This window comes from Methanoculleus chikugoensis, assembly GCF_900095385.1.
Classification (GTDB): domain Archaea; phylum Halobacteriota; class Methanomicrobia; order Methanomicrobiales; family Methanoculleaceae; genus Methanoculleus; species Methanoculleus chikugoensis_A.
In genome coordinates, this window is sequence record NZ_FMID01000060.1 from 1 (window position 1) to 53,945 (window position 53,945).

The following is a 53,945-nucleotide window of genomic DNA, read 5'->3' on the forward strand; positions in this document are numbered from 1 at the left end:
CGGCCACGGCCACGATCTCCCCGGAAGCAATCTCAAGATCGAGGCCCCTGATGGCCGCGACCCCGTCGTAGCGGTGGACAAGCCCCCGGACGGATATGACGGGGACTCCCGGGGAGGCTGCCGCCGGTGCGGGAAGCCGGACGTTGCCGGCCGGCGGGTGCTCCCGGACGGGCTCCTGCATCATCTCGGCGGGGGACCCGACCCTTGCGATCGCTCCGTCTTCGACGACGACCATCCTGTCCGCGATGGCGGCGAGGTCGCCGATCTTCTGCTCGACGATGAGCACGGCGGTGCCCTCCCCGGAAAGCCTCCGGAGGAGGGTGGATACGGCGGCGGTCGCCTCAGCGTCCAGTTCGGCGGTGGGTTCGTCGAGGATCAGGATCTTCGTGCCGAGCGCGATGGTCGCGGCGATGGCGACCCGCTGCTTCTGCCCCCCGGAGAGGGTGTGCGGGGCACGGTCCGCGAGATCGGCGATCCCGGTCGCCTCCATCACCGCGCGGAGCCTCTGCTCCATCTCCTCCCGGGGGATTCCGAGGTTCTCGAGCCCGGATGCGACCTCCTCCTCGACGGTCGTGAAGATGAGCTGCGCTTCGGCGTCGTCGAAGACCACGCCGACGCCTCTCCCGATCTCGCCCATGTTCCGGTAGTCCCGGACGTTCTTTCCGAGGATGGTGACCGTACCCTCAAGCACGCCCCCGTACTCGTGGTGGAGGATGCCGGACGCCGCAAGGCAGAGCGTCGTCTTGCCCGCCCCGGTGGGGCCGGTGACGAAGACGATCTCCCCTTTCGCGATAGCGAGGCTGATCCCGTTGAGCGCCGGCGTCTCCGACCCGGGGTAGGTGTAGGAGACCCCCCGGAGGGAGAAGGCGGTCTCCCGGCCGGTCTCAGGACTCATCAACCGGCCTCGCATCCCGTCCCGGGGCCTTCTCTCGGGCTCCCCGCATCAGTGCCCGCGATGCGGGCATCTCGAGCGCCTGAGCGACGACGGCGTTGACCCCCGCCGTGATCAGGACGATCGGCACGGTGACTGCGAGGAACGCCTCGAAGGTCCCGAACTTTCCAAGGACGGTCGGGGCCACGGCAAGGATGGCGATGAGGATGAACGAGAACCCGCTCGCGAAGGTGGCAAGAAGCGTCGTCACCGCCGGGGCGAGGAAGAACCGGTCCCTCAGCACCAGGTAGACCCCGAGGCAGACGACCGCACCGATGGGTTCGCTGACGAGGTTTGCGGGCGGGAAGATCGAGTGGCTGAGAAGCGCACAGACGACGCCCGCTACGACGCCAATCCCGAGCGCTTCGCGGAACGTGGGCGCGATCAGGATGATGGCGAGGCAGTAGAAGGCGATCACGAGGTTCGATACGATGGGGCCGGGGATCAGGAGGGACATGTACCTGATGATGGCCCCTATGGCAAGGAGTATGCCGACGATTGCAATATCTCTCGATTTCATGGTATCAATCTCATACTATTGGGGTTCGACGAGCGATCAGGAGGGGGACGTGCAGCGGGACGGAGGCGGGACGCCCCCGACGCTACAGAACATTATTGTACAAAATAGTGCATTTATGGATATATATTTTTGGGATCGGAGAGCCTCTCCCGGGCGGGTCAGCGCCGCAGGAAGAGGATAGCCGCAGCAACCGCCACACCGGCCGTCATGAGGGCGGCGAAGGGGGGTGCTGCTGTCGTCGGGGCAGGAGAGGGCGTAGTCGCCGGCACCGTAGCCGTCGGCGTCTCCGCGGGCGAGGTGGCGGGCACGGCGGTTCCCATAGCCGGAACTCCCGGTGGGGAGCCGAAGGTGACGGGGATGGTCGTATAACCGTGGCCCGAGAGGTTTCGGCGGTCTACGGGCGCTTCCACGGCGTAAACGGTGTACGTCCCGGGGTCGAGCCCGGCCTCGCCCGTCCTCCAGCGGTAGGTCCAGCGGTCGTCGCTACCGACCGTCACCCTCGTGAAACTCCCCGGATCTCCCGGACGCACGGCCGTATGCGGATCGTCAAGCCGCCCGCCGGCGGGCAGGAGGTTCGGGCCGGTCACGAAGAGATAGACGGTATCGCTCCCCGTGCTCGTTCCGGTGAGCGTCACCTCGCTTCCCGGGTACACCGCGACGGCAAAGACCGCCGGTGCGGCGGCAAGGGCGAGGAGGAGAAGAGCACCCGTAATCATCAGGATCCGATCGAAGATGCGGTTCATGGTCATCCGATCGACCCGGGAGGAGATGAACCTGATCAACGTCAGAGCGGGACGGCATGCCGGCGGCCGACATACGCCTCCACGAGGTGACGGGTGCTTGCCTTCGCCCCGCCGCCGACGGGACTGAAGCGGGCTCCGTCGAGGGCGGCGAGGATCGCCCCGATCGCCTCCGCATGCGACCGGCCGTAACCGCCTTCGAGCACGAGGGCGAGAGATGCAGATGTCGCGTCCACGAGCATCCCGGTCAGCGCGCCGAAGTCTTCGGGCCGGAGTTGCATCGAACCGAGCGGGTCGTCAAAGAGCGCGTCCTGGCCTGCCGAGACCACCACGACCTCCGGGTCGAACCGCCGGAGCATCGGAACAAAGACATCGCGAAAGACCAGTGCGTAGTCGGCGCCGGTTGAACCCCCTTCGAGGGGCGCATTGACGGTATATCCCGCGCCCGGACCGGCACCCCGCTCCTCCGGCCACCCGGTGCCGGGGAAGATCCCCGCCTGGTGAACCGAGCAGAAGAGCACCTGGTCGCTCCCATAAAAGATCGTCTGTGTGCCGTTCCCATGGTGCAGGTCCCAGTCCACGATCGCCACCCGGTCGACCTCACGGAGCGCCCGTGCCGTCGCGACGGCGGCGTTGTTGAAGAGGCAGAACCCCATCGCCCGATCGGGTGCGGCATGGTGCCCCGGCGGGCGGACGAGAGCGAAAGAGTGCTCGCCCAGAAGCGCCCGCTCCACCGCCTGCCATGCGGCTCCGGCAGCATAGAGGGCCGCGTCGAAGGAACAGGAGGTGACGTAGGTGTCCGGGTCGAGGTAACGGGCCCGGCCCGGGGGGCACTCCCGGCAGAACGAGCGGATCCCTTCGATATGCCGCCCGGTGTGCACCCGTGCGAGGTCCTCAGGTGTCGCCCGCTCCGGGGCTATGCGGCGTGCGCCGGCCGGCACCCCGGCGAGAGCCGCATCGAGACGTGCCTGGCACTCGGGATGGCCGGGCGCGTCGTGGCCGGCAAAGAGATCCCCCGTCACGATCGAGCAGGGCATGGCGATCGGAGGCGGATTGTCGGCACGGGATATGAATCTTATCTGCGCGGGCGGAGAGCGGCCCACCGACAGAAAGTATTTGAAGAGCGAGATGGAATCATCGACTGAGAAGAGAGAGCCCGGACCGCTTACAGGGTAAATAGACGCGCCGGGAGGATTGGAGAAGTAAGATGCCGAGAGTATCGAACATTGAACTGTTGCAGAAGAGAGAGCAACCTACCTTGTCGATCCGCACCCGGGCAAAGGTCGAAGATCTGCCGATGCTGATTGGCGGGGGTTACGGCAGAATGGCCGATTACCTGAAGGAACTCGGAGAACATCTCTCAGACGTCCCGTATGTGGCATATCACAACATGGATATGCAGAACCTCGATGTAGAGATGGGATTTCCCGTACCGAAGGTGCTGCCGGAGAAAGGAGACATTCGATCGGGCTCCATCCCGGAAGGCAAATTCGTCTTCTGCATGTACCGCGGCGCATATCGAGATATGGCGCCGACGTACGAGGAGATGGCGGGCTGGATAGAGAAGAACGGGCTCCAGCCCGTCGGCACCGTCTACGAGCACTATTACAACGGGCCGGAGTACCCGGAGAGCGAACTGTTGACGATGATCGTCATGCCGGTGCTGCAAGCCTCAAACATCCCCCATCCAGTTCTCCGAAGGAGGCCGACACCTCATCCGGTCGCCCCGGGCTGCTAGCGGTGCCTCTAGGCCCTGCATCGCCGGCCGGGCCTGCCTGCGCCATCCTCGCGGCCGCCCTCACCGCCCCCGACCTCAACCGGGTGCGCATTTATAGCAGGAAACGGTAATGGGGGTGCATGCCCCCGCTGGGCGTGACCTCCCCCTCATGCATCTACGCCTGCACCCGGTTCCGGGTAAGGAGGACGACGCTCCTTCCCCGTGAAGAGTACCTGCGGATCATGCAGATGAGCTTACCGGAGATCGTCACTCATCTCAGCAAGCAGGAAGAGTACCGGCAGAACATCCTGGATCTCGTGCACGACTTTTCCGGCGCCCAGCTCATCGAGGCGGCGGTAAACCGCAACCTGGCGCAGTCGTTCCGGCACGCCATGGCGATCGCTCCCGGCGACCTGCATACCCTGGCCGGGGAATACCTCAACCGGTGGGACATCGCAAACGTCATGGCGATCCTGCGGGGCACGATTCACGACATACCCCGCCGCCGGATCCGCGACCTCCTCGTCCCGGCGGGGGAACTCGACAGTCCGCTCCTCGACCGCCTCCTCAACTTCACAAACTGCGGCGAGGCCATCGAGGCGCTCCAGGGCTGGCGGCTCTATCCGGTTCTTGCGGATTACTATCGGATCTGCGGTGAGACGGGCGCATTTGCCCGGATCGAGGACGACCTTTACCGGCAATACTATGCCGGCCTGCTCGGTCTTGCCGCAATCGGGTGCAGCGGGTGCCAGGAGTTGAACGCCTACCTCCGGTTCGAGATCGACATCACCAACATGAGAAACCTCCTCCGGCTCCACTGCACGGAAGAGGCATGCGATATCGCGACCATCGACCGGACAATGATCCCCGGCGGCCGTATCCCCATCACCCTCTTCCAAAGGCTCTACGGCATTGAGACGGAAGGGGAGTTCGTCAGTATCTTCCTCGATACCGACATCGTCCCGGTTCTCACCCAGGCGGTGCGCGAACTCCGCCAGGATCCGAACTTCGCGAGTGTTGACGCCGCAGAACTGGTCTGGCAGCGATGGCACCGGCGCAGGAGGCCCGTTCACGAGATCGAGATGGCAGTCACCCGCGTCAGGCTCCACCACCTGGAGGCCCTCTCCCGGCGGCACCCGTTCTCGGTTCTGCCGGTGCTTGCCTACCTTGAGCGGAAGAAGTACGAGGTCGCGAATCTGCGGGCAATCGCACGGGGAAAAGCATTCGATCTCGCGCCCGAGCGGATATGGCAGTACATCGTCCTGTAGGAGAGGCATCATGCCGGTCGACGATATCAAACCCACCCGGTCCGGCCTCCTGATCGTCAGGCGGCGGCTGGCGCTCGCAGAGAGGGTGCACCGGCTTTTGTCGATGAAACTCGACGGCATGATGCTGGAACTGGTCAGGCTCACTGAAGAGGCCGCCCGGGAGCGCCGGGCACTCGAGGAGAAGTACGCCGGGGCACGGGAGATGGCGGCGGTCGCCACCATGATGGAGGGGGCGACGGGAGTGCTCCTTGCAGCGCTCTCGGTGGAGGCCAGTCCATCCTGTACTGCCGGACACAGGAACGTCTTCGGGGTGCGGCTCCCGGATCTCGAACCGGTGATGGTGAAAAAGACGCTCGACCAGCGCGGTTACGGCATCCTCGGGACATCGTCGGTCATCGACGACGCAGCCGACGCCTACGAGGAACTCCTGATGGCGATCATTGCGACCGCCGAACTCGAAGGAGGAGTCAAACGGTTGCTCGACGAGATCGAGAAGACGCGGCGGCGGGTGAACGCGCTGGAGTTCAAGATCATCCCGGAACTCACGGAGCTCCGCCGGTTCATCGATGACCAGCGCGACGAGATGGAGCGGCAGGAGTGGACACGGCTCCGGCGCATCAAAAGGATAAAGGCGAAGAGGGGCACCGGGCTTTGATGGACGATTTCGTCCCACCGTTTGGGCTCAGGGGGAGGTCGCCGCTTTGGGGTGTGATGAGTCAGGAGTCTTTCGCTCTCTCCCTTCATAACCCCCACCCCACCCGCGCTTCGCGCTCCTCCCCCGCCCCTCGGGGCGGGGGCAGTGCGTGGCGATATCCCCTGGAAAGCCGTGTTCTCCAGGCCGAATCGGGGCGCCACCCATCTCCAGCATCTCTTCGTGCAGTGGACCATGGGGGTATCGCCATTGGGGGTGGGGCCGACGGGGAGGGGGGAGCAGCTCCCCTCCCCCGTCTCTGTCGCGTAAGAGGCGGCCTGTTGTCATTCCCGCCCGCCCCCCATCGTGCAGGAATTGACCGGTATGCTTTCACCTAGTTATGCAGCTGGAACCTGTATTCGTCGCGGGAACGAGCGTGAGCGCAGTCGAGGCCCGGGGCACCCACAGCACTACGAGAGGCAACAACCGGATAAAAATAAGATGAAGTGTCTTTCGCTAACGAGCGCCTTCGCGCTGTCTGGCGAGGCACGCGATCACGGTATCCACAATCGCGCCGAGGGCGTCCACGCCGAAGGTCCCTGACGAGAGGACGATGTCGTACGGCGAGAGGTCGTCGATATCGATACCGTAGTAGTTCCGGTAGCGGGTCGATTCCGAACGCTGCCGGTTCTCGGTATAGATCCGGGCTCCCTCCTCATCCATCCCGTCGCGCCCCGCAATGCGTTTTGCCCGGCAGGAGAGCGATGCGGAAAGCCAGATCCGGAGATCGGCGTTCTCGACCATCCTGCCCGAAAGCCTCCCTTCGACGATGATGTTGTCGGAGGCTTCCCCGATCTCCTTCTGCCGGGCGTCGATCATCCGGTCGACCGAAGGATCGCTTTCTGCGAACTGCCCGAACTCGGCGAGTTCCATGCCGTGCTCCTTCGCGAGCTGGCGGAAGACCTCCCCCGCGGAGATGAGGGCGAGCCCGTGCTTCCCGGCAAGGTAGCGGGCGAGCGACGTGGTGCCGCTCCCCGGCGGGCCGCTGATGGTGATCCGCATCAGAGCCCTCCGATGTTGAGGGACTTCCGGATCACCTGGCTGACGGTCAGCGAACAGATCATGTACCACAGGATCCAGGCCGGGACGATCCAGAACGCCATCTCCGAGAGGCTGACCGCTCCTAAGAAGGGCATCACGATGCCGCTTGCGATGGCGACCGGTGTGCCGACTTCGGGGAGCCGCAGGAGAAGCCAGAAGAAGATCGGCACGGAGAGCACCAGGATGATCGCCATCGGCGTGAACTGCTGCCGGGAGAGATCCAGCTGGTCCTGCATCATCCGCTCCTGCTTTCCCTGGAGTTTCTTGACTCTCTTTTCGTCCCCGGAGAGCTGGGCCTCCCGGAACTCCTTCTGGAACACCTTCATCTTCGCCTGCGTCTCCTGCATCTTCTCGTAGTCGATGGTGTACTTCTGGACGAGCGAGGAGTAGAGACCCGTGATACTGGAGAGGATCAGGATCATGACGAAGAACGGCACCCCGAGGGTGTCGATGAAGGGACCCAGCACTGCGTCCATCGCCAGGCCGACCGTCACCCGTATCCACTCGATGCCGTATGAGAGCATCACGAGCATGGTAAAGAGGAGAGCGATCGTTGGTCCGTGCTTCTTCAGGTCCACCATATCAGGTTACCTCAGCACACTCACCAGGTCGTCGATACCCTGTTCGAGCAGGAAGTTTTCGTTCCGGACGATCTTGATGGTGCAGCCGGTGTACATTGCGTATGCCGCGCTGACCGCGCGGTTGAACTCCTGATGTTCGGCGATCGCGCGGTATCCTTCCATGTCGCGGGTTCTCGAAGCGTCGCCGAGCCGGCGCAGCAGGATCTGGTCGGGGTCGGTCTCCACCAGCACGACGATATCGGGCATCAACTCGCGGAGCACCCATTCGGGCAGCCCCGCAAGGAACCCCGTCGGGGTCTTGACGCTGCTGTGCGTGTCGATGATGATGTTCGCATCAGCGCTCACGGCGGCGATTCCCGAAGCAGCCGCCTGCTGAAGGCGTTTCTGGACGTCTTTCTCGAGCTTGCGCATCTCGTCGCGATCCGCGGCCAGATTCTCCTTTTTGGCAACCTCAAACATGAACGTGCCGAAGTTGACGGCCGTATACTCAACGCCTTCGGCCGCCAGCCTCTCCATCGCGCCATTGATGACGGTGGTCTTTCCGACACCCGGAACCCCCGTCACGACAACTTTCTTTCCCAACTTTATCACTCCCGTTAGGGTATCATTCGCTATTCAGATAAATCCGTGCCTGAAAGAGTAATGCCTTTCGGAATTGCTTCGAGCCCGGGTGATCCCGGGTAGAAAATGGGTTCTGTGCGGTTTTTGGGGAAGGATAAAAGGGTTAACCCCGTCAAAAGAGGGATTATCCCAGTCGAAAAAGGTGCTGATGCACCTTTTTCTCCCGGAGCAACTCCTCCAGCGCTGCCATTCGGGCAACGCTTCAGGACTCACCCTTAGTCGAAGCGAACGCTGATGCGTCGCTTCTCCAAGAGTAACTTCTCCGGCCTGACCTCCGGGTCAGGCCTCCGAACTTACTCTTTCCCAAAGAACGACCGCATGAACGGGTACATCTCCATGATCTGCTGGCTTGCGACCTCCTCGTAGAGGCGGTAGGTGATACTCACCGCAAGCAGCAGACCCGTTCCCCCGACCGCGCCCACCACACCGAAGAGGTTCGCGACGACCGAGAGAAGGCCGATGAAGACACCGCCGATGACGGTGATCCGCGGGATGTAGCGGTCGAGATACTTCTCGAGCACCTGGGCGTTCCGCCGGTAGCCGGGGATCTGCATCCCGCTTCTCTGGATCTGCCGGGCCACGTCCTTCGAGTCGAGACCCGCGGTCTTGACCCAGAAGAGCGCGAAGATTGCGCCCCCGACCACCATGACGGTGATGTCGATGCCCATACGCAGCATGATCTCCCACGGTGCGTGCCCGAGCTCGGAGAGCCACCACATCCAGTCCTGCGGGGCGTTGATCGGCGCGATGTACCACATCAGGCCGTTTACCGGCACCTGCCCCTGGAACTCACCGAAGATCGTTATCCCGGCGTTCGAGAGGAACATCCCGATCATCTGGATGTTCGCCTGCAGCACCCGGACGAGGATCATCGGCAGAACGCTCGCATAGATGAGCTTCACCGGGAACCGCGCACGGGCGCCGCGGACGGCGGTATGTGCAAGCGGGATCTCGATACGGGTCGACTCCACGTAGACGATGACCATGAAGATGGCTATCGTCGTGATCAGGGCCAGGAGATCCGTGCCGAAGTACTCGAGGAAGTTCGCTCCCGAGGTACCTATGGCGAAGAGCCGCGGGAAGAACCCGATCGGGAAGGGATCGGTGCCCGTCTGCCAGTTCAGGAACCCGTTCACGAGACCCTGCGAGACCCCCGCAACGATGAAGAGCCCCACGCCCGAACCGACACCCCACTTGGTGACGACCTCGTCCATCAGCACCACCAGAAGCCCGCCGAGGCAGACCTGGAGGAAGATCAGGAGCGAGACCGTGAACATATTGCCGCCGAAGAACTGCGCGGCCACCGTCGCGTCGGGCATCATCATCCCGCTCGCGACCATGGGGAACGCTTCGACGATGATCATCACGAAGATGAGCAGTTTCTGCAGGCCCATATACATGACCTGCCCGCGTGCTTCACTGGTATCGATCTGCAGGAGTCCGGCACCCTTGAGTAGCTGCAGCACGATCGACGCGGTGACGATCGGCCCGATACCGAGATGCAGAAGCGAACCGCTCGCACCGGCAAGCAGGGCACGATACAATCCGAAAATATCCTGCGACTCAGGAGAGAGCCCGAAGATATTGATGTTGGTCAATGCAAAGTAGAGGAGCAGAATCGCAAGCGTCCACATGAGTTTATTCTTGAAGTGGACGTGCCCATCCGGCCCTCTGACTGCAGGCATCGCTGCAAGGATGGGTTCAAATCTATCCAGCAGATCTCCCATAGTTTCACCTGAAAAAGAAGATCAAGCGGTCGTTGTCTGACCGCCCATCTCCTCGATTTTAGCCCGGGCGCGTTCGGAGAACTCCCGGGCGGAGATACTCATTTTGTGGGTGACTCTTCCACCGCCGAGCACCTTATCGATGCCGAGTTCGCCGGCGTCGAGGGCGATGAGATCGCCCTCCTGGGTGGCAAGTCCTTCACGAAGCAGTGCTTCGGCCATCTGGTCGATCTCACCGATATCGAGGGCGGATACCGGCACGGAAGTCTTGCTGATAAAGCCGTGCTTACCGTTGGATATCTCGCCCTTCAGGTAGAAGTGAGAGAAGCGGTGATCGCGCTGCCCGGCTCTACCCCGTCCACCCCTGTTGCCGGCGCCACGCCGGTTCTTGTGCGTACCGCCGCCGCAGGTCCGTGAACCCCTGTATTTGGATCTCTTGTTTACGGGCATCAGTCTCACCTCATCTTGTAGAGGAGATCGTTGATCTGGGGGCCATAGTAGCCGAGAGCTCCACCCTGCTGAAAGGTTCGCTTGATGGTTTTATAGCCCTTTCGCGGAGGATGTAGTCTCAGCACCGGTTTGATCTCCACCAGATCACGGAAGCTCGTCTCGCCGTTGCAGAGTGCTGCCGCGAACTCACCGATATCGGCATACGGGGTATGCGCGCGGACGTATTCGTCGGTCAGCTTCTCGTCCCCGGTCAGTCTGCCCCGGGTACGCAGGAGGGTGGCCAGAGTATCTTTGTCCACCTCACCGTACGCCACGAAGTCCTTCACCTTGCGGATCATGCCGAGATACGCAGGCGTATCGGGCACGAGGACGCAGTGGTTCACGTGGTGCAGGCGGAGCATCTTCAGGGTGTCCTTGATCTCGCGGTTGGTGTTGACGACGCCGCGCACCTGTACTACCGCGTACATCACTCCGTCCCTCCAATCCGAACCATGTTCGTCTGCTTGAGCGCCTCAAACGTCGCCTTGGCATAGTTGATGGTCGTCCGGGTCTGCCCCCGGTTGAACGCCCAGACATCCTTGATGCCTGCAAGCGTCAGGACTTTCTTCGGGATATCCCCGGTCACGAGACCGATACCCTGCGGGGCGGGTTTCAGCGTCACCTTGACGCTGCCCGACTTCCCGGTCACCTCGATCGGGATCGAATGAGCGGCATCGCAGCCGCACTCCCAGCTCCCGCAGCCGCGGGAGACCTTGATCAGGTTCTGTTTTGCGTTTGCGATTGCCTTCTGGATCGCGTTGCCGACCTGGACGTCCTTCCCCTGGCCGAACCCGACGTAACCGTTCCTGTTGCCGACCACCACGACGGTGCGGAACTTCACACGGCGGCCCGAGTCCGTCATCCGCTGGACCATGTTGATGTCCAGCACCTCGTCCTCCAGATCGGGCAGGAGGAGATCGACGATCTGCGGCTCCTTGATCGGCCTGCCGCTCGCGAGCACCTCATCGATGCTGGTGATCTCGCCTGCGGCGACCATGCGCCCGAGACCGGTGAGCGGAATCCATTCTTCCTGTACGTATGCCATGTCACACCAGCTCCTTCTTGATGGCCAGAGCCGTAGCCTCTACATTCGCTACCAGGTCGCCCGCCTGCTCGGGAGCAAACTCCACGATGTGGGCACCTTTGAGCCGTTCTTCATCGGGGAGGATCGATTCGCCGTAGGGGACGTCGAGACCCGCATCCACCGCTCCCTTGAGAGCGGCAAAGACCCGCGCTCCGGGTTTTGCCCGGGCAAGCCCGATGTCGAGGATTGCCTCGTCATACCCCTCGTTCAGCGCCTTGACCGCGAAGAGCATACCGGTCAGGTAGGCCGCCGGGGTGCTCGCATTCGATCCCTCGTAGCCGTAGCCGGCGAGTTCGGTCGAGTATGCGGCCACCAGGGTGCGATCCCCTTCGGTCTCGGGAACGACCAGCTGTACGATGATCTGCCGGTTCGTCTTCCGGACGACCATCCTCGGCGTCCCCGACGACAGGAGCGACATCCGCTTGTAGTAGTCGGTCTTGCCCTCGTGCCTTCTCCGGAAGGGCACGAAGTATCTTGGGCCGGTTGCCATTATTTCATCCTCCCTGCCGTAATCTCAATCTGAGCCGCAAGATGCGACACACTCCGGAACTGGCCTCCGGAAGCCCGCCGGTACATCAGGCGGTAGAGACCGCGGTCGATTGTACCTTCCTCACGCATCTCGCGCAGAGTGCGGCGCTGTGCCCGGATCTTGCGGATCCACACCCGCTTGCCGGCATTCCGTGCGCCGGCGGCACCCTTCCTGCGGCCCGGGCCTTTCCGGTGGCTGTAGGAACGCTTTGCCATCCGGACACGGGCTCTGCCGCGGCTGTTCCCTTTCGCGGGGTGCGCTCTGATCGCGCCTTCCCCGATAAGCTCGCGCAGGTCGTTTCTGGAGATCGCTCCCTCGATATCGGCCTGCCGCTCGGGATCGAACCAGACACGGTTGATCCCGCACTTGAGAATGGCAGCCGCCATTCGCTTCTGGTTGGCGAGATCACTCATCCTCGTTCACCTCTTCTTCTTCGGCTGCGGCAGGTACCTCAGCCGCGGGAGTGAGGTCTTTTGCGTTCAGGACTTTGAGCCCGAGTTCCAGCGCCCGCTCCTGAATTGCTCCGCGCTTCCTGTTGCCCACGGATCCGGCGATCCGGACGGCCTGGGTCTCGGGATTCAGATCGACAAGATCCGCCGGTGTAAAGACCCGCACCTCCGCATAACCGCTCGGGTGCATGCCGCGAACTGCGACGGGGGCCCCGTATCCCGGCCGGGGGAGGGCACCCTTCGCCTTGAACTGCCGCCTCTGCTTGCTCTGCAGACCGCGCGGACGCCGCCAGACATCTGCAAGTTTCACTTTGCGGTGAAGGCCCCGCCGCTTAAAGGCGGGCTTGTTGTGCCGGGTGCGGACGCGGATCAATTTTCTTGTTTCGTCCATTGTTTTCACGCCCTCTCAGTGATGTAGATGCCGTCCTGGAACACCCGCGGATCGCGCTTCGTGATCCTGGTCGCGTGCTCGATGTTTGCGGCCGTGTTGCCCACTTTCTCCTTGTCGATACCGGTGAGCGTTACCTCGTCGTTTCCAAGCTTGACGGTGACACCCTCGATGATCTTTGCGATCCGGGGCTGTTTCTCGCCGAGGAAGTTATTGATCTCGAGGCGGTTGCCCTGCTGCTTGAGCTGGATCGGGAAGTGGCTGTAGACCACCTTCATCCGGTACTCGTAGCCGTCGACGACACCCCGGATCATGTTCTTCGCATGCGCCTCGAGCGTGCCGGTCATGGCAAGGATCCGCTTTTTGTCGGATGCCGTGGAGACGACGACCTTGTCACCCTCGACCGCGATCTCGATCTGCGGGAAGCGCATGTCGCGGACCAGCGTGCCCTTCGGTCCGGAGACCGTAAGCACACCGCCGTCGAGCGTGACGTCAACGCCGGGAGGGATCTCGACCTGTCGTGTTATTGCCATACTCATCTCCCTCCTTTTAGTAGACGTAGCCCAGCAGCTGCCCGCCGATCCCCTCGCCCCGTGCCTCTGCATGAGAGATAACTCCCTTCGAGGTGGAGACGATCAGGATGCCGAAGTTCTTCGCGGGGAGGTACTGCGACTCCCAGTATTCCATATCAGCCATCGTCACCGGGAACCGGGGGCTGATGGCGCCACACTTATTGATCGTTCCAGAGAGCTGGACCCGGAACTGGCCGCCGCGGCCGTCGTCGATGAACTCGAAGCCGCTAATAAAGCCGTTTTCCTGCATGACGCGGAGCATTGCGCCGAGAAGCTTGCTGGCGGGTTCTACAATAACCTCGTTCTTTCCAGCGTCTCCGGCATTCTTGATCGTGCTCATCGCGTCTGCGATTGGATTCAGTCGTGCCATATTCTCTACCCCTAGTTCATCTTCTTGAAGCCCATCTTGCTCGCCCACTCGCGGAAGCACTGGCGGCAGAAGTAGATGCCGTACTTCCGTACAAGGCCCTGCTTCCGGCCGCAGATGCGGCACTCGTTCGCGCCGCGGCCGAACTTCCGTACGTTCTCGCCCGATGCAGGCGCTCCTGACTCTTCCGCCATTCCTTACACCTCCACCTGGTAGCGCTCGCGCATGAATGCGATGGCTTCCTCTTTGTTCACCTTCTGGTCGACCGGCAGTTTCCTGCGCTCGACGCTTCTCCGTGCGACCCGCACGCCCTTGTACTCGAGCACCACGTTGATGTCCATACCGTAGATCCCGATTGTCGGATCGTAAGACATGCCCGGGAAGTCGGTGTGCTCTTCGATACCGAAGGAGACGTTCCCGGTCCGGTCGAACTGCGAAGGAGCAAGCCGCCGCTCGATGATGTCGAGGGCGGTCGTGATGAACTTCTCGGCGTTCTCCCGGCGCAGGGTGACCTTGCACCCGATGGGTGCGCCCTTCCGGATACCGAACGCCGGCTGGGTCCGCTTCGCGATGGTGCGGACGGGCTTCTGGCCGGTGATCTGTTTCACGAGATCCTCCGCCTTGACCAGCCGCTCGCCGCTCTCCCCGACGCCCATGTGCACGACGACCTTGTCGATGTAGATATCCTTCATCGCGGTCATGCCAGGGCCTCCAGTTCGGGTGCTATCGCGGAGCGGCCGACCATGAAGACGTACTCCTCGATGGTCTCGAACCGCTCGCCGGCCGAGTCGTCCGCGAGAATGACGCGGTTCGGGACGGAGCTTGCCGTCTTGACGATCTCGACGATCCTCGCGACCTTGCCGGAGTGCTTCCCGCCGACGATCGTGGCCATGTTGCCTTCCGCGAAGGGGAAGTGGTCGACGATCCTGAACCGGTCTTCGCCGTCCGTCCCGAGGGTCACGACGACGGAATCCTTTGCCCGGTAGGTGTTGTCGGCGAGGATGTTCGCACCGAACGCAAGGTTCAACTGGACCTTGCCGCCCTTGACCGTGGTCTTGTTCCGGATCTTGCAGAGCCGGGTCTTTGCGGACTCCGCCGGGATCTCGACGGCGCTCAGGTTACCCCGTACATCGAACTGGATGCGGTAGTGCTTCCCGAGCTTCGGGATCGAGACGATGTCGAAGACACCGAGGCCCATCTGCGGGTCTTTGCAGGCCCGTCCGTTGACGATGATGTCCCGCTGGTGCAGGATCTTTCTGACCTCGCTCGCGTTCTGTGCGAGACCGATGTGCTCGCGGAGCCAGACACCGATCGGCAGAGCGTCGGCGTTGTGGGGGCCGGGAGCGGTCTTCATGACGAATTTCTGTACTTTCTTCGGGATATGCCAGGATTCCGGCGCTACCAGCCGCTTGAGATATTTGGACATTATGCTCCGCCTCCGAGCCTCTCCTCACGTAGTTTGTCCTTCAGGTTGAGTTTCGTGATCTGCACGTTCGAGGGATCGACCGGCCGGGGAACCTCGGTTCCGTCCGCCTTCGTCGCCATCACGCCGTGCACGACCAGCCGGCACGTCTTCATGTCCACCGCATCGACGACGCCTTCGTCGCCGGCAAAGTCTCCACGGAGTACTTTCACGGTGTCGCCCTTGACCACACGGGTTCTCCGGCTGTTGTACTTCCCGCGGAGCTCAGGGGAGAGCGATGCGGAGAGGAAACGGCCCCGGGTGTGGTTCGGTGCGTTGTAACGCGCCTTGCGCTGTTTTCTCGGCTGTTTGCTAACTATGCGTACCATTCTTACCACACCTTACACGATTGTCGTCGCCATGGAGGCGATCTTCGGGAAACGCTCCGCGATCTCACGGGGGACAGCCCCCTTGATCTCGGTTCCCTTCGGCTCGCCGCGATCGTTGATGAGCACCATGGCGTTGTCCTCGAACGAGAGACGGACACCGTTCGGGCGGCGGATCTCCTTCTTCTGCCGGATGACCACTGCCTTCTCGAGTTTCCGTCGCATGTCGGGGGTGCCTTTCTTGACGCTCACGGTCGCGACGTCGCCGATGCCCAGGCAGGGCTGCCGACGGCGGACGCCGTGGTAACGGTCGACCGAGACGACCTCCACGAGCCGTGCGCCGGTGTTGTCGGAGCAGACCATCCTGGAGCCGGTGGCGAGGGCGCGCGGAATCTTTGCCTGCATCGCCTTCATTCCTTCATCACCTCGACCACAACGAAGTGCTTGGTCTTCGAGAGCGGACGACACTCCGCGATCCGGACCACGTCGCCCACGCCAGCGTTGATGCAGGGCGTGCTGTGGGCATGGTACCGGGATCTGCGTTTCTCGTACCGCTTGTATTTCTTGACGTAGTGGAGGAACTCACGCTCCACAACGACGCTACCGTTCATACGGTCGCTCACGACTTTGCCGGTAATCACCTGGCCGCGTACCGGCAAAGTGCCGTGAAACGGACAATTTGCGTCCTCACATTCCGCTTCAGGAATGGGAACGTCTAACCCAATGTTTCGTGCCATTATTCATCCTCGTTTATCTGATGCGCATGCCGATTCGCCGTTCCGGCTGTGCTTCGAGGCTCGACCCGTCGACGTCGACGGTCGTGCCGTCGGGGAGCCGGAAGCGGAACACGCTGAACCGTTTTGGTATCTGCTTTTCTCCCCGCCCGGTCATGATGACCAGGGTATTTCGGGTCTCATCAGTGACGCGACCCGATACCCCGGCATGACCCGGGTTGCTCGCACGGACCACCAGAACGTCCAGCCCGATCAACTCGTGGCGAAGGACGTTCTGGGGAGAGATCATGCGTTCCTCCGCGCGTTCTGCTCGGTTCGGATGCGCGCAATCGTCCTCCTGACCTCGCGGATCCTTCCGGGGTTCTCGGTGGCACCGCCGGCGCTGACTTTCCCCCGCTCCTGGATCAGTTCGAGGGAGAGTTTCTGCTCCTGCTCGAGGAGCTCGGTGTCGGAGAGCTGTTTCACTTCACGCGCCCGAAAGATTGCCATTTATCTCTCCTCCTCGTACTCCTCGCCGGGGGTCTCCTCGAACTCTTCCTCGAAGACCTCTTCACCGACCTCTTCGGGCTCGATGGGTTCCGCCGGAGCCTGCTTCGGCTCGGGTTCGAGGACGTCGAAGGTGTCGGGCAGCCGTGCATCCGGCGGGACGATCTTGACCTGAACCCCGATAGTTCCGAGTTTCTTGATCGCAACCGCATAGCCCTTCTCGACGATCGTCTCGCTGGGTTCGCCGCAGTGCTTGATGTAGCCCTCGGTGAACTTCTGGGTCCGCGACCGCGCACCGGTCAGTTTCCCGGCGACGATGACCTCGCAGCCGAGCGCACCGGACTCCATGATCCGGCGAATCGTGCTCGATCCGGCCTTCCGGAAGTACCAGCCGCGCTCGAGAGCGTTCGCCAGCCTCTCCGCCATGATCTGGGCGTTGAAGTTGGGGTTCTGGACCTGCTGGACCTCCACCTGCGGGGACTCGATATCGTAGCCGGTGGCAAGGTCCTGCGTCAGCTGGCGAACCTGCTTGCCGCCCTTGCCGATCACGATACCGGGCTTCTCCGCAAAGATCGTCACCTGGGTGCCGAGCGGCGTCCGGGTGATATCCATGCCGCCGTATCCTGCCCGCTTGAGTTCCTTCGTGAGGAACTGCTCGACGCGGACGTTGCGCACGCCGTCAGTGATAAATTTCTTCTCGATTGCCATTACGCCACCTCGGTCACGACGATCTCGATGTTCACGGTCTCCCTGCGCTTCGGAGTAGCGCGACCCATCGCACGCGGGAAGAATGCCCGGAGGCCACGGCCGGTGTTGGCGGCGACGTGGTCGATCCGGAGCTTCTCAGTGTCGAGGCCGATGTACTCGGCGTTCTTCTCGACGGACTCAAGCAGCTTGATGTAGGCTTCTGCAGCCTTGACCGGATACCGGCCGGCGGGCCACTTCGAGAGCCCCCGCTTGTGGGCGACGTTCCGGTTGAACCGCTTGAAGGGGATGGCCTTCTTCAGCGCCACCACGTCGGCAAGGTACGCCTTTGCGTCGGTGGTGGTCATGTTCCGGATGAACCTGGCAATCTCGATCGAGTGCTTGGGAGAGACGGGAAGTTCGTTCGCTTTTGCGCGAGCGACGTTCTCGCCCTCAATCGTTGCTGAATAACCTGTTCTTGCCATGTCCATCACTTCAGCGGTACGTACTTACTCGACCGGGTCGCACCGATACCGGCGCTGCCGTGAGAGACCCTTCTCCGGGTCAGTGCAAACTCCCCGAGGTAGTGGAAGACCGCCTCGGGCTGGATCTCCACCTTCTGGAACTCCTTTCCGTTATGGATCTCGATGGTTCTCCCCAGCATCTCGGGCATGATGATCATGTCACGCAGGTGGGTGCGAATCTGCTCATCCCCCGACCGGAGATCGGCGAGGAGTTTCTCGTGCTCCCGGGAGAGACCCCGGTCGAACTTCCTGCGTGCCCTGGCCGGCATGAGCGGCAGCAGCTCGGAGAGAGCCATCTGCTGCAGGTCCGCAACGGAGTAACCGCGATAGGTGAACTCCTCGCGGCGCCGCGGCATTCTCTTCTGTATCTTCTTTGCCATGCTTCACCCCTCACTTCTTCCACTTGCCGGTTCTCCGGGCGGCAACATGCCCGACCTTCCTTCCCGGGGACGTGCCACGGGCGACGGTCTTCGGCCGTCCGCAGTGCTGGTGCCCACCGCCACCGAACGGGTGGTCGATGACGTTCATGCAGACACCCTTGACGCGAGGCCACTTCTCGGAAGAGGACCTGACGTGGAAGTGCTTCTTTCCTGCCTTGGCGAACGGTTTTTCGCCCCGTCCGCCGCCGGCAACGATTCCGACGGTTGCCATGCAGGCACCGTTGAACCACTTGTTCTTGCCGCTCGGCATCCGAACACCGACCCTGCCGTCATCGGCCTTGCCGATGACGAGAGCCTGGACACCGCTCGAACGGACGAACTTGCCGCCGTCGTTGGGCCTGGCCTCGATGTTGCAGACGTATGCGCCGACCGGGATCTCCCGGAGCGGCAGGGTGTTGCCGTTCTTCACCGTGCCCCCCGTGCCCCAGGAGACCGCATCCCCGACACCGAGACCCTCGGTGGCGAGGACGTAGACCTTCTCGCCGCTCTCAAGTCTGGCGAGAGCGATCGGTGCGTGGCGGGCCGGGTCGTGCTCGATGTCGACGACGCTTCCGGAGACCAGAGCGTCGCTCGTTCCTGCGTGCCGCAGTGCTGCCTTATACCGGTGCGACGGTGCACGGTAGGTTGGGCCGCCTTTTCCACGGCTCTGTGCTATGATTCTATGTGCCATCGTCACTCACCTTACATGATTCCCAGTCGGCTGAGAATCTCTTCAGCCGCCTTCTCGTCCGCAAACGTTACAATGGCCTTCTTTTCGCCTTTCATGGTCATCATCGTGCGGACGTTGGCCACTTCCTGTTCGAAGGCCGATTCCAGCTCGCGCTTGATCTCCTGCTTCGTGGCATTCCTCTGCACGATAAACTGGAGTTTGCTCTCGCCTTCGAGCATCATCGTTGCTTTTTCCGTAACGAACGGGTATTTCAGCTTCATGAGAACTCCTCCAGTCTCCTGATTGCAGATTCCGTCCAGACCGTCAGGCGTCCTGCCTGCGTGCCGGGTGCTAAGAGTTCGGTGTTGAGCTGGTCGATCGCAACGGCATCGACGCCCGCGAGGTTCCGGGCTGCCCGGAGCGGTTCGCCGCCGGTGACGATCAGAACGCTCGTGCGCTGCTTGTAGCGGCGGCCACGCATGGTGCCCCGCCCCGCACGGACCTTTCGGCTGCCCTTCGCCCGCTCGACGTCGGCATAGACACCGAGCGCAGTGAGCGCCGCGATGACGTCGCCGGTGCGGGTGATCTCCTCAAACCGGTCCTCGAAGACCAGCGGGAGGTCGCCCTTGAAGAGGTGCCCGCGTCCCCTGACGAGGTCGGTGTAGGTGCTGGCGGCGACGGCGGACCGGAGCGCTTTGCGTTTCTCTTTTCTGTTGATCTCTTTGACGAGAATCTTCTCGACCTTCGGGGGATGCGCTGCGCGCCCGCCGGTTGCCTGCGGAACCCGGGCTACCCTGCTGCCGTTCTTCAGGCGGGGAACCTGGGCGACACCACGGCCGCTGCCCCAGGACTCTGCGGAGGTGCGCATGCCCGCGTAGGGGTTTGTCCCGTGCGGCTGGAACCGGGTGCTCTGGAGCGCGAGGACTGCCCGCTTGATCAGATCGGGTCTGTATTCTTCGTCGAAGATCTCCGGGAGATCGATCTCGTGGGCGATATCGCCCGTCAGTGTTCGAACCTGTGCCTTCATCGCTGCTCACCCCTGCTGAGTCTGCACGCTGACGAAGTTGATCGTCGGCGTGCGAACGGTGTGTTCACCCTGCCGTATCGCGGAGCGTATCCGGACCAGCCGCTTGTTCGGCCCCGGGACGGAGCCCTTGATCAGCACGTAGGGGCCGCGCACGAGACCGTAGTGCAGGAACCCACCTGCCGGTGTTATCTCGTCGCCGTCGGTGCCGATCTTCAAGATCCGCTTGTTGAACTCGGTGCGCTGCTGGTAACCCATCTGGCCCATCTGGGGCACCTGCCACCTGACGTGGTGCGGATGCCACGGACCGAGGTTGCCGATGTGGCGCTTCTTGCCGCCGCGGGAGTGTTTCCGCTTCCGGACCTGGACGCCCCACCGCTTGACGGGGCCTTCCGTGCCCTTACCGGTGGTGACGGCGGTGACGTCGACGTACTCGCCGACATCGAGGTTCCCGGAGATGGTGATCTCTTTGCCCAGGACCTCGGCGGCGTAGGCGATCTGGTCGTCGAGGCTTCCGCCGGCGATCCGCATCTCCATCAGGTCGGGGACCTTCTTCGGGACGCCGGTGAGTTCCATCGGGCGGGTGTAGGCCAGAGCGTAGAGTTCCACAACCTTGCCTTCGCCGACGGCGGCCTTGATGGCGTCGAGGGCGGCGGCGGTGTCGTGGTTCTTCGGGACGTTGATCCGGCGGGACAACTCCTCGTCGAGATCGGTTGTCCACGCTTCGGTCAGCGCGTGCTTTCCATAGGTGTCTTCACCGTATGCGCGCACGCCGGCCACCCGCATGGGCGGGACCTCAACCACGGTCACCGGCACCATCACGTCCTTGCCTTCGGTGGGGCTGCTCTTGTGGTCATCGACCATGATGACGTGGGTCATTCCCACCTTGTAGCCTGCAAACCCCTGCACAGCCGGGGTTCCCGTGTACTCCGGCCATGAACCGTAGCGGGGAACCGGGCTTTTTGCCCGTTTTCTCGGGCTGTACGCGAGGGATCCTCTGCGTGGTCTGTGTAAATTCGGCATTTGTCAATCAACCCTTCATGCGTTGTAGCGTGCGGCATCGACTGCAGGTTCACCGCAGTGCGATGCGTGCGCCGGGTCCCGTACCGGACGTGCCGGCACGGTAAACCCTCTGGCGAACCCGGATGGGGCGGGACATCGAACGCCACGCCATGTTGCCGTAGCGTAAGGGAAACAGTTGATGGAGGCAGCGGAACGTGAAGGCACAGAGACATTCGTCTCCGTGCGCCTCGACCGATCTCTCTGCTGCCGTCCCGGTGTGCACCGGGTGCATTCCAGTCGTCGCCAATAGATCCTGACTCTTTGACGCTCCCGGGAAGATTCTTCCCGGAACCGGGCGCGCTGCACTGGCGTTGGCCCAGCGTCTCGATCAGATCCAGCTCCTGTCATCCCGTTGTGACGAGCACAACTCCGTATCGACATCGGCCCTCCGTGAGGAGGGTTCGACCTTGTCTCTTACCTCCTGCACCCCCCGCCGCGAGTCCTCAATTCGCATACATGCGATATGAGAACCGATCTCGGGAATCAGAGGCACTTACGGTGCCGGATGTCCCCCGGATCCGGGCGGAACCGTGCAGAGCGGTTTCTTAAACATTACTTAAAATGAGATATAAACCTTGTTATCGGCTCGTTCAGGATTCTGCACAAACCGTTCCAGCGCCGCAGGCGCGGCACCGGTTCGCCTGACTGAGCGGTCGGGGGGATGAATGAAGGGCTGCACTGACTGCGTTCATGACAGGTGGGCGCGAGGCATGCTCCCGCGGTGCTCCCGCTCCCGCACGGAGCCCGTGTGCGCGCCCACGAAACCGTATCACCCGAAGTAGAGATCGCCGTCTTTGTTGATATAGATCTCAACGTCCTCGCGGACCTGTCTCCCGCTGAACCGCTCGGGGTTTGCATCCCGAAGCCTGTTTATGAGCGATATCGTGTCGTATTTGACCTTCAATCCCTGTTTCTCAGCTTCGGCATAGATGAGTTCGGGGGCCTTGAGCAGGTCGAGGCCGCTTTTCAGCGTACAGAGGTGTATGGCGTCAAGGGTGTAGAGGAATTCGAGCGTCTCGCGTGCGCGCGAGATGTTCTCGATAGCAGCTTTTTCGATGGTGCAGACGTTGGCTTTCGAGGTATGGATGATCTCCGCAATCTGCTGCTGCGTCAACCCTTTCTTCCGGTAGCGCAACACTTCCTTCTGGCGATCGGTGAGCAGACCTTGCTTCATCAAATATATATGAGCAGTGCAAACTTAAACACTTTCCCTTAACCCATCCCGTCATTGGACGAAATTTTCGGGGCATTTCAAAACGTTTATATGAGAACTTGGCGATACTATCGTGTTCTCAAATTTTGAGAGGTGTTAAAGTGGTTGTAAAAGTTGGAATTGCAAAACTGGGAAATATTGCCAGCGGTGTAATGGGCGAACTTCTTCTCGATGAGCGCGCAGACCGTGAGGACATGATCACCTTCATGGCGACCTCCGGCACGAAGCTGCAGCCCGAGGATATCGACCGTGTGGTCAGCAATATGAAGGCATGGGGCCCGGACTTCTGTATCGTCGTTTCCCCGAACGGCGTCCTTCCCGGACCCACCCAGGCCCGTGAAGACCTTGCAGCGGCCGGAATCCCCTGCATCGTCATCACCGACGACGTCACCACCAAGAAGGAGCAGTTCGAAGCGCTCAAGGCGAGCAACTTCGGCTACATCATCATGAAGGCCGACGCCATGATCGGCGCCCGCCGTGAGTTCCTCGACCCGATCGAGATGGCGGACTACAACGGGAACCTCGTCAAGGTCCTCGCCATCACCGGCGCGTTCCGCAAGATGCAGGTGGAACTCGACAAGGTCATCGACCAGGTGAAGGCAGGCAAGAAGGGCGCGGACCTCGTGCTGCCGAAGGTCGTCATGACCTCCGACAAGGCGGTCGACGGCGAGTTCACCAACCCCTACGCGCTCGCGAAGGCCCGTGCAGCTTACGAGATCGCGCAGTCGGTCGCGGGTGTCAACGTCAAGGGCTGCTTCATGACGAAGGAGTGGGAGAAGTACATCCCGATCGTTTCGAGCGCTCACGAGATGATGCGCCAGGCCATGATCCTCTGCGAGGAAGCACGCGACCTCGAGAAGGCTATGGACGGAGTCATCAGGAAGCCGCACAAGAAGACCGGCGAGATCGTCTCGAAGACTGCGCTCATCAGCAAGCCCGAGTAAACCCAACACCACTTCTTTTTTCGAGTTTTGTAGAGGGTCTCACCCGTTGGAGAGGGTGCCGTCTGTCCCCTGACTGCGAAGCGGCATCCATGTTCCTAAGAGCCATCTCTATGCTGGCGCCTCGCACTTCGCGTGAGGCCGCACCCTCAGCCTCTACTGTCGACGCACGCGAAGTGTGGCTTCCGGAACGCGACTGCCGGGACGTGCGACGGTTCGTAGCGCGATGGTTCGTAAGAACCGGAGCGTGAGCACCGGAGGTGTGAGGAATGCGAAGTTCAGTAGAAAAATGCTGCAACATCCCTTCGCGGCTTCGCGTCTTTCGCGTGAGGCTGTATCACTATCAACAATCGATACCGCACGCGAAGCCCAAAGCGAGAATGACAGTTCCTTCGCGTGAGCCGTCGGCGTATGAGTAAATCCGGAGATACTCAACAAACCTTACTTTCTCGCCCGGAAGAGTGCGCCGAGGTCTTCGGGGAGCGTCAGGATGATCGGCTCCAGGTGCAGCCGCTCCATGAACGCCGAGTCGCACATGGAGAAGGTGTTCGGGTTCAACCGTGCGATGATGGAACAGAAGACACGGAGGCCTTGCACGGCTTTTCCGGGGGCATCAAAGAAGATCGAGGCGTTGAAGGCGTGGGTGCCGAGGCTCCGGTAAAAGTCGACGACCCGGAGGATACCCCCGGCCAACGGTTCGACATACGGTTCGAGGTCGTCAAGCGTCGATATCGGGAGAATTCCCCGCACCTCCCGCTCGCCGAGGGGAACGGGGTTCGCCGACCAGAAGATCTCGTCTTCAAAGAGAAACCGCTCCGAGCAACGCTCGCGCTCCACGAGGTCGTCCCAGTAGAGGCGGCCGCGATCGGCGAGATAGCGGCGGCCGCCGGAGATATAGAGCTCCGCAAGGCGGGTGGGCTCCGCATCGGCGATGCCCTGCAGGTGCGGGTGGACGATGCTCGCACCCGCCGACGGGAGGTGATTCCAGTTGATGCTTGCATATCCGGGAGACCGAGCAAGGGCCTTTGCCGTTCCGGATATGGCGTCCGCAAGACACCTCGCATCGAACCGGCCGGGCCCGTGATCGGCCGTGATCACCGTAACCACGTGGCGCCCGGCGAACGGGTAGAGGTTCGGGAACGTCACGCTCTCCCCGCACCGGAGCCGGCTACCGTCCTCGAACGTCGGGGTGGACGTATCGATAGCACCGGGGCAGAAGGGGCAACCTTCGCGGGATGAGGGCATGGCAGGAGCAGCGTCGATCTGCCTCTCAACCCGGACGGGACTGATCCGGCACCGGATGCCGGTGAGAGACTCCCGACGGTACTGGAGAATTCCCCGTTCCGTCACGATCTCGCGGGTGGTGAACATGGCCCTTCATACTCCGGTTGGCGCGCCGAGCGTATAATACCCTGTCCGAATTGCGGAGAGGATGCCCAGGGGCGTTGCGAGACCCCGGCGTACCCCGGTCGGTCCGAACCATCCGGCAGTGCCGGAAAAAAAGCGATTGTGGTTTCCCGCCTCAGACAATGTACTTGCCGAGGAGGCGGATGGAGTTGGTCATGTCGGGGCCGAGCGGCGAGCCGAAGATGATCTGGGTAACTCCGGACTTTGCAAGGTCTTCGCACTTCTGCTTGACCATGTCGGGGGTTCCGGCGATGGTGAAGGCGTCGATCTCCGCGTCTCCGACGAGTCCGCCGACCGTCTTGAAGTCGAAGCGGCCGAGCGCTTCCTTGATCTTCGCGACGTTGGCGAGGTCGAGTCCGTGACGCTGGAGAAGCGCGGGCGGAGAGCCGGCGGCGATGAATGCAGCAACAATCTTTGCAGCGTTCCGGGCCTTCTTCTCGTCCCTGTCGATGGACATGGCGGTGTAGGCACCGACGTCGAACTTCTTCTTGTCGACCGCTTCCATTGCCTTCTTGATGATCGGGATGGCGACCTGGAAGTCCTTGGGGTTCGAGGCGTTGATCAGGGCGCCGTCACCGATCGTTCCGGCGAGCTCGAGGACCTTGGGGCCCTGGGCACCGATGTAGACCGGAATGCCCTTCTTGCCGGGCAGGGTGACGCCGGTCAGCTTGGCGCCGTCGTAGTCGAAGAACTCCATGTTACCGGATTTCTTGACCTCTTCGCCGGCGAGGAGTTTCCGGATCTGCTCGACACCTTCCCTCAGGTGACCGACGGGCTTGACGGGGTCGATCGCGAGCTTCGGGAGCGTCGAGAGGTCGCCGGGTCCGATACCGAGGACGGCACGTCCGTCGGAGATCTCGTTTAAGGTAGCCATGAAGGACGCGATGGCTGCCGGGGTGTCGGTGAACGTGTTCATGATGCCCGGTCCCATCTTGATCGTGTCGGTGTTTGCCGCGATCATGGCAAGGGTCGGATACGCATGACGGTTGTTGTAGTGGTTCGTAATCCAAGCGTAGTCGATATCTTTCGACTCTGCAAGCTTGGTGTAGTTCACCACCTGCTTGACGTTGATCGATCCGGGCACAAATTCAATTCCATATGTAGTCAAGGCTATGCACCTCAATGAGTAGTTATGTGCGGTGGGTTAAATATATTACCATTTTGTGCTCTCGAAACGTCACGCACAGCACAGGTTGTGCAAAACGGGGATGTGTAAAGGGTTATACCGGGCATCAGGCCATTCACCTCCCTTACCCGGGAGAAGGCTTCATCAGGGGAGAGTTAAACCGGAACGTTCTAATAGGTGAGTTTTGTGATTGACCGGTTTTCGCCCATCCCCGACCGCACAGAAACGTATATGTTCGTCCGGCCACATATTCATCAGTACTTCTTGATGATATTCATGCTTCTTGCGCGGCAAAGGTCACCCCGGGCATGCAAAGGTACCAGACGGGGAGTTTGATCTTATGCGAGTGCTGGCGATAGGGTTGGGCGGCGCCGGGTCGCGGATTGTGGATCAGCTCTACGACCATGACCAGCGTAGCAGAGTTTACTGCATGAGTGCGGTAGCGATCGACATCGACCCGAACTCCCTGCTGCAACTCCGCCATCTCCCGAACCCTGCAAGGATCTTCTTCCCGCGGGTCGATATCCTGGATCACGCTCATGTCACGGACGTGATCGATATCGAGGAGGTGATGACCCGGCTCCAGAGCATGGATACGATGGAGATCGACGCCATCCTCCTCTGCTGCGGGCTCGGGGGCAGCGTCATCGACATCGCGCCGCTCATCATCGCCGAGATCCGGAAGTCTTACGTGGAGCCGATCTTCGCTCTCGCCGTACTTCCGTGCCTGGAAGAGGGGAAACGGGTCTCGGCCAAGGCCGCCGACGACCTCGACGCGCTCCAGGGACTCGTCGATGCCGTCATCCTCTTCGACAACGAGACCTGGTCGCAGAAGATCAAGGCGGCCGCCGCTGCAGCCGGGACCGAGAACACCAGCGTCATGGACCAGCTGCGCCAGATCCCCACGGGATCGGACCCGAGAACACACTACAACATGCTCAACGAGAGGATTGCACGCCAGATCGGCCTCCTTCTTCGCGCCGGAGAATTCAACGAATCGGGGCTCGACGTCGCCGAGGTCGTTCTGGATGCCGGAGAGGTCTTGAACACCCTGAAAGGAAACGGGTTCGTCGCGGTCGGCTACGCCACGGAGCGACTGCCGACCGGATGGCTGAACATCTTCCACCGGCGGCAGTCGCTGAAAGACTTCATCCAGGGTTCGCAGGAGAAGGCCGCACGGATCATATCCCTCGCCAAAAAAGCGGTTTATGAAGACGTATCGGTTCCCTGCGATCTCACGAGCGCCGACAAGGCGCTGGTGTTGATCGCCGGGCCTTCGGCCGAACTCTCGATGAAGGGGTTCCAGACCGTCCGAAAGTGGATCGATCGGAGCATCGCCGGACTCGAGATGCGATCGGGGGACTATCCGGTGAAGAGCACGTCGTTTGTGGGGATCATCATTGTGCTCTCGGGGCTCACCAACATCCCCCGGGTCGAGGAACTCCGGGATATCCGGACGGAATACCAGCTTGAGTGCGAGGAAGAACGGCTGAGGGGAGAAGAGGAGGCGCGGCTGCGTGAAGAGGAGGAAGGCCTGGCGGCCGGTGCCGTCTCCGAAGTGCCGGATGACGCCGGTGTCCCCGGGTTTGCCTCGCCTCTTGAGTCGGCATATCTTGAGGAGATCGGGTACATGGCAGAACCAACCACACCGGAGAAGGATGAGATGATCTCGCTCCCGGGCAGCGGCGGGAGCGACCGGAAACGCAGGGACGACACCATCGTTATGCTCCCGAAAGCCGAGAAGAAGCAGGATGACGGGGTCGTCGTCCTTCCCCCGAAGCCGGGCGGGAAGGAGATCGATCTCACCGGTTCGGCCTCGGTCACCTCGTCGGTGCCCGCCCCGAAGAACTCCACCTTCGGCCTCAAAGGGATCGCTATCGAGAAGACGGGGCCAAAAGACGATGCGGTAACATATTCCACATCCTTAAAACCCGTGCAGCGGCCGAAAGACGGATCGCTTTCGGCGGATGCGGGCACCCTGGATCACGGAATGCAGCGGCCGAAAGACGGGGTGTTCACCGGGGACCACGTTACGCTCGGTCAGGGGATGCAGCGGCCGAAGGACAGCCTCTTCGAGGAGGCCGGCCTGCACATGCGCGAAGGGGCACCCTTACCGAAGGACGATTCGCTGGGCCAGATCGGCCGGGGATTTGCCCGGCCCGGCCCCCGCCCGAAAGAGGTCGATCCCTCGCGCGGAAAACTCGAGGTGATCGACGCGGCCGCCCGGCAGAAGAACCGAGACGAAGAGAAGCGATCGGACGACGATACGGACGGCGGGATCACCTGGCTGTAGCGTCCGCTATTTTTCCGAACGGTATGGTTCCCGCACCAATCTCAGTCTTGATCGCGTAGCCTTTCTCAACGGCGTTTCCTACCATGTTCATACCGCTGAACGCAACGACGGGGAGGCGGTAGGGGTGTCTCGGGAGGTTGAACACGCCGATACCCCCTCCGGCGGGGAAGGTGAAGCCGCACTCCTCCATGAGGCCGACGGTCGTCTCCACCCGATGGCGTGCGGCCGCAGGCACCGCACGGACGTTCGCAAGCGCGACGCCGGCCCGGGTCGTCACCAGCCGGTTGATCGAGGTGAGCCGGGCGGATATGAAGAGGTGGAGCGGGTCGACCGAGGTCCCGCGGTAGCCGATGAGATCGAGGAATCCGGCGGAACCGTCCTCATCGACAGCAATCCTGCCGGCATACTCGAGCCTTGTCGGGATGCCCATCTTCTGGAGGACGCCGTCCAGGGTGACGCTGCAGACCGTCATGATTCCGGTGTGGCCGTCGGGTATGCGGGGGTCGGAATCGACGATCCGGTAGGCGGAGAGAAAACCGTAACCCGCCGCCGCCACCTGGTCGAAGGCTGCCGTGACGGCCTGGAGATCCTCTTCCCGCACGAAGGAGAGGTTGTAGGCGACGCTCCCCGTAGCGGTCTGGGGATCGAAGGTGCTCCGGAAGGCGAGCTGTTCGAGCCTCGATATGATGAAGCCGAGCCTTTGATCGACGAGCGCGCTCTCGCTCTCGGCAATCCCGGCCTCGGTGAGGAGGCGGCCCCGGTTCCCGGCCTTCTCCGTGAACCCCATCTCGTCGAGGTACTGGAGGTAGTACTGGACGGCGCGGTCGCTCAGGACGAATCCCCGTTCGGCCATCTTCTCGCTCAGCCGCTTCGCACCCAGGGGTTCGTGCGACTCCGCAAGAATCCGCAGGATCTCAAGGTATTTCCGTTCCGATCGTATCGACGGGGTCATCGGGTATGCACCGCGCCAAGGCTGTCCTGGTACCGGCCCTGGTAGAGCCGGTCGCCGTTCAACACTTCCTGCAGGATCATCTGCACGATCCGGTCCCCCGCTGCAAGGCGGATATCCTCGGCGCCGGCGTTCGTCAGGCAGAGCGTCAGCTGGCCGCGGAACCCGGGGTCGACGAACCCGCCGCCAAGGAGGACGCCGCGACGGGCGAGCGAGGAGCGGCACCGGAGGGTTGCGGCGAGGTCGGCGGGGAGTTCCACCCGCTCGATCGAGGGAACGAGGGTACACACGCCGCGCGAAAGGACGGTCTCTTCGGCCGCACGGAGGTCATAGGATGCGGGCTGCTGGGATGCATGGTGGTACGGCTCGATGACGAGATCGCCGTTCTCGCGCCGGCGATCGATCTCGCTGGATGAGAGGATCATTGTATAGAGTACTGACATAAAAACGCTTAATAACTTACGATAGAAACCGAAGAGGGGACCCATGGGGTAGTGGACATCCTTTTGGGCTTCGAACCCAAGGACGCGGGTTCAATTCCCGCTGGGTCCGTTGTTTTTTGGGGTGTGCGGATCACGCACCCGAATATCGTTGCATGCGCCGGATGTACGATCTGTGCTGCTCTCCGATCTCTCCTGGGTGTGAAGAGCAGTCGGGCATCGGGTACGTTGCCTGCAGAGGCGCGGACCCGGATCAGGTATTCGCCCGGCGGGAGTGCCCGGGCATCGAGAGAGGCGGTTTCACCGGTCACGGTCTCGAACCGCACCGGGGAGAGGCCGCCGTCGTTCGAGTACTCCACAGACTCGGTCAGGGTCCCCGCTCCGGTGTAGGAGAGATCCCAGGCAGCGGAGAGGATCTCCCTGACCGGTTCCGTGCAGGTGTAGCGCGGGTTTGAGAGCGTGAGCGTCGCGGAGCCGAAACCCGTGTTGCTGAGATCCGGCACGGCGGTGATGAGGGTGTCGGGGAGGGGGAGTTTTGCCGCGTCGTTGAACGTGATCGTTGAGCCGGGCCCGAAGACGTTGATGTTGCCGTCGGTCAGCGCCCTCAGGCGGAACGTCGCCTCCCAGGTCTGACCGAGGTGAACCGTCCCGATCGCGAACTTCAGGTTGCGGCCGTCGCTCCAGTCGTCGGTCTGGTTGATGGTCGTCGGGGAGATGATCGCATGATTCCCGGTCTGGTTCTCGACCCAGCTCGTGATGACGGTCGAGACCCCGTCTTCGTAAACGTAGGAGAATACGCCGGACCCTTCCCGGTCTTCACCGTTGACCTGGACCGTGCTGAAGTCGAGGCTCATCGTGGTGTTGACCCCGGCCTCCGTCTTGAGGAGCCCGGCAATATCGGTGTAGATCGGCCCCAGGGCATCCGGAGCCGGCGCGTGGTAGTATCTCCCGCCGGTCGATTCGGCGATGCTCCGGAGCGTCGATCTCGCGTCGTCGGAGAGGCTCTCCGAGTACGAGATCGTGAAGATGCGGATGTCGTTGTCCGCAGCGTAAGTTGCCAGGTTCTGCCAGTTCGAGGGGAGATCCGCGTACCGGTAGTAACTCCGGGCCAGTGTGTCGTAGCCTTCCGGCGAGGGAGGGGTCGAACCCGAGCCCCGGGCAAGCGGGTCGCCGTACCAGTTGTAATCGCCGTCGGAGAGGAGCACCACGGCTTTTACCGAATCGTCGCCTGCAGCGGCGACCAGGTGGTCGATCGAGACCTTCAGCCCGTGCCGGAGCGGGGTGCCGTGGTCGGGGACGATGCCGTCGAGCGCACCCTTCACCGCCGGGAGATCGCGGGTGAGCCCGAGATCGAGCGTTGCGTAGTCGTCGTATGTCTTCGGGTAGGTGTAGTCGTTATCGATCTCGTGCGTGCCGATGCCGGAGTTGGCACCGGGACGCGAGATGGATCCTTTACGCCCGAACGAGACGGCGGCCGCGCGATCATGGTTCTCCGAGAACTGATCCACGAACGCCTTTGCCGCTTCGCGGACGGAGTGCATCCGGTCGGGGTCGTCGTAGAGCATGCTCCCCGACCGGTCGGTGCAGATCACCACATCGATCGGGTCCGGCCGGAGCGCCCACCCATCGCCTTTGAGCCGGATGGTAACATCCACCGTGTCGTTCACCGCCACCGTCCCGGGAGAGACCTCCGCCTCCACCGAGAGGAAGGGGTAGTTCTCCCAGGCCAGGGGTATCGTCCGTGTGGTGTCGTTCCACGTGGCGACGACATCGCACCCGCCCCTCGCCGCAGCGCTCCAGCGCGGATCGGTCCGGTCGGTGGTGAACGTGCCGGGGTAGAACCGGACGGCCGCGTAGCCGTCGTCATCGGTCTTGGCAGAGGACGCAGAGAGATAGGGGGCGGCGACCTGCAGGAATTCGCCGGCATCGATGTTCCGGACGGCGAAGGTCACGTTCTCTCCGGCGACCGGGTTTCCTTTCACATCGACGACCTTTGCACGGAGAGTTGCCGGCCCTGAGCCGGGCACGTCGAGGCTCGGCATCGACTGGGGGTTTGCCGAGAGGAGCATATCCACAGGGGCGGTGTGGACAAACTCAACGATCTGCGATGCCGTCACGCTTGCGTTGTCCACGGCTGTTGCGTTGACAGTGATCCTGCCGGTGGTATCCTTCGGGCCGTAGGTGAGGCGGGCGACGCCCGAGCCGTTTGTCGTCAGGACGGTGCCTTCCCCTGCAAGGGAGGTGGCGACCCGGATATCCCGGCCGGCTGCGGGGTTGCCCCAGGAGTCGAAGAGCCGGTAGGTCAGGGTGAACGTGCTCTCTCCGTCGGCAGGCTGGTAGGGCTCCGGGTCGGCATCGGGGTTGACCGAGACGGCGATAGCGGCCGGGTCTCCGGTCGGGAGGCCGCGGATGGAGATGTAGCGATCGATCCCGCCGGAGAGAGCGGTTATCCGGACGATGTTCTCACCGACGGCCCGGCCGGTTCTGAAAGGCACCTGGACGTGTCCGGTGGCGTTGGCTGTCCGCTCTATCCCGGGCACCGGCGCCCCCAGATCGTCGATGAAGACGGCATCGTCGTCGACCGAGCCGACGCTGAAGCGGACGGTCTCGGTGCCCCGGGTATCGTCCACCGGGTTGCCGTACCGGTCGGCCAGCCCCACGGTGATGACGGTGACGTCACCTGCGGCAACCTCGAACTCGTAGTCGAGGTAGGTGACGCGGCCGGCCGGGCCGTGGTCGATCGGGAGGGGGATCGTCTCCTCTACAGCCCCGGCTCGTGCGGTTATTACGGCGACGCCGCTCGTCCTGCCGGGGATGAACACCGTGGTCGCGGTTCCGGATGCGCCGGTGGTGACGGTTGCGGGCGATATGCGCCCGAAGACCGGGTCGACCTCGAACGCCACGGTGCAGTTCTCGATGGGCATCCCGCTCTCATCGAAGGCCTGCACGGTTATTTCAGCGGGCTCGGTTCCACCCGCCGCCAGCCAACCGGCACCGCTCGATATGGTGATCCGGTCAGGATCCGTCGCACTCGCCGCAGGAACGATCAGGCCGAGCAGGATCGTGAGGAGGAACAATTTTTTAAAATTCATACTGAGATCAGGGAGCCGTGATCCCATGCAATATATATAAGAGTTTTCATTTGATTCGGATTTTTGGGTGCGGCGAAAAAATACATATCATCATCGGAATAGCCAAAAACCAGGGGATTGTATCACAATTTTTCATTAAAACCGGGACTGGACAACCACCTCGGCCACGCAACCATGATATAGGGATCATTTCAGGTAATTTTCACCCATCGTAAATCCACAAATCAATCGAAATTGACCCAATCCAACAATTTAGCCGCGAATACACAGGTTAAAATAGGACATGCCACCGGAAGAGCTGCGAACGTTCCGCGAGAGATAAATACAGGCATGTGCAGGTAACCGGAGGTGCCGGGAGAGCGAACCCTGCAGGGCCCTGTGCCCCGGGGGGCGTATCCGGTGAAGATAACGGTTGAGCCCTGCACGGAAGAGGGCGGGAGTACGGGCCGCGGGGGTCTTCCTCTCCCGTGAAAAAAAGAATGACGGGGTTCTTCACTCGAGGCGGATATACGCGTCCCCGGTCGCCCCGGCAGTTACATCCTGGGTAATCTTTGCCGAGGCATCCTCGGTATCCGGCGCGGACCCACGGACCCGGATGATGTACTCGCTGGGCGGGAGGCCTTCTGAGGGAGCCGCACACGCGCCAGTATGGCCCTGGTGATCCGGTTGTTTCGGGGTAAAATCTCTTCTGAAAGTGATAGTTAACCCGCCCGCTCCAGGAAACCGGTGTAATTACCCGGAATCACCGCGGGTTTATCCATCAGGGCCGCACTCGTCAGATTGCCCTGCAACTCGTTCCGATCAAAAATGGGGATATGAAGATGGTATCAGCTGATTTTGATGTATGCCCGGTCGCTTGCCCCCACCAGAATGGAATCCGCCCATGTAATCTCATTACTCGCACCATCATCGTCAGGTGTGATCTCCTGGGCAAAAACCCGTATCTTGTACCACCCTTCCTTCTCCCCGAGGTTAAGAGTGGTCGAATACGTGCCGTTAACATTGGTGTCTGCGGGATGGTGCAGCGTATCGGCCTCGTGCCAGTTGCCGTCCCACCAGATATCGTCCTGACTGAACTGGTACATGATCTTCTGGGTCACGGACTGGTTTCCGGTGTAGTTAAGGCCCCAGGTGGGGACGAGAATGCCAGGCTCGTCCGTGTTGAGAGATTCCTGAGTCAACCAGATCTGTGCCGCGGCAGCGCCGGAATCACTGAGGTTATGGCTGGCGGTGATGAATGTATGGGGAAGACCCAGTTCCGTCGGGCCCACGCTGCCGTTGAAGTGGATAACGGAATTATTGCCGAAGATGTCGATGTTTCCCTCTTTCAAGACCTTCAAACGGAAGGAGGCTTCCCAGGTCTGGTCGAGGTAGATGTCCCCAACTTCAAAGCCGAGGTTCTGGCCATCCCAGCTCCCGTTCTGCTCCTGATCCTCCCAGACCGGACCCCAGATGATATTCGTTGTGTCATTCGTCCAATACTTGACCATCCGGGTCGACACAGGATACTCCGGATCATACTCTAATGCATCGTTGGTAGATGTGGTAACATCATTGATATCGATCATGACAGGGTCAAACGTCAGGCTCATCGTGGTGTCGACACCGGCCGCCTCCTGGAGGTTCCGGGCAATCTTGGTGTAGATCTCGGCAAGGTCATCGCCGGTAGGCGCATGGTGATGCTCCCCACCGGTCGCATTTGCAAGGACTTCCATTGTATTCCATGTTGGGCCGTCCTCCTCGATATCGTCTGAGAACGATATCGTGTATAACCGGATGTTGTTCTTGCTCGCATAGACAGACAGATTTTGTTCATCGGCCTCAAGATCAGAGAAATACCTATAATCCGACTTCTCAGCAAGCGGGTCCTCATCTCCGTAATACTCGCCATCGCCAAGAATAACAACCGCTTTCACGGCATTGGAACGACCGGTTTCATTCAACTTGGTGATCGCTCTGTAAATACCGTAGCGCATAGGCGTCCCCCTACTAGGCGTAATCCCACCGATGGCGGCGTCGATTTTTGATCGGTCGCTGCTCAGATTTAGATCGACGGTTGCTTCTTCATCGTAAGTCCTGTCCGGAGCATAGTGCTCTTCCCAATAATCCTCGTCATCCCAGGTCGCAGATATCCATTTCCAACCATCCCGGTACCCTTCATCCTGACCAAGCCATCCGCCAACATCCTTGCTATACTCAACGAGATCTGTACCCAAGCCTCCAAAAGACACAAGCCCAAGTTGATCGGTTCCATGATCAAAATTGCTATTGAAGATTCTGGAGGCATCCATCACCGCAACCATACGATCGGGATAATCCTTCAACATACTGCTCGACCGATCGGTGCAGAGCATCACGTCGATCGGCTTCTTCTGCAGCGCCCAGCCATCGCCGATCAACCGGATTGTGACGCTGACGTTATCGGTCACATTGACCACCTGTGGCTCGACCGTGACGTTGACGCTGAGGTAGGGGTAGTTCCTGAAGGACACTATAGTGTCTTCCCGCATACCCTCCCATTCGGCCTGGATCGTTGCACTCCCCGAGGCCGTATCATTGTACTGGAGATGTGACGTATCCCGGGTGAAGTTCCCCGGGTGGAATTTGATCGTGGCAAATCCGTCCCCATCAGTCATGGCAACAAGAGGTGCACCATCTTTCTTGGAAGTGGAACTGCCATTCGATATCCGGGGCTCGGCGGTCATATTATTCCCCTCGCGGTCGAACCCGGTGATCCTGAACGAAACACTCTGGTCCCGAACGGGATTGCCCTTCGAGTCCATCACTTTCGCCCTGATCGAAGAGAAAATATCGCCATTTACATCCCCGCTCGCGATGGTCTGGGGGACGGCAGTAAGAACTATACCAGTCGGGTCGGCGCTATAAAAGCCCACTTTCTGCGTACATGAAACGCTGCTGTTGTTGACGGCAGTCGCGGTTATCTCTGCGACACCGATCCGGTCAAGCGATGTATACGTGATCTGCGCCTTACCCATACTGTTTGTTCTGGTGAACAACTCCTCCGAATTCAGGAAACCGGATATCGGCTGGACGTTTACTCGTATCTCCCGATCACCTGCGGGGTTACCATACTCGTCATAGAGAGCGTAGGTGATGGTGAACTGTTCACCCAGCGGCAGTTCGGGGTAGTAATCGGGGTCCGAATCCTCGCCTTTTGGAGAGACAAACTGGTAAATCTTCGACGGCTTTCCATTCGCAAGCCCGGTGATGGTCAGGGAGCGTGGCCCGATATTTCCGGGAAATGTTACATAAACAATATTTTCCCCGGCCATCGTGTCGACCTGGAGCGTTGCGGTGGCGTTCCCGACAGAATCCACTGGCACTTTGACCTCATCCATGCCGTTGGCGAACGTCGCACCTCCCGTCGGCGAGCCCACCATGAACGTCACCTCCTCAGCCATGCTCCGGTTGTCCACCACATTTCCATACCGGTCCACCATCCGGACGGTGATATTCGTCTCCCCCCCGGCGGTCACTTCCGGGTCGTACCAAAGATAGGCAATCTTATGTGGTGTCGCGTGGTCGATCTCCTGCTCGCCGCTGTCGGTCAGAGGCGCGTGCAGTTCCTCGTGCGACACCGTCGCCGTGATCGTCGCGGTCCCGCTCCGCGTCCCGTGCCGGAAAATCGCCGTGGCCTTTCCGTCATCCCCTGTGACCACGTACGTGCGCGAGATACTCCCATACTCATCATCATCCACCGCAAGATAGACAGCAGCACCGACAACCGGAGTGGCAAGGGTGCCGTTTGTGACCTTCACCGTGACGGTCGAGGTCCCCCCGCTCCCCGCCGTCAGCCACGGCGTATCGGTACTGAGGGTAATATTGTCAGGTATCAGCGCCCCGGCCGGGGCCGCAAGAAAGAGCAAACCCACCACCAGGCACGCATACGTCCATCCGTTCATACGTCACCGTATGTATCCCTGACACGTTATCCCTTATAAATATTATTAATTCAATAGATGGCTAAGAAAGCCTCTTTTCCAGATCAGACAACCATATTCGCTCAAATCAAACATATTTCCCACACATCGCCCAGGGTCTGAATGAACCGCCATCAATTCTCCGGAACAGAGAACGATCTTTCCTCCAGGAACCGATCCGGTCGCCTGGCCCGGAAAAAGATATCCCCGGAGACCCGACCCCGTGAAGAAAATAAGGAGTGGGGTTACAGGCTATCCGGACGGCGTGGCCTGCCCCGGTTTTGCCCCGCCCGCCTCTGCCGCACGACCATGACCACCGCGAGGAGGAGCACGGCAACAACCCCGATGCCGGCCACGAGCACCCAGACGTTGAAGTTCTGCTCCATGATCAGCGGGACGGTGAACTCGGTCGCGCCGAGCGGGATATCCGCATCGACCGAGATGTTCTGGTAGCCGTCACGGGCGGCGGTCACAGTATACGCCCTGTTTGTGACGAGCGCGGTCTGGAACCTCCCGAGGCTGTCGGTCACCCCGACGACCTTCTCGTCGATGACGATGACCGCGTCGGCCAACGCTTTCCGGTCGGACCCCTCCACCCGGACGGTCACGCTCGCCCGGTCGTACTGGAGTTCGGCAAAGATTGCCTCCGCCACCCCGGAGATGTGCCGTATCTCGCTCCAGTCCTTGTAGCCGGACGCCCGGACCAGAATCTCATAGGTGCCTGCATGGAGTTCGGTGAATACAAATCGACCATCCTGACCGGTCTTCCCCTGGAGCGTCCCGTTGAGGTAGACCTCCGCTCCTCCAATAGGCGTCGTTGCCTCGTTGCAGGCCTTTATCAAGACAGAGTATGCCGACTTCGAGAGGCGCACCTGGAGAAGCACATCGTCCGCCTCAAGGTCACGGTTCTCCAGGTATGGCTGGTAGTCAGTAGCCGTGACCCTGAGGGAATACCTCTTTCCCCGTTCCAGGTGGAGTTGCAGCCTGCCTTCGGCATCGGTCACTCCGGCGCGCGCGTTGTCGATATACACCTCTGCCCCTCCAAGGGGAGCAGAAGTGTCGGCATCCAGGACCCGGACCCCGAGAAGATCTTTACTCAAGAGGAAATACTGGATGGGGCCGTCCTCCACCCCACCAGTCTTTGCCAGCTCAACAGTCTCTTCGAGGTCGTGGTAGCCTGACGCGCGTACCTCGACGCTGTATGACCCGCCCGCTCTCACCGAGAAGTCCACGCTCCCGTCTTTTCCGGTGACCTCCGAGTCGGAGTAGTCGTCACCCTCAACGCGCACCACAGCACCGACGACCGGTTTCAGGGTCACCGCATCGTAAAGTTCGAACGTGAGGGTCTCGTCCTCGCGGACCATATCAACCCGGGCGTGGGTCGCGTCATAATCGATGTAATCCACCCAGTTCCGGTAGCCTTTCCGGACAACCTTCAGGTAGAGGTCCTTCTTCCCGGAATGGACGTAGGAGTAGGTTCCATCCGAACGGGTGCTCCCCACGTAATCCCCATCGATGTATATCGAGGCATCGGCGAGCGCGTCATCGGTCTTATCGTCGACCACGTTGATGCGCAGGGTGACCGCCTGCGCCGTGCAGCAGAGAAGGGCACAGGAGATCAGAAGAACTATGACGAGACGACTTTTCTTCATGAAGGAGTATACTGCAGTCAAAAATTTGAGTGCATCGGTTTACACCCAGCGCTCGGATGGGATACGTTCAAGTACCATACCTTCCACAACCACCGGCATCAGCGTCCGGCCGACCTCGATCGCACGTTCGAGCCGCCATTCCCGCTCGGCGTAGATGGTGAAGATGGGGTCGCCCTTCTTGACCCGGGTCCCCTTCTTTGCGTGGATCTCGAGCCCCGCGCCGTGATCGTAGGGGGAGCCCGCGAGCCGGGCGAGCGTGACGAGCGCGCTGTTGTTCAGTTCGATGACGTAGCCGTCCTGCGGCGCCCGGACATCGAACCGGTACTCTCCCGGAACGATATCCTCGGCCTTCACGGTCGGATCACCACCCTGGATCTCGATGATCTGCCGCATCTTCTCGAGCGCCTTCCCGCTCCGGAGTAGCTCTGCGGCTGCCTGGTACCCCTGCCCCTGTGCGGCCTTCCCGGCCATCTCGAGCGCAATCCCGGAGAGCGAGAGGCTCTTCTGGACCAGGGAACTCGGTTCGGTCGCGCCTTCGAGGACGGCGAGGGCTTCACGCACCTCGAGGTTCGGGCCGATGGTGTGGCCGACGAGCGACTCCCCATAACTGAGCGCGCACTCGACCCGCATGCCGAGCCGTTCCCCGATCTCGATGAACTCCCGGGCGAGTTTCCGTCCCTCCTGGGGGTTCGGAATCTTCGTGTTCCGGCCGACCGGGATGTCGATGACCACGAGGTCGGCGCCGACGGCAAACTTCTTCGCCATGACGCTCGCGATCATCTGGCCCCGGGCGTCGATCCGGAGCGGGTACTCGTAGGTGATGATCTTGTCGTCAGCGGGGGCGATGTTCGTGGCGCCGCCCCAGACGATGGCGCCCCCGACCTTCTCGGTCATCTGCTGCACCTCGAGCGCCGAGAACGAGACGGGCGCGAGGACTTCCATGAGGTCGGCGGTTCCACCGGCGCCGGTGATGGCGCGGGAACTGGTCTTCGGGATCAAAAGGCCGCTCGCGGCGATGATCGGCGCGATCAGGAGGGTGATCTTGTTCCCGGGCACGCCCCCGATGGAGTGCTTGTCGACGATGGGGTGCCGGGTGAAGTGGAGGCGCTCCCCGGTCTCGACCGTGGCCCTCGTCAGGTATTCCACCTCATCCATGTCGAGGCCGTTGATGTAGGACGCGGTGACGTAAGCGGTGATCTCGCCGGGCGAGAGGACGTCGTCGACGATGTCCCTGACGATATCTATGGTCTCGTCCTTGGTGAACCGGCCGCCGTCCATCTTCTTCTTGATGTGCGAGAGGGAGGCCGGTCTCTCGGCGCTCCGGACCACGACGGAGGCTCCTTCTTCGACGGCGAGCGTCGCATTCAGCGGCCGGTAGATCCCGATGACGCCCGGCTCGATGAGCGAGCCGGTGGTGTCGACGTGGGCCTGAGCGGTCTTTCCGGTCGCCTCGTCGGCGACCTGGACGCGGTCGCCGTCGCGGACCCGCATGCTTTTTGCGTCGGTACTGTGGAGGAGGACCCCCCGGTTTGCGATGTCGAGCAGTTTCACGGTCAGTTTCATACGCGTAACCCAATCCTGATTGAGATTGAGGTTTTGTACTACTTAAGGGCGGCTGATCGGGGGAGCGGGCAGACGGCATCTACCCGGAGCCCAACATTCCCCGGACTTCTCTCGCGGCGTTTGGTGTGGATACAGATCCCGGCGAAGCACCGGACCGGGAGCTACGCCTCATCCAGGCGAGACGGCGCTTGGGTGAGGTTATAGTGAGAGGGGTCGGGCGGGCTGCTCAGCGGCCCTGCAGTCCAGCAAGGATCTCCGCAACTGCCCGCTTGAACTCAGGGAGATCTTCTCCGGTGATAGCCCAAACGGCCTCCAGGTCCACACTCATGTACTGGTGGATCAGGACGTCACGAAGACCCGCAATCCGGCGCCACGGGATATCTGGATGTTCCTCCTTCAGAAATACCGGAATCTGTTTCACCGCCTCGCCGATAATCTCAAAGTTCCGTATCACCGCGTCCTGTGCCATCGGGGAGTTCATGAACACGTCTCGCCCTTCTCGCGTATAATCCTCAATCCGCTCTATCGACTCGAGGATATGGATGAGATAGAGGCAGTCGTCACTCACAGCGGCACGGCCTCCCGGCAGACGCGATCCCTGATATACCAGTGCAGTCCTTTCTCGGTCACCACGTCGACATCACGGCCAAGCAGGTCTTGCAGATCCTGGGCGAGGGCAATGTGGTCAAGGAGGCTCCTTCCGGGCTCGAACTCGACGAGGAGGTCGAGGTCGCTTGCCGGGGTCTCCTCACCCCGGGCCACCGATCCAAAGACTCTGAGGGTGCGGGCACCATGTCTGGCTGCGATCTCGAGGATCTCATCCCTTCTTTTGAGCAGTTCCGCATGCAGACTCATTCAAACCCTCTCCTGCATCGATCTTATGGAGCAGGGGATATAAGGATTTTCCCGGGTGGATTATTTTTCATCCAATGTTTCACGTAGCACCCCGTCAGCTCACGCGGCTGGTGGCACCTCAAGTTCCGGACGTTCCGTCCTTCGCGTTTTTCGCGGCTTCGCGTGAGGTGGCGCTCTGCACGGATCCACACAGATACGGTGAAATGCCCATCAGGCAGCGAGGGGAGTATGCTGATCCTCAGCCCCATCATTCATCCGGATGAGTTAGCTCCCGCAAATCCTGACCGGAAGGCGGCAAAACACAGGTTAAGCCCATGACAATCGGGTCTCTCTTCGGTGCTTTTCAGGGTGAAGCCCGGGGGATTCAAAAGGACCTTGGGCCCAGGACGAACAGCCTGACATCCTGTCCCATACCCGAAATGACGCTCAATAAAACCGACTTGAATAAAAAAATAGGGTTAGTTAGGGTTTAGTCCCGCCGCAGGACCAGGAAGGCAACCGCACCAAGGCCGGCCAGAGCAAGGAGTGCTCCGAATCCGGGGGACTGGGTGGGGGTGGGCTCAGTGGTCTGGGTCTCGACCGGGGTGGTCTCGACCGGGGTGGTCTCGACCGGGGTGGTCTGAGTTGTCGGGACTGCCTCGACTACGTTGAAGGTCGCGGTCGCGGTCGTGTCGGTGTCGATGGACTCGACGGTGACGATGTACTGGTCGGGCTTGAAGCTCGCGCCGTCAACCTCGAACGACCAGGTGTTCGCGCCGTCGCCCTGCTGGACGTTCACAACGCCGGCAACCGAGCCGAAGCCGGAGGCCTCGCTCTTGGAGGTCGGCTGGAACGCAGCGGAGGTGACCTCAACGTTCAGCGCGTCGCCGACAGCGAGGTTGGTCGTGCCGGTGATCGTGAACTTGCTGCCCGCAGCCTTGTCACCGATCGCGTCGATGAAGATCTGGGCCTCTTCGACGACGAACGTGAGCTTCACGTAGGTGTCGTCGATGTTCGCGGAGTCAAGGGCGTTGATCACCGCGGTCGCGGCATCGGAGGCCTGGAGCTTGCCGATCTCCACCTTGTCAAAGCCAGAGCCAGCCGTGCCGTTGATCCAGCCCTCGGCACCGGAGAATATGTCGAACTGACCGTTCATCATCGGGTGCTGGATGATCACGAAGTACTGGCCTGCGGAGAGGTCCCGGGTGTTCTTGAGCTCGTACTCGAAGGTGCCGTCATCCTCAACGGTGGCGGATTCACCGGTCATCTGCAGGTTCTTGCCGAAGATCCAGACGTGGACGCTGTCGGGGTCACCCTGTGCGGTTCCGGTGAGCGTCAGGTCGTCACCCTTTGCAACGACTGCGCCGCTCGAGGTCGCGGTGATGAAACCGGACCGGAGCTGGATGGAGGCCGTGGCGTACTTGGCGTCGGAGAGGTGATCCTTGTCAACAGGCTTCGAGGCCGCGTAGATCGTGTAGCCGCCGGCGTCAAGAGACTTGCCGAGGTCGGCGGTGTTCCACTTGTACGACCAGGTGTCGTCGCCCTCAACGTCCTCCGTAGTGAACGAACCGGTGTTGCCGTTTATCACAGGCTTAATTTCTACGAGATCGGCACCGTTGTTGGGGAGGTTCGGGCCGGTGATAAAGAGGTGAACCGTCGTCTCGTTGTCGGTGCAGGTACCGGAGAGAGTGACTTCCTCACCGATGTAGTAGACACCGGTGCCGGACGCCGTGATGGTTACGTCGCCTTCCTCAACCCGCACCTTGACTTCGTCGTAGGTGCTTGGGTCGGTCAAATCCTGCACGCGGATGGTGAACTGCCGGTCGTCGGTGTTCGTGTTGGTGTCGAACTGGACAGACCGCGTGCCGCCGGCGTTGGTCTCAATGGTCGCGTTGATGGGGCTGACCCCGCTCCCAGTGACATTGCCAATATCTTTAACGCCATTCTGGCCTTCTACGATCTGGGGATACTCGGCCTTGTTAAGACCGCTCACGTCCTTGATGTACAGTTTGTACGTCTCCTTCGACTCGCCGGTGATCGTCACGGTGAAACTATTGCCGCGGACGACGGTGTCCTTGTCGGACGTGATGGTGAGCGACTTGGTAGAGACCTCGAAGGTCACGGGTTTGGAGTCGTAGCCCTTGCCGTAGAAGTCAGACTCGCTGGGCCACTTCGCCACGGCGGTGTAGGTGCCGGCCTCGGCATTCGAGAGGTCGAGTGGGCCGAAGTACTGGGTCGTGCCGTCAACGGTACGGTCCTTCAGGTTCAGCTTATCGAACTTGGTCACCACACCGCCGCCGGGCAGGGTAACCTCGATGTTCATTTTGGCTCCCTCGACAACGATGTTGTTAGTCAGCTTGAAGGCCAGCTTGGTGTTCCGGGTGACGGACTTGCCGGCCACGGAATCCTTCCGGGAGTCGTTCAGCACAACATCGAGCGCTACGTCAGGGTACTGGATGTTAATGTACCGAGTAGCATCCTGAGACAGTCCCGTTCCAATCACGTAGTAAGTGCCGGTCTTTGTGCCAACGGCAGACTCGGTCAGCTCGCTAACGTTGCCATCTGCACCCGCTAGGATGGTGTTGTCAATGTTCCAGTCAGAGAAACTGCCGCTTATATGGACATAGCGGATATTATTCACTACACCGGAAACTCCGGCGAAGTTGATGTTCTCTTCGCCTACATAGACGGTGTCGCCAGGATTGACCACACGTGCCGCAGCCGGTGCAACGACCAGCGCAGCCGCGAGGATCATGGCGACAACCATCAATTTTGTCATACTCTTCATACTATACCTCCATTTGTGATGACATGAGGGAATGTGAACGCGAGGTACTCGACAGACGTCGAATACGGGTTCACCACGCTCTATACTCCGAATCACGGAATATGTCACAATATTTGTGGAACACTTAATATATCCTTTGTGGTCGACCGGGTGTCCGACGCCCCCGAAAGGCACCACAATACTGGAAAACGCCCCGAATACGTCAGGATCACGCTTCATTCCCGGATCACCGGAGTCCATAGATACGCGAGGATAAAAATCTTACTCCGCGGATTAGCGGGAACTCCCGACCCCGGCAGCGCTCCCTGCACGACCCTGCCGCGCTTTCTCTCCGCGGTGCCGCACGCGCCCTGCACCGCCCGGCCGGCGCCGTCCGGGTGGTCGCCCCGCCCCCACCGGGGGCAACCGCCGGGGCGGGTGGCACCACCGGAGCACGTATATATAAGACCATCCCCAGTGGGGAGCCTTTTCTACCCCGGCCTGCAAACTACTCTCTATGCGGATCATTCGGGCCCCCACGCTCGCACGGGCACACGAACTGGCGGTCAGGACCGTCCTCGAGAAGGGATGGGTTCTGGAGACCGAGAACGACGAGGCGACGATAGAGTGCGAGGAACTCGCGCTTGAGGTGGAGTCACCGGAGAACGAGCCGATGGTGAGCCCCGCCTCCCGGTTCCAGCAGCGGTTCCTGGATGTCTACGCAGAGAACCTCCTCTTCGGCTCCGACGCGAAGTTCGAGTACGACTACCACCGGCGGCTCTTCGACTGGGGCGAAACACTCCGGGTCGCGCCGGAGGGGCGACCGGGTCACTCCGTCCAGGAGGGACTCACGGTGGACGGCGAGGACGTCCACATCGACCAGATCGACTACATAGCACGGAAACTCGGGCAAGCCCCGAACTCCCGGCGGGCGGTCGCGATCACCTGGAACCCCGCCGTCGACGAGAACCTCGACGACTGCCCCTGCCTCCAACTCGTCCAGTGCCTGCTGCGGGACGGCAAACTCCAGATGAAGGTCGTCTTCCGGAGCAACGACATCCTCTCCGCCGCAGGCTCCAATATGTATGCGCTCGTCCGCCTCCAGAGGATGATCGCAGACCGGCTCGGCGTGCCCTGCGGGCGCTACACCCACATCGCGCTCGTCCCCCACGTGTACTACCGCCGTGATCTCAACGATATCGAGCCTTTTTGCAAATCAGGCTCCGAGATCAGGCCTGTTGCCGAGGTCTGCCGGGCCTGCGGAAAGTGCCCGCGCTCGTCCGGGGCATAACCCCCGGCCGTCACTTTAATTAAGATTCACAGACAACATTTTAGAGCCCAATAGCCCGGTAGTGTAGCGGTCAATCATGCAAGGCTCTGGACCTTGCGACAGCAGTTCGAATCTGCTCCGGGCTACTCAATCTTTTTCTCCGTCTGCAAACGGCATACACCGGAGGGTGGTATATGGTTGATCACAATCTCGGCTGCACCGTGCGGCTCGACGACGAAGGGACGCTTGCCCTGCTCGCGGGGCTTTATGAAGACAGCGCAATCCGGCACATCCAGGTGCAGGCCGTCCCCCTGCCCCGGCAGTTCTTCCTCGAACGCCTCGACCGGATCGCCGCGTCCGGGATCGCGGTCGTCGTCCACGCACCCCACCACAGCCACGGCGTCAACCCCTGCGCCCCGGCGGCATACGACGACCGGCCGGCGAAGGAGATCGAGGCATATATCGAGGAGGAGATGGTTCGGACGTTTGAAGCCGCCGACGCCCTCGGCGCGGAGACGATCGTCCTCCACGCCGGCCGGTACGAGCCGGGCGGGCGGCTCGCCGCCGTGGAAGAGTTCGCCCACTTCCTCGACCGCCACACCGATCCCCGCCTCACCCTCGAGAACCTCCCCGCCGTCTACGCCGGCTACCCTCTCCTCGGCAACACCGCCGAAGAACTCGCGGCGCTTGCAGACACGACGATCACCCGGTTCTGCCTCGACTTCCCCCACCTCGCCTGCACCGCAAACTACCGCCGCCTCTCGTTTTCGGAGGAACTGGAGCGGTTCGAGGACCTCGACGTGGCCCTCCACCACCTCTCGAACATCCGGCGTGGCTCGATCACCGACGAGCACCTCGCACTCGACCACCCTGAGGGCGGCCTCGATCTTGCAGCGGTCTTTGCCCGGCTGCGGCGGCACCCCGCCGTCCCGACGACGCTCGAGTACAAGGAGGACTCGGCGGATGTCTACGCCCGGCAGGTGCGGATTTTTGCTGGACTATGGGATCGCGCCGGCGAGTGAATCGCGTCCCTGCCGTATCGGGGCTACCCCGGGGATAACCGACACCGAACCGAATGGCTAATAGCCAGCAGTCGTGATCCCGCCTGGCCGGGGAAAGCAAAATCCTATATGCGGGGGCAATCCCATTGAAGTATATAATGATCCTTGAGTATATCAACGCGGCACTCGAACACGCCAACTACGAGATTATCGAGGACGATGAACCGTATTACGGAGAGATCCCGGAACTTCCCGGGGTCTTTGCAACAGGCAGGACGCTCGAGGAGTGCAGGAGAAACCTTGCCGGCGTCATCGACGAATGGTTAATTATACGACTCCGGCGTGGCCTCCCGATACCTCCGATCGCCGGCCGCACAGTGGGAGAGATCGTCAGGATTGATACGGGTGCCGGAGCATAGGATCAGACCCGTCTCATGGAACCAACTTGTGAAGAATCTTCAGGCCCTGGGATTCGCGGGGCCGTGCCGGGGAGGCAGACACCCGTTCATGGTGAAAGGTGATCTCGTTCTGACCATCCCAAACCCACACGGGAGAGAGATCAGCGTCGACCTGCTCGTGCGCATCCTCCGACAGGCGGGCATATCCCGTGAGGAATGGAATCGGCTCGCCGGGTAGCGGTCTATATCATCTATTCTGTGGTTGTGAGACTGAACGGCCATCCGGGGACCCCGGATGGCAATATTGATCTTGCGGGGAAATGGGACAGACGACCAGCCCTATTCGCCCCCGCACCGCAGGAAACGTTAGTGTGAGAGCGATCTACATCTAGAACCTACAGAACTTCCGAGGAGGGGGAGAGCAAGTGAACCATTTTGTCCGGCACGCACTGGAGCGGATGAGAATCATCGAGGGTTTCGAGAGAGTCCGCTTCATCATCCTCTACGGCTCCGTTGCCGAAGGGCGGGCGAGAGAGGGCTCCGACATCGATATCTGCATCTACTACGACGGAGACCGCGAGGAAGCATCCCGGTTCAGGTTTGCGGCGCTCTCCGAACTCGCCGACGACCGCTACGACATCCAGATCTTCTCCCACCTGCCGCTTTATCTCCGAACAGATGTCCTCCAGGGAAAGGTAGTCTACTGTCCCGACGAGCGGTTCCTCTACGACGTCGCGTACCGGACGATCCGGGAGTTCGACGACTTCAAGCACCGATTGTACGACTACATCGGCAAGGAGGCGATAGCGTGACGGGCAAGATCCGGGACGGCAATCCGTATCAAACTCCAGGAGATGACCGAGAGCGTCGTTCTGGTCAAAGAACACCTCCCCGACTCGGCCGATTCATTCAGGCAACTCGGCATCGTTAAAGACGGCATCTACAAACGTGTCGAGTACGCCATCGAGAATGTCTTTGATATATGCGCGATCCTGAACGCCGATCTCCACCTCGGTGTCCCCGGCACCGATGAGAACATTCTCGACAACCTCGTGCAGTATGGGGTGCTCGCCGCCGCGGCACGGCAGAACTTAAAATTGGAAGCCGTGCCCCAAGCATCCGGGGTCCTTGCACCGTTCCTTCGCCATTTTGAACTGATCAAGGTATGTTAGAACTTACGTGAATCCCACATGCTCAACCAGTTGTGTTTTCACCTTCGCCCTGCATCTGCCGGGTGGGGCATCCTGACCCGGCAGATCCATCCGCCATCACAATAAGTGCATCTCCCCATAGATCGCAATCAATCCAGATTCATCGAGCCGGCAGTCGATGAGATCAAGAAATTGCTGCCGGGAGAGATTGATCTGTTCCGCCATACGGGAGAGCAACTGATCGCTGATCTCCGCTTTACCATGGGAGACCCATGTACGAATTCCCGTATCACGACCGTTATACATGAATATCAGTTTGATGTGCTTTGACATACGGGCGTCAAACCCTTTCTTCATGAGGCGGCGCACGATAACCTTGTTTTTTCGAGGCACAATCAGGCCTCCTCGGATAAAAGCGCCAGGAACTTCCGCCTCAGGTCGATAGCACTCCCGAGTAAAACGCTCTCGTCCTGCTGGACAAAATCGTTCCAATTTTCCTCAAATTCGTCAATAATATCCTTCAAACCTTCAGAGAGGTCGGGGGCAACGACCAGCAGACGGTACTCGTGGTTATACATGATATATTCCCCTTCATCCATCTCGATCGAGATCTCAATAGGACGCCTGAGTTCCCGGACGACTCCTTGGATCCTGACATGGATGAGAGGTATGTACCATGGGGTTTGCTCCGTTTGCACACAAGAGGCCAACCGGGCGATGAGATCGCTATAGGTCTCGCGAGGATGTACCTTGAGATGATTGAGCCGATCCTTCACCTCTGTTGCAATCTTGATCGATGTCATCTCCGACATTACCACCATGTACCACCGGGGGAGTATATATTGAGTTTGATCAAACGACCCTCACGCCAGAAGCGCCGCGATGATCCCGGTTAAAAAGATCCCGTCAAACGTTCCCGCCCCGCCGATGCTCGCCGTCGGCGCCCCCAGTTCAGCGATGTGGTGGAGGTTCAAGAGGTCCGCCCCGATCAGGGTGCCGAGCGTCCCGCTCACGTAGGCGATGATCACCGACGAGCCCGGGACGCCGCCCGCAAAGAGCGAGAGGATCAGCGCCGCAAAGAGCGCCGCGAGCGGCGGGATGAAGAACGGCGTCGCGATCCCGAGGCCCGGCACCGGACGGGCGACGAGTTTTGTCGTGACCGTCACGACCGCGACCCCGGCAAGCGCGAGGGCGAAGAGCAGATAGCCGCCGCTGAGAACGACCGAGTCATAGAGCAGGTAGAGCGATATCAGGACAGGGATTACGGCGCCGCCGACGTTGACCGCGAGCACCGTCCGCGGCGCCTGCTGCGGAATCCGGTAGAGCCGCCCGTACATCACGGCGTAGCGGTCGTAGGCTGGCGCCCCCGGCCGACCCTCAAGCGTCTTCACGGGGATATTGACGAAACTCCCGATAAGCGTCAGGAGGAGGATGAGGAGCGCCTGCCACCAGGTGAACCCGAGCCGCGTGAACGTCGCCCCGATCGCCGAGAGAAAGAGGATCGGGAAGACAATGACGGCGAGGAGAACAAGAGCGAGCAGTCCGAAGAAGAAGAGGAGCATCAGCGGGGAGAAGGGGTTGAAGACTACCCGGTCCATGTCAAGGAGTCGCCCTCCCCTCTAATATATACTACTCCCGGAGGGTGCAGACGATCGCGGCGTGGTCGTGATGGTAGGGATCGAGCCACCGGACGTCCGCGACATCGAGATGCCGCTCAAGCCCGGCCCGCGCCCCGGCGAGCACCTCGGCCGGGTCCTGCCGGACGTCCACGCTCCGGGTCTTGAGCATCAGGATGAGATGGCCTCCCGGTTTGAGGAAGACGATGTTCTTCAGCGCGATCTCGACCTGGTTCGGCTGCGCCACGTCCTGGTAGACCAGGTCGACCCCCTCCATGAACGGGGCATACTCATCCGGCCTCCCTGCATCGGCCATGATCGGGACGATGTTCCTCCTCCGGCGGGCCACCTCGAGGAGGTCCTGCATCGGCCGGGGTGCAAACTCCACCGCGTAGACCGTCTCGACGTAGTCGGCGACGTGGGAGACCGTAGTTCCGTTCGCCGCACCGAGGTAGAGCACCCTTATTTCCGGCGTCAGTTCCACCCCGCCGCCGAGGGTGTAGAGCGCCGCAAGTTTGCTCCGGTAGGGATCCCAGACCCGATAACCGTCGAGCGTCCGCTCCCCGTAGACCCCGCCCTCGCCGGGCGAGACCAGCATGTTCCCGAGCCAAATCATGCCTCGACCCCCGCCTCGTCGATCCGCGCCTGGGCGCCCTCGAGAAACTCCGGCACCGCCTCGCCCCGGTAGTAGTCGAGCCGGGCGGCGATGGCGAGTTTCGCCGCAAGCACCCTGGCCACCCGGCCCCGCACATCCTTCGGGGCGTTGTGGACCCGGCGGTGCTGGAAGATGATCCCGTGCTTCGGCGGCGGAGTCCCGCCCCGGAGGTGCGAGAAGAGCGCCCGCTCCGAGCCGAGAACCTGGATGGTGCTCCCCGGCATCCTCGCGAGTGTGGCAAGCCCCCCCGCACGGGAGAGGAGCCGGGCCGCGACCAGCCCGCCGATGAGTGCGCTCGTATTCGGCATCACCTCATCGGCCCGGGCCGAGACCTCCCGCATCAGGCGGCTTCGCGCCCCGCTGAGCCGCTCGATCTCGTCGGAGACATCCGATAACCCGCCCCGCGCCCCTTTCCGGACGATGGCGAGCATCTTCTTCGCCGGGAGACTGCGATACTTCCGGGAGAACGAGGGGTTCGTGACCTGGTACCACTCTGCCGCACGCTCCGAGAGGAGGTTGATGACGTTGTCGAGCTCGTCGAGCATCCTGACCATCTGGAGAAGTTCGACGTCCCGGCCCTGGTACGCCCGGGCGATCTTCTGCCGGGCAAGGACGGTGCAGACGGAACGGAGCAGGTCGACGTACTCCTCCCGTGTCCGGACGACCCCGCAGTCCCGGGCAGCCTCCCAGCCGATGGGAACGTAGGACTCCATACCGGTGCGGAGCTCGGCGGCCCGCCCGGCGAGCGCGGCCGGATCGGTGCCGGCCCCCCGGCACCCCTCCTCGTCGACGTCCCCGAACCAGTAGCGCTGTAGCATGGTACGGTATTGGGAGGCAGTCGATATAAGAACGTCAGGCAAGACCGAAGGAGTAGACCATCACCGGGACCATGATCGCCCCCATGCAGTAGACCCGGCGGATGTTGACGAGAGACGGCACATAGCCGACGGCTGTCGCGAGCAGGAGGACGAGCACCCCGAACGGGCCGCAGAGGAAGAGGGAGAGGACGGCGACGAAGACGATGACGGCGTGGTTGAGTCTCGTGATGTTCACGCCGGAGAACCACGCAGCCATCGACGAGAGACGGACGGTCAGGAGATAGGCGCCGACCGCGGCTATCGCACCCGCAAGAAGAATGGCGGTCGCCGGCGGGATCTCCTCGAGCGCCCCGATCGCCGCCATCACCCCGCTCCGCGTCCGGGCTATGGCGTAGAATGCCGCAAGCCCGAGGAAGGCGTTCACGGTGTTTGCGGCGCTCGTCGCAAGGATGTACTCCCGGGGGTTCGAGTCGTAGCCGACGACCGAGGTGAGAAGTGCGTTCGCCGTGGCGCTCGAGAGGCCCGGGAGCCAGCCGACGAGAGCGCCGGCGGCCGAACCGAGGAGGGAACCCCGCCGGAGTGCGCCCGCAGGGAGGTCAATCCCCGAGAAGCGCTGTTCGGGCATCGTCCCGTGCGATGCATGGAGGAGGACCGCGATCCCGAAGAGCCCGGAGAGGAGGGGCATCAGCACCCCGGACTCGCCGCCCGTCGGCCATGCGAGGAAGGAGTAGCCGAGCGAGAATAGCCCGAGGAGCCCGGATACCGAAAAGACCGCGAGCGCCCACCCGGGGGACTCGGAGACGACGATGAGGTAGCCGGCGACGGCGAGGATGACGAGACCGATCCCCCAGTCGATCGCCGACTGGAGCCCGGGGAGGAAGAGGACGAACGCCACCGCGAGCGGGAGGGAGAAGGCGACTCCTGCGGCGCTTCCGAGAGCCGATATCCTGACGGCCTCCTCTCCCCGGCCTTCGAGGCAGAGGGCATGCGCGGGGAGGACCGCAAGCGATGTGTCGGCGTCGGGGATGCCGAGGAAGGTGCCCGGGACGTTGTCGAGGAACGTGTGCGTAACGAGCGTGGCGAACATGGCCGAGGCGATGAAGGCCGGATCGAACCAGGCGAGCAGGAGCGCCTGGAGAGAGAGGAGAACGCCCGCCACGGTGTTTGCATGGATCCCGGGAACGAGGCCGCTCACGGTGCCGCAACCGATGCCGACCACTGTCCCAAGCACGATACTCGCGAGCACGTGAAATAACGGTCGGAGCGGGGGGGGATAAATCAACCGAATTGCGTTCCCCGATACAGTCATATTCCACCGGGGCGAAGGTTGTAACGATGAAGATCGCCATCACCCGGCTCGAGAACAAGGCGGCGGGAGACCGCGCCCTCTGCGCAACCTACGGTCACGACTGCTACACGGTCTCGCCGCTCCGGGCGGATCTGCGGCCCGAGCGGGTCGATACATTCGTCGAGGCCGTCCACCGCGGCGAGTTCGACTGCCTCTTCTTCTCAAGCGCCCTCCCGGCGGCGATCGTCGGGCCGAGACTCGAACGGTGGCCGCGGGTGATCGCGATCGGGCCGAAGACCGCCGAGGTCCTCCGGGGGTTCGGGATCGAGGCGGAGGTCCTTCCCACCTTCTACTCTCGTGACTTTGTCCCCTACCTCGGGGAGTGGCTCCGGGGCCGGACAGTCGGGATCCCGCGGGCCGACGTCCCGAACCCCGGCCTTCTCGGGGCGATCGCCACGGCGGGGGGAACCGTCCGGGAGGAGCGGGTCTACGCCCTCGTCCCAACAGGTTCCGAACTCGCGCTCGACGGTGCCGAAGCCGTCCTCTTCACGAGCGCCATGTCCTACCGGGAAGCCCGGTGGCAGCCCCGTGACGACCTCCTCCTCGTCGCCATCGGCGAGATCACCGCCGATGCCATGCGGGCAGGCGGGCATCCCCCGGCGGTCGTCGGGGACGGGTCGCTCGCGGGAACGCTTGAAGCGCTGAACCGCCATGCGGAAGGGAGGTGAGAGGGTTGACCGGTGAAAGTGCCGTCATACCGGAGTCCGGGATAGTCGTCGTCGACAAGCCCCGGGGGCCGAGCAGCCACCAGGTGACCGCCTGGGTCGGAAATATCCTCGGGCGGCGGGTCGGCCACGCCGGGACGCTCGACCCGCAGGTATCCGGGGTGCTCGTCGTCATGTTCGGCGGCGCCGTCCGGCTTGCCCCCGTCCTCCTCTCGCACAACAAGGAGTACGTCTGCCTGATGCGTCTCCACGCCGACGCCTCCCGGGAGAGCGTGGAGCAGGCGGCAGCGGAGTTCGTCGGCCGGATCTACCAGCGCCCGCCGAGGAAGAGTGCGGTGAAGAGGAATCTCCGGATCAGGAAGATCCAGGAGATCGATATCCTCGATATGGACGGCCGGCTCGTCCTCTTCCGGGTCAGGTGCGACGCCGGGACCTACATCCGGACGCTCTGCATCCACCTGGGCTACGCGATCGGGACCTGCGCCCACATGGAGGAACTCCGGAGGATACGCTCGGGATCGTTCGACGAGACCGCCGCCGTCACGCTCCACGAACTCGCCGATGCCGCTGCGGTCGCACGGGAGGGGGAGGGGGAGCCCCTGCAGAGGATGATCCTCCCCGCGGCGGCCGCCGTCGCCGACCTTGCGAAGGTCGTCATCCGCGACACCGCCGTCGATGCCGTCTGCCACGGTGCGGTGCTTGCCGGGGTGGGGGTCGTTGGGAAGGAGGGCGGGTTTGCAAAGGGCGAGACGGTCGCGATCATGACCGGGCGCGGCGAACTCGTCGGGCTCGGGAAGGGCCTCGTCAATTCGTCGGCGCTGAAGCCCGGGGAACCGGGGTTCGTCATCGCGCCCACCTCCGTCCTGATGCAGCCCGGCACCTATCCCCGCGGCTGGAAAGCGCACGCCAGGAGTTAATATTAATAGAATATCCCGCCAACTAATGATGCACATTCCGTGCTGAGGTAGTCTAGACCGGTAGGGCGCGGGCCTGGAAAGCCCGTGGGGCGTTGAGCCCCTCGGGAGTTCAAATCTCCCCCTCAGCGTTTTAACATAAGATTGATTCTTTTGTCGGATCTTTCACGGAGGCTGCCCTGCAGTTTCCTGTCGCAACTCTCTCCGGCTGTGCCGTGTTCTTTACCCTTTAGCGTGAGAACTCCCCGGTTCGGCCCCCTTCACCCATAGATTAACATGCAGAAGAGCTACCGGGGGCGATGTCATGAAGATCCAGGTGAGCAAAAACGGCCCATACATCGTGACCGGGAGCATCCCGCTCATGGTGATGGAGATCGCCAACGATGACAGGGGCGACTGCCGTTCATGGCAAAAGGTACGGGAGTATCCCCTGCGGGAAGAATATGCCTTATGCCGTTGCGGGCATTCGAAGAACAGACCCTTTTACGACGGGACGCACGCGAGGGTTCACTTTAACGGTATCGAGACTGCAGGAGATGAACCATACCTTGAGAACCCCACCGTCATCAGAGGACCGGAACTGGAACTGACCGATTATGAAGGGCTCTGTGCGCACGCACGGTTCTGCCTGCGGGCGGGGGGGATCTGGAACCTCACGGAGCGGTCCGATATCCCGGACGCCCGGGACACGGCGATAGATGAAGCGTGCAACTGCCCCTCCGGTCGGCTCGCTCTCCGTGATCGAAAGAGCGGTGAGGCGATCGAGCCTGTTTTTGAAAAATCCATTG

64 protein-coding genes, 3 tRNA genes and 2 pseudogenes (1 of these 69 running past the window's edge) are annotated in these 53,945 nt (G+C 61.6%); 19 read left to right on the top strand and 50 right to left on the bottom strand.

Features of this window, described 5'->3' with window-relative positions:
• From L21_RS11725 to L21_RS11740, 4 genes are all read right to left on the bottom strand, one after another.
• A partial coding sequence (locus L21_RS11725; RefSeq protein WP_143727300.1) for an energy-coupling factor ABC transporter ATP-binding protein occupies positions 1-895 on the bottom strand: 895 nt, incomplete at its 3' end.
• Entirely contained in the window at positions 885-1,451 is a 567-nt protein-coding gene (locus L21_RS11730) for a hypothetical protein (RefSeq protein ID WP_074370649.1), read from the bottom strand. The genes L21_RS11730 and L21_RS11725, both read right to left, overlap by 11 nt.
• Positions 1,452-1,609: 158 nt before the next feature.
• Complete coding sequence (locus L21_RS11735; protein ID WP_256713173.1) at positions 1,610-2,194, bottom strand: hypothetical protein; 585 nt, start codon at positions 2,192-2,194, stop codon at positions 1,610-1,612.
• A gap of 41 nt (positions 2,195-2,235) precedes the next feature.
• Complete coding sequence (locus L21_RS11740; protein WP_074370650.1) at positions 2,236-3,228, bottom strand: histone deacetylase family protein; 993 nt, start codon at positions 3,226-3,228, stop codon at positions 2,236-2,238.
• Between the two features lie 170 nt (positions 3,229-3,398).
• Between L21_RS11740 and L21_RS11745 the strand changes: the two genes are divergently transcribed.
• The 3 genes from L21_RS11745 (at position 3,399) to L21_RS11755 (ending at position 5,831) form a co-directional block, all read left to right on the top strand.
• A complete protein-coding gene (locus L21_RS11745) occupies positions 3,399-3,929 on the top strand; it encodes a GyrI-like domain-containing protein (RefSeq protein WP_083608991.1) in 531 nt (176 codons plus the stop codon).
• Positions 3,930-4,048: 119 nt separating this feature from the next.
• Positions 4,049-5,176 carry a V-type ATP synthase subunit C gene (locus L21_RS11750; protein WP_074370651.1) on the top strand — a complete coding sequence of 376 codons (1,128 nt, stop codon included), beginning with the start codon at positions 4,049-4,051 and terminating at the stop codon, positions 5,174-5,176.
• 10 nt (positions 5,177-5,186) lie between these two features.
• Positions 5,187-5,831, top strand: coding sequence for a V-type ATP synthase subunit D (locus L21_RS11755; RefSeq protein ID WP_074370652.1), 645 nt, complete (start codon positions 5,187-5,189; stop codon positions 5,829-5,831).
• Positions 5,832-6,323: 492 nt separating this feature from the next.
• Here the strand turns inward: L21_RS11755 and cmk are convergent, their stop codons facing one another.
• The 28 genes from cmk to L21_RS11895 all read right to left on the bottom strand — a co-directional run bounded on the left by cmk (position 6,324) and on the right by L21_RS11895 (position 22,277).
• Positions 6,324-6,869, bottom strand: a complete 546-nt coding sequence (gene cmk / locus L21_RS11760; RefSeq protein ID WP_074370653.1) for a (d)CMP kinase — start codon at positions 6,867-6,869, stop codon at positions 6,324-6,326.
• A complete protein-coding gene (locus L21_RS11765; protein WP_074370654.1) occupies positions 6,869-7,489 on the bottom strand; it encodes a DUF106 domain-containing protein in 621 nt (206 codons plus the stop codon). The genes cmk and L21_RS11765 overlap by 1 nt, the downstream gene beginning before the upstream one ends.
• A gap of 6 nt (positions 7,490-7,495) precedes the next feature.
• Positions 7,496-8,071 (bottom strand): adenylate kinase, encoded by a 576-nt coding sequence (locus L21_RS11770; protein WP_074370719.1) that lies wholly within the window; start codon positions 8,069-8,071, stop codon positions 7,496-7,498.
• Positions 8,072-8,403: 332 nt separating this feature from the next.
• Positions 8,404-9,837, bottom strand: coding sequence for a preprotein translocase subunit SecY (gene secY / locus L21_RS11775; protein WP_074370655.1), 1,434 nt, complete (start codon positions 9,835-9,837; stop codon positions 8,404-8,406).
• A 21-nt stretch (positions 9,838-9,858) separates the two neighbouring features.
• On the bottom strand, positions 9,859-10,284 hold the full coding sequence (locus tag L21_RS11780; RefSeq protein ID WP_074370656.1) for an uL15m family ribosomal protein: 426 nt from the start codon (positions 10,282-10,284) through the stop codon (positions 9,859-9,861).
• A 5-nt stretch (positions 10,285-10,289) separates the two neighbouring features.
• A complete protein-coding gene (locus L21_RS11785) occupies positions 10,290-10,751 on the bottom strand; it encodes a 50S ribosomal protein L30 (protein ID WP_074370657.1) in 462 nt (153 codons plus the stop codon).
• A complete protein-coding gene (locus L21_RS11790; RefSeq protein WP_074370658.1) occupies positions 10,751-11,368 on the bottom strand; it encodes a 30S ribosomal protein S5 in 618 nt (205 codons plus the stop codon). The genes L21_RS11785 and L21_RS11790 overlap by 1 nt, the downstream gene beginning before the upstream one ends.
• Position 11,369: 1 nt before the next feature.
• A complete protein-coding gene (locus tag L21_RS11795) occupies positions 11,370-11,897 on the bottom strand; it encodes a 50S ribosomal protein L18 (RefSeq protein ID WP_074370659.1) in 528 nt (175 codons plus the stop codon).
• Positions 11,897-12,349, bottom strand: coding sequence for a 50S ribosomal protein L19e (locus L21_RS11800; RefSeq protein ID WP_074370660.1), 453 nt, complete (start codon positions 12,347-12,349; stop codon positions 11,897-11,899). The genes L21_RS11795 and L21_RS11800 overlap by 1 nt, the downstream gene beginning before the upstream one ends.
• The gene (locus tag L21_RS11805; protein ID WP_074370661.1) at positions 12,342-12,776 is read right to left on the bottom strand and encodes a 50S ribosomal protein L32e; all 435 of its coding nucleotides are present in this window, start codon (positions 12,774-12,776) and stop codon (positions 12,342-12,344) included. Before L21_RS11805 ends, L21_RS11800 begins: the two co-directional genes overlap by 8 nt.
• A 5-nt stretch (positions 12,777-12,781) precedes the next feature.
• The gene (locus tag L21_RS11810) at positions 12,782-13,306 is read right to left on the bottom strand and encodes a 50S ribosomal protein L6 (protein ID WP_074370662.1); all 525 of its coding nucleotides are present in this window, start codon (positions 13,304-13,306) and stop codon (positions 12,782-12,784) included.
• Between the two features lie 16 nt (positions 13,307-13,322).
• Positions 13,323-13,715, bottom strand: coding sequence for a 30S ribosomal protein S8 (locus tag L21_RS11815; RefSeq protein WP_074370663.1), 393 nt, complete (start codon positions 13,713-13,715; stop codon positions 13,323-13,325).
• Positions 13,716-13,726: 11 nt separating this feature from the next.
• A complete protein-coding gene (locus tag L21_RS11820) occupies positions 13,727-13,906 on the bottom strand; it encodes a 30S ribosomal protein S14 (RefSeq protein WP_054847393.1) in 180 nt (59 codons plus the stop codon).
• 3 nt (positions 13,907-13,909) lie between these two features.
• Positions 13,910-14,413 carry a 50S ribosomal protein L5 gene (locus L21_RS11825; RefSeq protein ID WP_074370664.1) on the bottom strand — a complete coding sequence of 168 codons (504 nt, stop codon included), beginning with the start codon at positions 14,411-14,413 and terminating at the stop codon, positions 13,910-13,912.
• Complete coding sequence (locus L21_RS11830) at positions 14,410-15,138, bottom strand: 30S ribosomal protein S4e (protein ID WP_074370665.1); 729 nt, start codon at positions 15,136-15,138, stop codon at positions 14,410-14,412. The genes L21_RS11825 and L21_RS11830 overlap by 4 nt, the downstream gene beginning before the upstream one ends.
• On the bottom strand, positions 15,138-15,503 hold the full coding sequence (gene rplX / locus L21_RS11835) for a 50S ribosomal protein L24 (protein WP_074370666.1): 366 nt from the start codon (positions 15,501-15,503) through the stop codon (positions 15,138-15,140). The genes L21_RS11830 and rplX overlap by 1 nt, the downstream gene beginning before the upstream one ends.
• A 12-nt stretch (positions 15,504-15,515) precedes the next feature.
• Positions 15,516-15,914 carry a 50S ribosomal protein L14 gene (gene rpl14p / locus L21_RS11840; protein WP_054847390.1) on the bottom strand — a complete coding sequence of 133 codons (399 nt, stop codon included), beginning with the start codon at positions 15,912-15,914 and terminating at the stop codon, positions 15,516-15,518.
• Positions 15,911-16,237, bottom strand: coding sequence for a 30S ribosomal protein S17 (locus L21_RS11845; protein ID WP_074370667.1), 327 nt, complete (start codon positions 16,235-16,237; stop codon positions 15,911-15,913). The genes rpl14p and L21_RS11845 overlap by 4 nt, the downstream gene beginning before the upstream one ends.
• A 13-nt stretch (positions 16,238-16,250) precedes the next feature.
• A complete protein-coding gene (gene rnp1, locus L21_RS11850) occupies positions 16,251-16,523 on the bottom strand; it encodes a ribonuclease P protein component 1 (protein ID WP_074370668.1) in 273 nt (90 codons plus the stop codon).
• Positions 16,520-16,723 carry a 50S ribosomal protein L29 gene (rpmC, locus tag L21_RS11855; RefSeq protein ID WP_048180205.1) on the bottom strand — a complete coding sequence of 68 codons (204 nt, stop codon included), beginning with the start codon at positions 16,721-16,723 and terminating at the stop codon, positions 16,520-16,522. Before rpmC ends, rnp1 begins: the two co-directional genes overlap by 4 nt.
• On the bottom strand, positions 16,724-17,428 hold the full coding sequence (locus L21_RS11860; RefSeq protein WP_074370669.1) for a 30S ribosomal protein S3: 705 nt from the start codon (positions 17,426-17,428) through the stop codon (positions 16,724-16,726). It abuts the gene before it with no gap.
• Entirely contained in the window at positions 17,428-17,889 is a 462-nt protein-coding gene (locus tag L21_RS11865; RefSeq protein ID WP_074370720.1) for a 50S ribosomal protein L22, read from the bottom strand. The genes L21_RS11860 and L21_RS11865 overlap by 1 nt, the downstream gene beginning before the upstream one ends.
• Positions 17,890-17,894: 5 nt before the next feature.
• Positions 17,895-18,308 (bottom strand): 30S ribosomal protein S19, encoded by a 414-nt coding sequence (locus L21_RS11870; RefSeq protein ID WP_074370670.1) that lies wholly within the window; start codon positions 18,306-18,308, stop codon positions 17,895-17,897.
• Between the two features lie 10 nt (positions 18,309-18,318).
• Positions 18,319-19,038: a 50S ribosomal protein L2 gene (locus L21_RS11875; protein ID WP_074370671.1), complete on the bottom strand. Its 720-nt coding sequence runs from the start codon at positions 19,036-19,038 to the stop codon at positions 18,319-18,321.
• 11 nt (positions 19,039-19,049) lie between these two features.
• A complete protein-coding gene (locus L21_RS11880) occupies positions 19,050-19,298 on the bottom strand; it encodes a 50S ribosomal protein L23 (RefSeq protein WP_074370672.1) in 249 nt (82 codons plus the stop codon).
• Complete coding sequence (rpl4p, locus tag L21_RS11885) at positions 19,295-20,044, bottom strand: 50S ribosomal protein L4 (RefSeq protein WP_074370673.1); 750 nt, start codon at positions 20,042-20,044, stop codon at positions 19,295-19,297. Before rpl4p ends, L21_RS11880 begins: the two co-directional genes overlap by 4 nt.
• 6 nt (positions 20,045-20,050) lie before the next feature.
• Entirely contained in the window at positions 20,051-21,064 is a 1,014-nt protein-coding gene (locus tag L21_RS11890; RefSeq protein ID WP_074370674.1) for a 50S ribosomal protein L3, read from the bottom strand.
• Positions 21,065-21,872: 808 nt separating this feature from the next.
• Positions 21,873-22,277, bottom strand: a complete 405-nt coding sequence (locus L21_RS11895) for a Tfx family DNA-binding protein (RefSeq protein ID WP_074370675.1) — start codon at positions 22,275-22,277, stop codon at positions 21,873-21,875.
• Positions 22,278-22,417: 140 nt separating this feature from the next.
• On the opposite strand from L21_RS11895, the gene L21_RS11900 reads away from it, so the two are divergent.
• A complete protein-coding gene (locus tag L21_RS11900; protein ID WP_074370676.1) occupies positions 22,418-23,260 on the top strand; it encodes a F420-dependent methylenetetrahydromethanopterin dehydrogenase in 843 nt (280 codons plus the stop codon).
• A gap of 438 nt (positions 23,261-23,698) precedes the next feature.
• Here the strand turns inward: L21_RS11900 and L21_RS11905 are convergent, their stop codons facing one another.
• Both L21_RS11905 and L21_RS11910 read right to left on the bottom strand, forming a co-directional pair.
• Positions 23,699-24,628: a galactose-1-phosphate uridylyltransferase gene (locus L21_RS11905; RefSeq protein WP_074370677.1), complete on the bottom strand. Its 930-nt coding sequence runs from the start codon at positions 24,626-24,628 to the stop codon at positions 23,699-23,701.
• A 151-nt stretch (positions 24,629-24,779) separates the two neighbouring features.
• Positions 24,780-25,772 carry a 5,10-methylenetetrahydromethanopterin reductase gene (locus L21_RS11910; protein WP_074370678.1) on the bottom strand — a complete coding sequence of 331 codons (993 nt, stop codon included), beginning with the start codon at positions 25,770-25,772 and terminating at the stop codon, positions 24,780-24,782.
• A 358-nt stretch (positions 25,773-26,130) separates the two neighbouring features.
• On the opposite strand from L21_RS11910, the gene L21_RS11915 reads away from it, so the two are divergent.
• Positions 26,131-28,083: a tubulin/FtsZ family protein gene (locus L21_RS11915; protein ID WP_074370679.1), complete on the top strand. Its 1,953-nt coding sequence runs from the start codon at positions 26,131-26,133 to the stop codon at positions 28,081-28,083.
• On the opposite strand, the gene L21_RS11920 is transcribed toward L21_RS11915, so the two are convergent.
• Complete coding sequence (locus L21_RS11920; protein WP_074370680.1) at positions 28,070-29,035, bottom strand: DUF128 domain-containing protein; 966 nt, start codon at positions 29,033-29,035, stop codon at positions 28,070-28,072. The two genes, L21_RS11915 and L21_RS11920, sit on opposite strands and share 14 nt — an antisense overlap.
• A complete protein-coding gene (locus L21_RS11925) occupies positions 29,032-29,457 on the bottom strand; it encodes a dCTP deaminase (protein ID WP_074370681.1) in 426 nt (141 codons plus the stop codon). The genes L21_RS11920 and L21_RS11925 overlap by 4 nt, the downstream gene beginning before the upstream one ends.
• 55 nt (positions 29,458-29,512) lie before the next feature.
• Here L21_RS11925 and L21_RS11930 point away from each other — a divergent pair.
• Positions 29,513-29,584, top strand: a tRNA-Arg gene (locus L21_RS11930).
• 347 nt (positions 29,585-29,931) lie between these two features.
• On the top strand, positions 29,932-30,105 hold the full coding sequence (locus L21_RS14205) for a hypothetical protein (RefSeq protein WP_178377730.1): 174 nt from the start codon (positions 29,932-29,934) through the stop codon (positions 30,103-30,105).
• Positions 30,106-30,395: 290 nt separating this feature from the next.
• Here the strand turns inward: L21_RS14205 and L21_RS14635 are convergent.
• Positions 30,396-31,172: pseudogene (locus L21_RS14635) on the bottom strand (vWA domain-containing protein); the annotation flags it as partial.
• Positions 31,173-31,401: 229 nt separating this feature from the next.
• Between L21_RS14635 and L21_RS14490 the strand changes: the two are divergent.
• A complete protein-coding gene (locus L21_RS14490; protein ID WP_256713199.1) occupies positions 31,402-31,653 on the top strand; it encodes a hypothetical protein in 252 nt (83 codons plus the stop codon).
• Between the two features lie 638 nt (positions 31,654-32,291).
• On the opposite strand, the pseudogene L21_RS14640 reads toward L21_RS14490, so the two are convergent.
• The 7 genes and pseudogenes from L21_RS14640 to L21_RS11970 all read right to left on the bottom strand — a co-directional run.
• A pseudogene (locus tag L21_RS14640) lies at positions 32,292-32,591 on the bottom strand (Ig-like domain-containing protein); the annotation flags it as partial.
• An 800-nt stretch (positions 32,592-33,391) separates the two neighbouring features.
• Positions 33,392-36,487: a hypothetical protein gene (locus tag L21_RS11945; RefSeq protein ID WP_074370683.1), complete on the bottom strand. Its 3,096-nt coding sequence runs from the start codon at positions 36,485-36,487 to the stop codon at positions 33,392-33,394.
• Positions 36,488-36,750: 263 nt separating this feature from the next.
• A complete protein-coding gene (locus L21_RS11950) occupies positions 36,751-38,157 on the bottom strand; it encodes an MSCRAMM family protein (protein WP_074370684.1) in 1,407 nt (468 codons plus the stop codon).
• A gap of 39 nt (positions 38,158-38,196) precedes the next feature.
• Complete coding sequence (locus L21_RS11955) at positions 38,197-39,720, bottom strand: AMP phosphorylase (protein WP_074370685.1); 1,524 nt, start codon at positions 39,718-39,720, stop codon at positions 38,197-38,199.
• A gap of 226 nt (positions 39,721-39,946) precedes the next feature.
• The gene (locus L21_RS11960; protein WP_048114147.1) at positions 39,947-40,288 is read right to left on the bottom strand and encodes a HepT-like ribonuclease domain-containing protein; all 342 of its coding nucleotides are present in this window, start codon (positions 40,286-40,288) and stop codon (positions 39,947-39,949) included.
• Positions 40,285-40,575 (bottom strand): nucleotidyltransferase family protein, encoded by a 291-nt coding sequence (locus L21_RS11965; protein ID WP_048114148.1) that lies wholly within the window; start codon positions 40,573-40,575, stop codon positions 40,285-40,287. Before L21_RS11965 ends, L21_RS11960 begins: the two co-directional genes overlap by 4 nt.
• 469 nt (positions 40,576-41,044) lie before the next feature.
• Positions 41,045-43,342 carry an MEMAR_RS02690 family S-layer glycoprotein gene (locus tag L21_RS11970; RefSeq protein ID WP_074370686.1) on the bottom strand — a complete coding sequence of 766 codons (2,298 nt, stop codon included), beginning with the start codon at positions 43,340-43,342 and terminating at the stop codon, positions 41,045-41,047.
• 496 nt (positions 43,343-43,838) lie between these two features.
• Here L21_RS11970 and L21_RS11975 point away from each other — a divergent pair, with 496 nt between their 5' ends.
• The 7 genes from L21_RS11975 (at position 43,839) to L21_RS12005 (ending at position 47,162) form a co-directional block, all read left to right on the top strand.
• Positions 43,839-44,612, top strand: coding sequence for a thymidylate synthase (locus tag L21_RS11975; RefSeq protein ID WP_074370687.1), 774 nt, complete (start codon positions 43,839-43,841; stop codon positions 44,610-44,612).
• A 52-nt stretch (positions 44,613-44,664) separates the two neighbouring features.
• Positions 44,665-44,737: transfer RNA gene (locus L21_RS11980), tRNA-Gln, on the top strand.
• Between the two features lie 48 nt (positions 44,738-44,785).
• Positions 44,786-45,613 carry a TIM barrel protein gene (locus L21_RS11985; RefSeq protein WP_074370688.1) on the top strand — a complete coding sequence of 276 codons (828 nt, stop codon included), beginning with the start codon at positions 44,786-44,788 and terminating at the stop codon, positions 45,611-45,613.
• A 137-nt stretch (positions 45,614-45,750) separates the two neighbouring features.
• Positions 45,751-46,011, top strand: a complete 261-nt coding sequence (locus tag L21_RS11990; protein ID WP_074370689.1) for a type II toxin-antitoxin system HicB family antitoxin — start codon at positions 45,751-45,753, stop codon at positions 46,009-46,011.
• A gap of 28 nt (positions 46,012-46,039) precedes the next feature.
• Positions 46,040-46,228: a type II toxin-antitoxin system HicA family toxin gene (locus L21_RS11995; RefSeq protein ID WP_256713206.1), complete on the top strand. Its 189-nt coding sequence runs from the start codon at positions 46,040-46,042 to the stop codon at positions 46,226-46,228.
• Between the two features lie 187 nt (positions 46,229-46,415).
• A complete protein-coding gene (gene mntA, locus L21_RS12000; protein WP_256713207.1) occupies positions 46,416-46,802 on the top strand; it encodes a type VII toxin-antitoxin system MntA family adenylyltransferase antitoxin in 387 nt (128 codons plus the stop codon).
• Between the two features lie 42 nt (positions 46,803-46,844).
• Complete coding sequence (locus L21_RS12005) at positions 46,845-47,162, top strand: DUF86 domain-containing protein (RefSeq protein WP_083608993.1); 318 nt, start codon at positions 46,845-46,847, stop codon at positions 47,160-47,162.
• A gap of 96 nt (positions 47,163-47,258) precedes the next feature.
• Here L21_RS12005 and L21_RS12010 read toward each other — a convergent pair whose 3' ends face one another.
• Genes L21_RS12010 through L21_RS12035 form a run of 6 tightly spaced genes read right to left on the bottom strand, consistent with a single transcriptional unit; the run spans position 47,259 to position 51,476 of the window.
• Positions 47,259-47,534: a hypothetical protein gene (locus L21_RS12010; RefSeq protein ID WP_074370692.1), complete on the bottom strand. Its 276-nt coding sequence runs from the start codon at positions 47,532-47,534 to the stop codon at positions 47,259-47,261.
• A gap of 2 nt (positions 47,535-47,536) precedes the next feature.
• Positions 47,537-47,953: a DUF7557 family protein gene (locus L21_RS12015; protein WP_143727301.1), complete on the bottom strand. Its 417-nt coding sequence runs from the start codon at positions 47,951-47,953 to the stop codon at positions 47,537-47,539.
• A 51-nt stretch (positions 47,954-48,004) separates the two neighbouring features.
• The gene (locus tag L21_RS12020; protein WP_074370694.1) at positions 48,005-48,739 is read right to left on the bottom strand and encodes a DUF1614 domain-containing protein; all 735 of its coding nucleotides are present in this window, start codon (positions 48,737-48,739) and stop codon (positions 48,005-48,007) included.
• Between the two features lie 31 nt (positions 48,740-48,770).
• On the bottom strand, positions 48,771-49,373 hold the full coding sequence (locus L21_RS12025) for a fibrillarin-like rRNA/tRNA 2'-O-methyltransferase (protein ID WP_074370695.1): 603 nt from the start codon (positions 49,371-49,373) through the stop codon (positions 48,771-48,773).
• On the bottom strand, positions 49,370-50,230 hold the full coding sequence (locus L21_RS12030; protein WP_074370696.1) for an NOP5/NOP56 family protein: 861 nt from the start codon (positions 50,228-50,230) through the stop codon (positions 49,370-49,372). The genes L21_RS12025 and L21_RS12030 overlap by 4 nt, the downstream gene beginning before the upstream one ends.
• 34 nt (positions 50,231-50,264) lie before the next feature.
• Entirely contained in the window at positions 50,265-51,476 is a 1,212-nt protein-coding gene (locus tag L21_RS12035; RefSeq protein ID WP_074370697.1) for a tripartite tricarboxylate transporter permease, read from the bottom strand.
• An 89-nt stretch (positions 51,477-51,565) separates the two neighbouring features.
• Here L21_RS12035 and L21_RS12040 point away from each other — a divergent pair, with 89 nt between their 5' ends.
• The 4 genes from L21_RS12040 to L21_RS12055 form a co-directional block, all read left to right on the top strand.
• Positions 51,566-52,246, top strand: coding sequence for a uroporphyrinogen-III synthase (locus L21_RS12040; RefSeq protein ID WP_074370698.1), 681 nt, complete (start codon positions 51,566-51,568; stop codon positions 52,244-52,246).
• Between the two features lie 5 nt (positions 52,247-52,251).
• Entirely contained in the window at positions 52,252-53,160 is a 909-nt protein-coding gene (locus tag L21_RS12045; protein WP_074370699.1) for an RNA-guided pseudouridylation complex pseudouridine synthase subunit Cbf5, read from the top strand.
• Between the two features lie 41 nt (positions 53,161-53,201).
• Positions 53,202-53,288 (top strand) — tRNA-Ser (locus tag L21_RS12050).
• Between the two features lie 173 nt (positions 53,289-53,461).
• Positions 53,462-53,945: the 5' portion of a CDGSH iron-sulfur domain-containing protein gene (locus tag L21_RS12055; RefSeq protein WP_074370700.1), read on the top strand. 173 nt of this gene lie beyond the right edge of the window; the window shows 484 of its 657 coding nt (coding positions 1-484); its start codon is at positions 53,462-53,464; its stop codon lies off the right edge, out of view.

What these genes read in the sequence shown, in the direction of transcription:
- L21_RS11730 (WP_074370649.1), bottom strand. Translation starts at nt 1,451, where the DNA reads ATGAAATCGAGAGATATTGCAATCGTCGGCATACTCCTTGCCATAGGG.
- L21_RS11735 (WP_256713173.1), bottom strand. Translation starts at nt 2,194, where the DNA reads ATGAACCGCATCTTCGATCGGATCCTGATGATTACGGGTGCTCTTCTC.
- L21_RS11740 (WP_074370650.1), bottom strand. Translation starts at nt 3,228, where the DNA reads ATGCCCTGCTCGATCGTGACGGGGGATCTCTTTGCCGGCCACGACGCG.
- L21_RS11745 (WP_083608991.1), top strand. Translation starts at nt 3,399, where the DNA reads ATGCCGAGAGTATCGAACATTGAACTGTTGCAGAAGAGAGAGCAACCT.
- L21_RS11750 (WP_074370651.1), top strand. Translation starts at nt 4,049, where the DNA reads ATGCCCCCGCTGGGCGTGACCTCCCCCTCATGCATCTACGCCTGCACC.
- L21_RS11755 (WP_074370652.1), top strand. Translation starts at nt 5,187, where the DNA reads ATGCCGGTCGACGATATCAAACCCACCCGGTCCGGCCTCCTGATCGTC.
- cmk (WP_074370653.1), bottom strand. Translation starts at nt 6,869, where the DNA reads ATGCGGATCACCATCAGCGGCCCGCCGGGGAGCGGCACCACGTCGCTC.
- L21_RS11765 (WP_074370654.1), bottom strand. Translation starts at nt 7,489, where the DNA reads ATGGTGGACCTGAAGAAGCACGGACCAACGATCGCTCTCCTCTTTACC.
- secY (WP_074370655.1), bottom strand. Translation starts at nt 9,837, where the DNA reads ATGGGAGATCTGCTGGATAGATTTGAACCCATCCTTGCAGCGATGCCT.
- L21_RS11780 (WP_074370656.1), bottom strand. Translation starts at nt 10,284, where the DNA reads ATGCCCGTAAACAAGAGATCCAAATACAGGGGTTCACGGACCTGCGGC.
- L21_RS11785 (WP_074370657.1), bottom strand. Translation starts at nt 10,751, where the DNA reads ATGTACGCGGTAGTACAGGTGCGCGGCGTCGTCAACACCAACCGCGAG.
- L21_RS11790 (WP_074370658.1), bottom strand. Translation starts at nt 11,368, where the DNA reads ATGGCATACGTACAGGAAGAATGGATTCCGCTCACCGGTCTCGGGCGC.
- L21_RS11795 (WP_074370659.1), bottom strand. Translation starts at nt 11,897, where the DNA reads ATGGCAACCGGCCCAAGATACTTCGTGCCCTTCCGGAGAAGGCACGAG.
- L21_RS11800 (WP_074370660.1), bottom strand. Translation starts at nt 12,349, where the DNA reads ATGAGTGATCTCGCCAACCAGAAGCGAATGGCGGCTGCCATTCTCAAG.
- L21_RS11805 (WP_074370661.1), bottom strand. Translation starts at nt 12,776, where the DNA reads ATGGACGAAACAAGAAAATTGATCCGCGTCCGCACCCGGCACAACAAG.
- L21_RS11810 (WP_074370662.1), bottom strand. Translation starts at nt 13,306, where the DNA reads ATGGCAATAACACGACAGGTCGAGATCCCTCCCGGCGTTGACGTCACG.
- L21_RS11815 (WP_074370663.1), bottom strand. Translation starts at nt 13,715, where the DNA reads ATGGCACGACTGAATCCAATCGCAGACGCGATGAGCACGATCAAGAAT.
- L21_RS11820 (WP_054847393.1), bottom strand. Translation starts at nt 13,906, where the DNA reads ATGGCGGAAGAGTCAGGAGCGCCTGCATCGGGCGAGAACGTACGGAAG.
- L21_RS11825 (WP_074370664.1), bottom strand. Translation starts at nt 14,413, where the DNA reads ATGACCGCGATGAAGGATATCTACATCGACAAGGTCGTCGTGCACATG.
- L21_RS11830 (WP_074370665.1), bottom strand. Translation starts at nt 15,138, where the DNA reads ATGTCCAAATATCTCAAGCGGCTGGTAGCGCCGGAATCCTGGCATATC.
- rplX (WP_074370666.1), bottom strand. Translation starts at nt 15,503, where the DNA reads ATGGTACGCATAGTTAGCAAACAGCCGAGAAAACAGCGCAAGGCGCGT.
- rpl14p (WP_054847390.1), bottom strand. Translation starts at nt 15,914, where the DNA reads ATGAAGGCGATGCAGGCAAAGATTCCGCGCGCCCTCGCCACCGGCTCC.
- L21_RS11845 (WP_074370667.1), bottom strand. Translation starts at nt 16,237, where the DNA reads ATGGCACGAAACATTGGGTTAGACGTTCCCATTCCTGAAGCGGAATGT.
- rnp1 (WP_074370668.1), bottom strand. Translation starts at nt 16,523, where the DNA reads ATGATCTCTCCCCAGAACGTCCTTCGCCACGAGTTGATCGGGCTGGAC.
- rpmC (WP_048180205.1), bottom strand. Translation starts at nt 16,723, where the DNA reads ATGGCAATCTTTCGGGCGCGTGAAGTGAAACAGCTCTCCGACACCGAG.
- L21_RS11860 (WP_074370669.1), bottom strand. Translation starts at nt 17,428, where the DNA reads ATGGCAATCGAGAAGAAATTTATCACTGACGGCGTGCGCAACGTCCGC.
- L21_RS11865 (WP_074370720.1), bottom strand. Translation starts at nt 17,889, where the DNA reads ATGGCAAGAACAGGTTATTCAGCAACGATTGAGGGCGAGAACGTCGCT.
- L21_RS11870 (WP_074370670.1), bottom strand. Translation starts at nt 18,308, where the DNA reads ATGGCAAAGAAGATACAGAAGAGAATGCCGCGGCGCCGCGAGGAGTTC.
- L21_RS11875 (WP_074370671.1), bottom strand. Translation starts at nt 19,038, where the DNA reads ATGGCACATAGAATCATAGCACAGAGCCGTGGAAAAGGCGGCCCAACC.
- L21_RS11880 (WP_074370672.1), bottom strand. Translation starts at nt 19,298, where the DNA reads ATGAAGCTGAAATACCCGTTCGTTACGGAAAAAGCAACGATGATGCTC.
- rpl4p (WP_074370673.1), bottom strand. Translation starts at nt 20,044, where the DNA reads ATGAAGGCACAGGTTCGAACACTGACGGGCGATATCGCCCACGAGATC.
- L21_RS11890 (WP_074370674.1), bottom strand. Translation starts at nt 21,064, where the DNA reads ATGCCGAATTTACACAGACCACGCAGAGGATCCCTCGCGTACAGCCCG.
- L21_RS11895 (WP_074370675.1), bottom strand. Translation starts at nt 22,277, where the DNA reads ATGAAGCAAGGTCTGCTCACCGATCGCCAGAAGGAAGTGTTGCGCTAC.
- L21_RS11905 (WP_074370677.1), bottom strand. Translation starts at nt 24,628, where the DNA reads ATGTTCACCACCCGCGAGATCGTGACGGAACGGGGAATTCTCCAGTAC.
- L21_RS11915 (WP_074370679.1), top strand. Translation starts at nt 26,131, where the DNA reads ATGCGAGTGCTGGCGATAGGGTTGGGCGGCGCCGGGTCGCGGATTGTG.
- L21_RS11920 (WP_074370680.1), bottom strand. Translation starts at nt 29,035, where the DNA reads ATGACCCCGTCGATACGATCGGAACGGAAATACCTTGAGATCCTGCGG.
- L21_RS11925 (WP_074370681.1), bottom strand. Translation starts at nt 29,457, where the DNA reads ATGATCCTCTCATCCAGCGAGATCGATCGCCGGCGCGAGAACGGCGAT.
- L21_RS14490 (WP_256713199.1), top strand. Translation starts at nt 31,402, where the DNA reads ATGTTCCGGACGGCGAAGGTCACGTTCTCTCCGGCGACCGGGTTTCCT.
- L21_RS11945 (WP_074370683.1), bottom strand. Translation starts at nt 36,487, where the DNA reads ATGAACGGATGGACGTATGCGTGCCTGGTGGTGGGTTTGCTCTTTCTT.
- L21_RS11950 (WP_074370684.1), bottom strand. Translation starts at nt 38,157, where the DNA reads ATGAAGAAAAGTCGTCTCGTCATAGTTCTTCTGATCTCCTGTGCCCTT.
- L21_RS11955 (WP_074370685.1), bottom strand. Translation starts at nt 39,720, where the DNA reads ATGAAACTGACCGTGAAACTGCTCGACATCGCAAACCGGGGGGTCCTC.
- L21_RS11965 (WP_048114148.1), bottom strand. Translation starts at nt 40,575, where the DNA reads ATGAGTCTGCATGCGGAACTGCTCAAAAGAAGGGATGAGATCCTCGAG.
- L21_RS11970 (WP_074370686.1), bottom strand. Translation starts at nt 43,342, where the DNA reads ATGAAGAGTATGACAAAATTGATGGTTGTCGCCATGATCCTCGCGGCT.
- L21_RS11975 (WP_074370687.1), top strand. Translation starts at nt 43,839, where the DNA reads ATGCGGATCATTCGGGCCCCCACGCTCGCACGGGCACACGAACTGGCG.
- L21_RS11985 (WP_074370688.1), top strand. Translation starts at nt 44,786, where the DNA reads ATGGTTGATCACAATCTCGGCTGCACCGTGCGGCTCGACGACGAAGGG.
- L21_RS11990 (WP_074370689.1), top strand. Translation starts at nt 45,751, where the DNA reads ATGATCCTTGAGTATATCAACGCGGCACTCGAACACGCCAACTACGAG.
- L21_RS12005 (WP_083608993.1), top strand. Translation starts at nt 46,845, where the DNA reads ATGACCGAGAGCGTCGTTCTGGTCAAAGAACACCTCCCCGACTCGGCC.
- L21_RS12015 (WP_143727301.1), bottom strand. Translation starts at nt 47,953, where the DNA reads ATGTCGGAGATGACATCGATCAAGATTGCAACAGAGGTGAAGGATCGG.
- L21_RS12020 (WP_074370694.1), bottom strand. Translation starts at nt 48,739, where the DNA reads ATGGACCGGGTAGTCTTCAACCCCTTCTCCCCGCTGATGCTCCTCTTC.
- L21_RS12025 (WP_074370695.1), bottom strand. Translation starts at nt 49,373, where the DNA reads ATGATTTGGCTCGGGAACATGCTGGTCTCGCCCGGCGAGGGCGGGGTC.
- L21_RS12030 (WP_074370696.1), bottom strand. Translation starts at nt 50,230, where the DNA reads ATGCTACAGCGCTACTGGTTCGGGGACGTCGACGAGGAGGGGTGCCGG.
- L21_RS12040 (WP_074370698.1), top strand. Translation starts at nt 51,566, where the DNA reads ATGAAGATCGCCATCACCCGGCTCGAGAACAAGGCGGCGGGAGACCGC.